This window comes from Pseudomonas sp. GW821-FHT01A09, from assembly GCF_058986725.1.
In genome coordinates, this window is record NZ_JBYSWB010000014.1 from 1 (window position 1) to 55,999 (window position 55,999).

Consider the following 55,999-nt stretch of genomic DNA (forward strand, 5'->3'; position numbering starts at 1 on the left):
AATGCCCGTATCTTGCGATACGGGCATTTTCTGGAATTGGCAAGCATATTTCCAGGGTTTCCACACAGTCTGATGGAGGGCGATTCGCGGCGTGCCACCGATTCAGAAGCCGGAACGCGGGTACCCCGAGCGCCAGCGAGGGGCCAATGTGGGGCGCCGCCCAGGCTGGAGCGCAAGCAGGGCCACACACCAATCTCCAATCCGCCGCAGGATACAAATACCCATCCAGACACGCAGACGCCGGAGCCGAATGCGGGCCGTTACTGGATGACACTCGACCCAGAAGCCTGATCGCAGTGGCAGGGTAGGGCAAAGCGCTCGACCCTTTACCCCTGCCTTTTTCTCCAGACCTGCAACTCCGAAGGCTTCAAACGGTAGCGCGCTAGCACCCCTTCATGGAGACGTCTCAGCTCGCCGATAATCACGGCTTCTACGTCATCCTGTTCCGCCCCCGGCACTTGGTCCGCTACGCATTGCTGAATGATGCTCAACGGATCGCTATCGGGGCTTTGCACGACCTGGCGGATCGTGCTCTTGATCAGGTCTCTCCAGGACAGACGGATCGGGTCCGGTTCCGCCAGTTCCTGGCGAATGACCAGATACTCCTGAGCTGAGCGCTCATAGGCCCATACATAGAGATCACGCAGCAATTCGACCCGAGTCATCTCATAGACGCCCAGAGTGGCCCGGCTGTAGGCGACCTCAGGCACGTCGAGAAAGGTGAGTGGGCACAGGTTTGCGCGGAACAATGGCAGGTTGGCGGCTAACCGGGACGTGCGTTTATTGATATCGGCGAAGGGCTGAAGGTACGGCAGATGCACCATCACGAAAAAGGACTGCTCGAACGGATCGCCGATCTCATTGGCCTTGGCCAATAGCTCATCCAGCAACTGATCGATAGCCTGGGGTGTAGACAATGGGCGGTAGACGCTCTTGCCGATATCTACCGCGTGCTGACGGATACGACCTTCGTCGGCGGAATTGGGCAGCAGGTTCTCTGCCAGGACGCTGTGCAAGTTCATCAAGGTGTAGCGGTTGAATTCGGCAGTGTCGATATTCTCGACCAGCAATTCTATTGCCGCCTTGTGGTTCAGGATCATCTGCGTTTCCATCAGCGGCTTGCCGCGCGCAGCCCTGCCGTGCTCGATGAGTTCTAGGGTATCAAGGCGTGAGTAGGTATTTCCCTCCAGATGACTGGACGCCCAGGACAGGTCGATCAGCAGTCGATTGAGTATTGCCCGGCTATAAGTTCCGGCAGGTGCCTCGGATCGCGAGGTTCGCCCGATGTTGTGCAACTGGCGCCTCAAAGATTCTGAAAGGTACCAGGTGCGGTTAGGTACATAAGCGTCGAGAAACTCGCGCTGATAGCCCACAGGGGTACGGGCCTCTACCGGTTGGTCGATGTAATCGAGAATGTCGGTACTGTCGGCGGAAAGCGGTATCGCCTTGGGAAAGCTGTCAGGCTGTTCGACCGTTGCGCGTGGGCCGAGGGCGATGTAGCGACGCGCCCGTGCCTCGCCGCGCGTGGTGATGATGCCTTCGTCGGCCATTTGCCTAAGTAGACGCTGCGCAGTGCGCCGAGCCAGGTCGGGATGGTGCGCGAGCAGCTCAGCGAGCGTCAGACCCGACGGGGCTTGCAGAATGGTTTTTTGCAATGCTTGGGCATTTGCCATGGTGAGTTGGCGCGATTCTGAATGGGCTTGGCGCGATTCTGGCGCGATTTGAGGAATCGCGCCAACTTTTGGCGCGATTCTTTGGCGCGATTCGCGAAATCGCGCCAAAACGCTGTTGGCCGCAACGTTCTGCGACCCCGGCTCCTGTGGCCTGTAGCGCATAACCCCGGCCGCTACCATCATCGACGCCCTAACGCCCAGGGCTGCGGAGCCAGGATTTTTTCGCCAGTGCCTGTCCCCTTTTTGGCGCTCGGCTGTCACTGCAGGTAAGTGAATCCAGAAGAGAGCGCATCCATGTCCGCACTGACACGCCGTCGGCCCCGAATGGCGTCATCGATTTCCTGTCGCACCTTGTGCCTGAGCCTGTTGCTCGGCGGCGGCTCCCTGGCGGCGTCGATCGCCTCGCCAACGGCCGTTGCCGACAGCGCCAATCGCACCTACAAGTTGCCCGCAGGCGACCTGGGCGCGGCCCTGACCCGTTTTGCCGGCGAGGCGGGCGTGAGTCTGTCGGTGGACCCGCAACTGGTCAGCGGTCGACGCACGCCGGGGCTGTCCGGCAGCTACAGCGTCGAAGCCGGTTTCGCCAATCTGCTGCAAGGCAGCGGCCTGCAATTGCAGGCGCTAGGCGACTTGGCTTACACCTTGGTGCCGGCGCCGCAGGGCGCGCTCGAGATCGCGCCGACCAGCATTCTCGGCGCGGCCGCGGGCAGCGCCAATGCTGACGGTGAACGTTACGCCGGCGGCCAGGTGGCCCGTCGTGGTTCCCAAGGCTTGCTCGGCAGTCGCGACTTCATGGAGACGCCGTTCAGCATGACCACCTACACCAGTGAGGCGGTCAAGAACCTGCAGGCCCGAACTCTTGGCGATCTGGTGGCGAGCGACCCTTCGGTGCGCGCCACCAATCCTGCGGGCGGGCGTTACGAGCAATTCACCATTCGCGGTTTCAGCCTGTTCAACAGCGACGTCGCCTATAACGGCCTGTACGGCATCCTGCCGACCTACAGCATCGATATGGAAATGGCCGAGCGGGTCGACGTGCTCAAGGGCCCCAGCCAATTGATCAACGGCATTTCGCCGCGCGGCAGTGTCGGCGGTGGGATCAACGTGGTGCCCAAACGCGCCACCGACAAACCCATCAGCGAATTCACCGGCAGCTACGCGTCCGACAGCCAGGTCGGCGGCGCCGTCGATATCGGCCGACGTTTCGGCGATGAAAAGCAGTTCGGCCTGCGCTTCAATGGCGTCAAGCAGGCCGGCGACACCGAGTGGGATCATCAAAGCGTCGACCGCCAGATGTACGTGCTGGGCCTGGATTTTCGCGGTGAACGGCTGCGCCTGTCGACCGACATCGGCCACACCGAGCGCGCCACCGATGCGCCCCAGGAGCGCGTGCAGATCGGCGCCAATGCCAGGGTCCCGGACGCCGACGATGTGCGGCGCAACTACGCGCAGTCCTGGAGCCAGGCGCGCACCAACGATACCTTCGGCGCGGTCAACGGCGAGTTCGACGTCAATGATTCGCTGATGGTGTACGGTGGCGTGGGCGCGCGCAAAAGCGACCATGATTTCCTCCGCCACGCGGTGTCCGTCACCAACAACGCTGGCGACTTCAGCGTGCAGCCCCGTGATTTCACCCGTGACGAGAACGTGCGCACCGCCACCGCCGGGGTGCGCAACTGGTTCCACACCGGCCCCGTGAGTCATGAAGTCAACCTGGCCGCCAGTTACTTCTACATGGACTTCACCAACGGCGGCGCGCGTTATGCCGCGGCGCCCAGCAACCTCTACGACCCGGTGCAGACGCCGACGCCGACCAACGCCACGCGCCAGGACGACAAGGTCTACACCGAGAACCGCTTCACCGGCGTGGCGCTGTCCGACACTCTGGGCTTTTTCGACGACCGGGTACTGTTGACCCTGGGCGGGCGCTGGCAGCGAGTCAAGGTCGATGACTGGACCAACGGCATCAAGGGCGACACCGCTTATGACGAGCAGAAGATCTCGCCATCGGGCGGCCTGCTGTTCAAAGCCACCGAACGGCTGTCGCTGTACGCCAACTACATGGAAGGCCTGAGCCAGGGCAAGATCGCGCCGTCGACCTCGATCAACGAGGACGAGATCTTCGCGCCGTTCGTCAGCCGTCAGATCGAAGTCGGCGCCAAGTACGATCTGGGTGCCTTCGCCCTGACCGCAGCGGCATTCCGCATCCGCCAGCCGGCGTACGAGACCAACACTGCCACGCGGCGCTTCGGCCCCAATGGCAAGCGCGAGAACAAGGGCGTGGAGCTGAGTGTCTTTGGCGAGCCACTCAAGGGTGTGCGCTTGCTCGGCGGTGTGATGTACGTCGACAGCAAGCTGACCAACACCACCAATGGTGCCTACGACGGCAATCGCGCGCCGGCGACGCCTGAGTACAACCTCAACCTGGGCGCCGAGTGGGATGTGCCGGGCGCTGCCGGACTGACCCTGACCGGTCGCGGTATCTATTCCAGCTCGCAGTACCTGGACCAGGCAAATACCAAGGAGATCGATGCCTGGCGCCGCTTCGACGTAGGCGCTCGCTATGCATTCAAGGTCGACGGCAAGGACGTGACCCTGCGCGGCAGCGTCGAGAACGTCATGGACGCCCGCTACTGGGCCTCGGCCGGCGCATCTGACGACAGCGAGCCTGGGCTGACCCTGTCGACCCCGCGTACCTACCTGCTCTCGGCGACCGTCGGCTTTTGAACGCCCCTGTAGCGAGGGGGCTCGCCCCCGAAAAATAGCGGCCCCATCCACCCTCGGAGAATGAGAGATTTTCGGGGGCAAGCCCCCTCGCTACAGTTTTTTGGGCGAATGACCAAATCATCGCCTCACCTCGCTTTGCCACATTGATTACGCAAAATATGCAATGCGCCCTTTCGATATGTATCGAGGGAAGGCACAATTCGCATCCTTTTTTTTGCTGGCCTTGCCGGGGGTCTCGAAATGATCAAGACGCCGTACTACCTCATCGACAAACAGAAGCTGCTGGGCAACATGCAGAAGATTGCCTACGTGCGCGAGCAATCCGGCGCCAAGGCGCTGCTGGCGCTCAAGTGCTTCGCCACCTGGTCGGTGTTCGACCTGATGCAGGAGTACATGGACGGCACCACCTCGTCGTCGCTCTACGAACTCAAGCTTGGCCGCCAGAAATTCGCCGGCGAGACCCACGCCTACAGCGTCGCCTGGGCCGATGACGAGATCGAGGAGATGCTCGACAACTGCGACAAGATCATCTTCAACTCCATCGGCCAGCTCCAGCGTTTCGCCGCAGCCAGCGAAGGCAAGGTGCGTGGCCTGCGGGTCAACCCGCAGGTGAGCAGCTCCGACTACCTGCTGGCCGACCCGGCGCGGCCGTTCAGCCGCCTCGGCGAGTGGGATCCGGTCAAGGTCGAAGCGGTCATCGAGCAGATCTCCGGCTTCATGTTCCACAACAACTGCGAGAACGGTGATTTCGGTCTGTTCGATCAGATGCTCGGCACCATCGAGGAGCGCTTCGGCCACCTGCTGCACAAGGTCGAGTGGGTCAGCCTGGGCGGCGGCATTCACTTCACCGGTGAAGGCTATGCACTGGACGCCTTCTGCGCACGCCTCAAGGCCTTCTCGCACAAATACGGCGTGCAGGTCTATCTGGAACCGGGCGAGGCCGCCATCACCCAGAGCGCGTCGCTGGAAGTCACGGTGCTCGACACCCTCTACAACGGCAAGCACCTCGCAGTGGTCGACAGTTCCATCGAAGCGCACATGCTTGATCTGCTGATCTATCGCCTCAACGCCAAACTGGCGCCGAGCGACGGTGAACACACCTACATGGTCTGCGGCAAGTCGTGCCTGGCCGGTGATATTTTCGGCGAATATCGGTTCCCGGCACCGTTGCAGATCGGTGATCGCCTGTCGTTCGTCGATGCGGCGGGTTACACCATGGTCAAGAAGAACTGGTTCAACGGTCTGAAGATGCCATCCATCGTAGTGAAACAACTCGATGGTACGGTCGAAGTTGTACGTGAGTTTGGTTTTGCAGACTATCTGTCCAGCCTTTCCTGAGCTGGCAGCCTGAGGAGAAGTAAAGAAATTGAAGAAGAACGTTCTTATCATTGGTGCAGGAGGTGTCGCCAAGGTGGTGGCCCACAAGTGCGCGCAGCACAACGATGAACTCGGTCGTATTGCTATCGCGTCGCGCAACATCTCCAAGTGCCAGGCCATCATCGACAGCGTCAAGGCCAAGGGCAGCCTCAAGCAGCCGGCCGACATTCTGGCGTTCGCGCTCGACGCGCTGGACGTCGGAGCGACCAAGGCGCTGATCCGCGAGACCGAATCGCAGATCGTCATCAACGTCGGCTCCGCCTTCCTCAACATGTCGGTGCTGCGTGCCTGCATCGATACCGGCGTCGCCTATCTCGACACCGCCATTCACGAAGAACCGGGCAAGGTCTGTGAAACACCGCCCTGGTACGGCAACTACGAGTGGAATCACCTCGAAGAGTGCCAACGCAAGAACATCACCGCCATCCTTGGCGTGGGCTTCGACCCGGGTGTGGTCAATGCCTATGCGGCACTGGCGCAACAACAGTATTTCGACCGCATTGATTCGATCGACATTCTCGACGTCAATGCCGGCTCCCATGGCAAATATTTCGCCACCAATTTCGACCCGGAAATCAACTTCCGCGAGTTCACCGGACAGGTCTGGAGCTGGCAGAACAGCCAGTGGACCAGCAACACCATGTTCGAGGTGAAACGCACCGACGATCTGCCGGTGGTCGGCTCGCAGAACCTCTACCTCACCGGTCACGATGAAGTGCACTCGCTGTCGAAGAACCTCGACGTGCCCAACGTGCGTTTCTGGATGAGCTTCGGCGAGCACTACATCAATGTGTTCACCGTGCTGAAGAACCTCGGGCTGCTGTCCGAGCAGCCGGTCACCACCGCTGAAGGCCTGCAGGTCGTGCCGTTGAAAGTGGTCAAGGCCGTGCTGCCCGATCCGTCCTCGTTGGCCCCGGGCTACACCGGCAAGACCTGCATCGGTGACCTGGTCAAGGGCACCAAGGATGGCCAGCCGCGCGAGGTGTTCATCTACAACGTCGCCGACCACGAAGAAGCCTTCGACGAGACCGACAGCCAAGGCATCTCCTACACCGCTGGCGTGCCACCCGTGGCCGCAGCCTTGCTGGTCGCCCGTGGCCAGTGGGATGTGCAGCGCATGGTCAACGTCGAGGAGCTGCCAGCCGAGCCGTTCCTCAAGGCGCTGGACGTGATGGGCCTGCCGACCCGGATCAAGGACGAACACGGCGATCGCCCGTGGAATTGATCTGTCGCTGATGCAAACGAGGTGCGTCACCCTCGGCGCACCTCGTCAAGCTGGCGTAGCTCGTTTCGCTAGCGCGCCTCACACACCTCCAGAAAGTCTTCCACTTCCGCCATGCAGGCTTCGCGCTCTTCGACGTGTGGCATATGGCTGGACGCCTCGAAAATCCGCCAGCGCACATCGCTGATGTGGTCCGCATAGGGCTGCACCGTGGCCGGCGTGGCCTCGTCGAAACGCCCCGAGATCAGCAAGGTCGGCACACGGATGCGCGGCAGGCGCCGGGCGGCGCATCATCCATGCCGTGGTGCCATTGATCGGCTTCGTGATCATCGGCTACGTGCTGGTCAATGCCGATATCTACGCCAAGGTCGGCGGCGGTTGCTGGTTGCTGCTGGGCATCGCGGTGGTGCTGTTCTTTAAGGCTACGGGTCGCTCCACCGAGTTCAGGGCCAACGATGCGTTGAGCTGAACTCGGGGGCATCGCGCGCTTACTTGGCGAAGCTGTACTCGCCGCCCTGTTCGATGGCCTTCTTGTACGCCGGGCGCGCCTGGAAGCGTTCGATCCAGGCGGTCAGGTTGGGGTAGGGCGCCAGCAGCCCTTGAGCCTTGGCAATTTCGCCGATGAAGCTCATCTGGATATCCGCGCCACTGAGCTCATCGCCCAGCAGGTAAGGGGTCAGGCCCAGAGCGGTATTCAGATAGCCCAGGTAATTCGCCAGTTCCGACTGGATGCGCGGCTGCAGCGGCGCACCGGCTTCGCCCAGACGTCCGACGTAGAGGTTGAGCATCAATGGCAGCATGGCCGAGCCTTCGGCGAAATGCAGCCACTGCACGTATTCGTCGTAGGTGGCAGTAGCCGGATCGGGCTGCAGGCGGCCGCCGCCGTGACGGCGGATCAGATAGTCGATGATCGCGGCGGATTCGATCAGGGTGTGCGGGCCGTCCTCGATCACCGGTGACTTGCCCAGCGGATTAATCGCTTTGAGTTCAGGCGGCGCGAGGTTGGTTTTCGCATCGCGCTGATAGCCTTTGATCTCGAACGGTAGTTCTAGCTCTTCGAGCAGCCAGAGGATGCGTTGCGAGCGGGAGTTGTTGAGGTGGTGGACGATGATCTTGCCAGTAGTCATGGGAATCTCCAGGGCGGTGTGTATAGACAGACTGCCGGGCGGCGCCGAAGTGCTATCCAAACCTCGATCCACGGTAGGCCGCGGCACAATCGCAGTGGACGGCCAGGCGAGCTTTTACTTATTATTGCCGACCTGTTTTATGCGGTCTGGTAATAACCTTCAGGTCTAAGCTTAGTGCTGTTTTCGAGCATGTACGGGCCTGGTCCACCGCCGCAATCACCGCTTGCCGCCGAGATTCCCATGAGCCAAACCCTTTCCCAGATGCGCCTGGGCCTGTTCATCCAGGCCGCCGGTCACCATTTCAGCGGCTGGCGCTACCCCGGCGCGCAAAGTGGCAGCGAAAACTTCAAGCTGATCTGGCAACTGACCGAAAGCGCTGAGCGTGCTTGCCTGGACATGGTGTTCTTCGGCGACAAACTGGTCACCAGCGCCCAGGAACATCCCTCGATGATCGTGCGCTTCGAGCCGTTGACGCTGCTCGGCGCGCTGGCCTCGGTCACCGACCGCATCGGCCTGGCGGCAACCGCCTCGACCACCTACGGCGAGCCCTATACCGTGGCGCGGCAGTTCGGCACCCTCGATCACATCTCCGAGGGGCGCGTGGCCTGGAACGTGGTGACCACGGGCTACGACAGCGCGGAAAACTTCACCCGCGCCACCCATCCCGACCATGCCCAGCGCTACGCCGTGGCCGAAGAGTTCGTCGATGTGGTGCGCGGCCTGTGGGACAGCTTCGAAGACGATGCCTACGTGCGCGATGCCCAAGCTGGCGTCTATCTCGATCCGCAGAAGATGCACCGTCTCGATCATCAGGGCGAATACTTCGACATTGCCGGGCCACTGAACCTGACCCGCAGCCCCCAGGGCCACCCGGTATTGATCCAGGCTGGTTCGTCGGGTCCGGGCATGGGCCTGGCGGCACGGGTGGCGGACGTAGTGTTCACCGCCCAGCAGGATCTGGCCGATGCGCAGCAGTTCTATGCCGATCTCAAGCGTCAGGTGGTGGCCTACGGTCGCGATCCCCGGCACTGCCTGGTGATGCCGGGCATCATGCCGATCATCGGCGCGACCCAGGCCGAGGCCCAGGCGCGCTTCGAGCAGTTACAGCAGTGGACGGATCTGGACGCGGCGCTCTTGCTGGTCAGCGATCGCCTGGGGCAGGACCTCAGCGGCTTCGATCTCGACCAGCCGCTGCCGGACCTGCCGCTGCCGCAGAACATGCGCAGCCGCGCCAAGCTGTTGCTGGACATGAGCCACCGCGATGGCCTGACGCTGCGCCAGATCTGCTATCTGGCTGGCGGCGCCCGGGGGCACAAGATCGTGGTCGGCACCCCGGCGCAGGTGGCCGAGGAGATGATCGCCTGGTTCGAGGGCGAGGCTGCGGACGGCTTCAACCTGATGCCGTCGCATTTCCCCGAAGGCCTGGACCTGTTCATCGAAGGCGTGCTGCCGATCTTGCGGCAGCGCGGATTGTTCCGCGAGCAGTACCAAGGCCGGACCTTGCGCGACCACCTGGGGCTGCCGCGTCCGGCGCACCGGCTGGCCGTCGCTGGTTGATCAGGGCAGGGGCACGGTGACGGTCACCAGCGCGCCCTGGTCATTGGTTCGGGTCAACTCGGCGTTGCAGCGCTTGGCCAGCGCGCCAATCAGCCCCAGGCCGCGCAAAGAACTGCCGGTGGCGCTGGCGCTGCTCAGCTGATCGGCGCGAAAGCCTTTGCCGGAGTCGCCGATCGACAGGTGCAACCGATCGCCATCAAGGCGTTTGAGGCGCAAGCGGATGGCGCAAGGCGCGTTGTTGCCGCCGTGCTTGATGGCGTTGGTGATCAGTTCGTTGGTGATCAGGCCGAGGTCGGAGGCCAGCTTGAAGGGCACATTGATGGGTTCGACGTCGATATGCAGGTCGGCGGCATTAGCGTTTTCAGCCTGGATCGAGGCACGGATCAAATTGGGCAGGTACACCGCCAGGTCGACGAAGCCCGTGGCGCTGCGGTGCAGTTCGGCCTGCACCGCACCGACGCCCTGAATGCGGCCGATAGCGGACTCGAGAAGCGCCTTGGCTTCGTCCCCTGTGGCGCGGATCTTGGACATCTGCAAAAACGCGATGATCAGCTGCAGGTTGTTCTTCACCCGGTGATCCAGTTCGGCCAACAGCACTTGCTGATGGGCTTCGAGGTCTTTCTGATCGGTGATGTCGGTGCAACTGCCAAAGAATCCGGCGAATGCGCCCTGGCGATAGAACGGCGCGCCCTTGTCGAGAAACCATCGATAGGTGCCGTCCTGGCGGCGCAGGCGGTACGGCAGGCTGAAGGCCTGTCGGGCCTCGAAGGCTTCCTGGTAGAGCGCCACGCTGGGGTGGAAGTCGTCTGGATGCAGGTCCTCGGCCCATCCGTAGCCCAGCAGTTGCTCGTGGCTCTTGCCGGCGAAGGCCTGCCAGGGGCGGTTGAACCAGTCGCGTAGCGGCGTCTCGCTGGAGCGCCAGATCATGACCGGCGCGTTGTCCGCCAGTTCACGGAATTCGGCTTCCCCCAGGGCGATGTCGGGATCAGCGTGCTCGGATCGGGTCATGTCGCGTTCTACCATGAAGAGTGCTGCCATCAAGAGTTGCGTAAAGGCCAATGGAATCGGTGAACAGGGTGAGCGGCGAGGGCATCGACAGGGTCAGCGGCAGGTCGCCCTTTATCAGCGCATGCACGATGTGCGCGCTGCGCGACAGGTCATGAGGCGTATAGGGCTTGGCCAGCAGGCCAATGGCGTAGCGGGTGTTGGCCTTGGCCACGTCGATCTGGCCGCTGACGAACAGCGAGAAGACATCGAAACGCTCATGCAGCAGCTGGGCGAGGTCGACCCCCTCGTCGTGGCCGCTGAGGTTGATGTCTACCAGGGCGAGGTCGATGGGCGTGGTTTCGGCCAGCCGCAACGCGTCGTCGGCGTCGTAGGCGGGGCCGATGATCTGGTGACCATCCTCTTCCAGGGCGATTTCAGCCAATAAAGCCAGGATTGGGTCGTCGTCTACAAGCAGGATGCGCATTCGGCAAAGTCTCGGCGTTGGCTCCGGTCGAAGCAGTGATGTGCAGGGGGCGCTTGAGTTGAGAACCGCTGAACATCGATCCGTTCAATCAGAAGTTGGCCGCGCCCTGTGGCCAGTTGCCCCAGTGTGCGGTAGCGTGTCACATTGCCTCGCCACTGGCAGTTGGCGGGATGCCGTGGTCGCTCGAACCATCGCCATCCGCCGTGATCACATCTGCAGGTGCTGCCGCCTCAATGCCACGCCCACAGGGACATCCGGGACGCTCCATGAGTCAAACTCCAACACAGATTCTGCAGGCCGAGATTGATCGCCTCTCTGCCCAACTGCGCGGTTTGCAGGGCCAGGAGGCGGCCCCAGGCGCCGGAGCCCTGGCGCAAAGTCAGCAGCGGTATCAACGACTGCTGGATGTGATCGACGAAGGCTTCTGCATCATCGAGATGAAGTTCGACGAGCAGGGAAAACCCTGTGATTACCTGTTCATCGAGACCAATCGCGCGTTCGAAGTCCATACCGGGCTGGTCGATGCGCAGGGCCGGTGGATTCGCGAGCTGGTGCCTGGGCATGACCAGCATTGGTTCGATATCTACGGCCAGGTGGCCCGAAGCGGTGAGTCCATCCGCTTCGAAAACCGCGCCGATGCGATGGGCCGCTGGTTCAACGTGCACGCCATCGCCTTGAACGACGGTACCGGCCGTGTGGCCGTGTTGTTCAATGACAATAGCGCTCAGCACCTGGCCGAGCAGGCGCTGCGGGAAAGTGAGGCCTGGTGGCGGGGAATCTTCGAAAAACTCAACGACGGTTTCATTCTTGCCGAGTTGATACGCGACGCCGCGGGCATCGCCACCGACTGGCGCTTCCTCGATGTGAACCCGGCGTGGGGGCGCAACGTCGGCCTCGAGCATAGCGTGGTCAAGGGCAAAACCCTGCGTGAAGTGTTCCCCGATATCGAAACCTTCTGGATCAAAGCGGCAGCCGAGGCGGTGGCGACCCAGCGTTCAGCGGCGTTCAACCACCAGGTTGGCGAGTTGCGGCGCTGGTTCGAGGGCCGGGTTCATCCTCTGGGAGGTGACCGCTTCACGATCATTTTCCAGGACGTCACCGAATATCATGCGGCCGCCGCGAGGCGCCAGGTGCTGCTGGAATTCACCGACCAACTGCGCGACATGCAGGACCCGGCGCAGATGGCATTGACCGCCGCCGCAGCCGTGGTCGAAGCCCTGAAGGCCGACGCCGCCTGCTATGTCTCCATCGCTGCGGGCGAGCGGCCGCTGGTGATTGGCGATTACCACGCCGCCGATCGCGCCCGGCCGGATTACGAAGAGCTGCTGGGGACCTTTCTGCCGTCCCGCGTGCTGCTCAACGCCGATACCCGCGGCGACTCACGCGGCGCGCTGCGCTCGGGCAACCGCACCCTGTCGATGATCAATATCCCGCTGATGGAAGCGGGGGTGCCCATCGCCGCGTTGTGCGTGCTGCACAACGAAGCCCATCCCTGGGAAGAAGCCGAGTCGCGGCTGGTGCGCGACATCGCCGAGCGCACCAACAGCGCCATCGCCCGGCGCAAGGCCGAGAACGACCTGCGAGAGCTCAACGCCTCGCTGGAGCAGACCATCATCGAGCGCACCGAAGAGTTGCTGCGCTCCGAAGAGCAACTGCGCCAGTCACAGAAAATGGAAGCGGTAGGGCAGCTCACCGGCGGCATCGCCCACGACTTCAACAACCTCTTGACCGGCATCTCCGGCAGCCTGGAAATGATGCAGAACCGCATCGTGCAAGGTCGCGTCAACGACCTCGACAAGTACCTCTCCGCGGCCTACGGCGCAGCTCGCCGCGCGGCTTCGCTGACCCATCGGCTGCTGGCCTTTTCCCGACGCCAGACGCTGGACCCCAGAGCCACCAACATCAATCGCCTGGTGGCGGACATGGCCGAGTTGATCGGCCGCACCATGGGCCCGGCGGTCGAGTCGCACATGCTCACCGGCAACGCGATCTGGACCACCCACGTCGACCCCAACCAGCTGGAAAACGCCTTGCTCAACCTGTGCATCAACGCCCGCGACGCGATGCCGGACGGGGGCAAACTGACGGTCGAGACCAGCAACCGGGCGATGGATGCCCGAGCCGCGGCGGCCTTCGATCTGCCACCGGGCAACTACGTGTCGCTGTGCGTCTCGGACAACGGCACCGGCATGGACGCGGATGTCGCCGCCAGGGCGTTCGAGCCGTTCTTCACCACCAAGCCCATCGGCATGGGGACCGGGCTTGGGCTGTCGATGATCTACGGTTTCATTCGTCAGTCGGGCGGGCAGGCGAAGATCTATTCCGAACCCGGCAAAGGCTCGACCGTCTGCCTGTATCTGCCGGCTCATCTGGGCGAAGAGCAGATAGACGAGCCGCTGCAACTGACTGAAATGCCCCGGGCGGTCGACGGTGAAACCGTGCTGGTGGTGGATGACGAACCGACGGTACGGCTGCTGGTCGCGGAAATCCTCGAGGAGCTGGGCTACCACGCCATCGAAGCGCCTGACGGACCGTCCGGGCTGCAGATCCTCGAGTCCAACGTGCGCATCGATCTGCTGGTGTCCGACGTCGGCTTGCCGGGCAACATGAACGGGCGGCAGATGGTCGACCTGGCCCGGCATGCGCGCCCCAGGCTCAAGGTCCTGTTCATTACCGGCTATGCGGAGCAGGCGGTGATCGGCAACGGCAGCCTGGATGCGGACATGCATATCATGACCAAGCCGTTTTCGGTGGAAGGGTTGGCGGTGCGGATCAAGGGGTTGATCGAGCAAGACTGACCCTCCCCACCCTTGAGGCGCCGCCAATGCACCGCCAGGCGGCGGAAGCGAAAATCAGCGAGTTTTCATGACAAAGTACATGGCTATGCTGATTACCAAACCTAGTATTCCCCAGCGTAGGGTTACCAGACTGCGTTTGATGGATTTAGGGAGGTTCTGGAGATCGGCTGAGTTCAACTCGCCTCGCTTTATATAGAAGGCGGGGTGAGTTATGTAGCTGGCGACGTTATTGATCCAGATGAATTTTTTCCAGTGGCTGTCGCTTTCAGTGGGTGCTGCCAGCGTCACTAGTGTGGAGTTTTTCATATGTTCAAGAATTTTTGTCCTTAGCTTGTAGGCTAGGTATAAGGATGCTCCCGTCCAGACAATTAGCCCTGTGACGATATACTCCGGGAAATACATGAAGAGTCTCCAAATGTTTTCTCCAGTGGCTGGCGCTTTCAGTTGGCGCTGTCGATGTCACTGATGTGGGATTGCTTATATGTGAATTATGTCTTATCGCCGGTCTCAGGCACAATATAAAGATGCCCGAGTTCAGTGGGTAACGCTTGTGATTATGTATCCGGTCATGGATGTGCTCATTTTATTGTTGTCTAGCTTTAAATTATGCCCGTCTTGATTATTGCGGAAGTCGTTATCATGCTAGTAATTAGAGCTATTTGTATCCGGTACATGATTTTAAACTTACTTTTGAGTGGTGCCGGCAAAATGCTGAAGTCATGACTGCTCATTAATCCGTTTTTTGCGTGCCATCCCGGATATGCGATGCCTGCTGCGACAATTCCAAAAAAGCCTAGCCTTATCATGATGCCGTCATGCTTTGCAGGAGCGTTATGTAGGAAATAGGGAGAGTTTTGAAAACAGTCAGTAAGCTCCTGTGTATGTTTTTTTACGAGGTGCAGTGCAACGACTGCCCAGATATAAGTCGCGAGAAATGTAAAGCCTATGATAGCGGCAACGATCAAATCAGCAGCGATCATTTGGTATACCTATAGATAATATCACCCACATACTTACCAGCTTGTTCACCTGCTCTCCCCGCCGCATAGGAGCGGAATCCGACGACGACCAAACCCCCTGCAGCGCTCCCTATTTCGGTAACCCTACACTTTGGGCGTGCTAGTTAAATAGCTCTATTTTTATTAGCAGAACGGCCAGAAGGCCGAGTGCTAGCAGCAGGATCAATGACCAATAGATCGCCTTGAGTGTACGTCTGAGCCCTGGCGGCAGACTGTTCAGGTCGTCTGCATCCAACTTTCCGCTTCTGAGGTGAGAGTGCGGGAAACTGACGACTCTAGCGATATCGCCTATCAATACCAATTTTCCATAGGGGCCTCCATTCATCATTGCCTTTTTAGCGAATAAAGTGGGGCTATTCTTGAAGTATCCGAGTATCTCATTGGCTCGTGTATGAATAAGGTAAAGGGCGATGCCCTCGGTGATAAGTAGGCCGATGATCGCCACGCCGCATAGCCAGCCGAGTGCTATATTGCCTGCTGTCATTTCGTTTCCTGATAGAGAAGCTCACCTACATAACTACCCGCTGCGGCCCCCCCTTTGCCGGCTACATAGGAGCCAGCTCCAACCAGGATAAGCCCACATATAGCTATGCTGGCTCCCCCTGTGGGCAATCCTAGACCAATGCATAAAGATCCGACCGTGCCCCCGGAGAGTATTACGCCAGCTGCGGCTCCAAAGCCAACCTCTCCTAAAAAGCTTCCTGTTTCCGTAACCTTGACGCGCTGGCAGGCTTCTAAATTGCCTGCCGCGCAAACCGACTGTACTTTGTGGTATGAAGCAGCGGCGCCTATTCCGATACCTAGCCATCCACCTGCCTTGATCACTTTTGATGCCGTCGCGATTCCATTAAGGCTCGTTGCGTATCCAGGTATCTGCCCCGCAGATCCCGCTTTGCTCCAATGATGCACAAGGCTGCGGCTGGAAATACCCAGCGCACTTCTCAAGTTCGGGTGATCTGCGATCCCAACGCCTTTACGCGTTAGAGTGCCTAGGTGCAAGTCAAGCTGCTTCATTAACGTTTTGCGCTCGGCAAAGAAAGACGAAGATCGCAGGTGACCATCTCGAGCGAACGCGTTTTGGTGCAGCGCCTCAATGTCCATGAGAATTTTTTCCAACTCTTTGAGATGCCGCGCATACATCGCCGTACCCACACCAACCGACGTCGAGCTGTAACTCAGAAACGTCGCGATCTCATCGCGATGCCGCATCATGAAATCCGCTTCGTCAGCGCTTAGCGATTCCAGTATCTGATTGGCTGATGTCGCCGCAGACATCAACAGCGCTTCCTCTCGTGTGCACCGATGGTTGTTCGGGTCGCTGAGCACGATGAGCGATCCGGCCTTGATCAGATCTGATCCCGGGTTCAGTGAGTGGAATTTACGCTGTGCTGCTGGACTCATCCCCGCTAGCAGCGATGACAGCAACTCTTGCCGGCGGGTGCTTTTCTCGACGATATGAAAGCCTGGCTCTTGTGCGGGCGGGCGTGGATCCGCTGAATCAGCATGCGAGTTTGAGAGACTTGAGGCGCGTTGACGAGAGTTGTCAAAATCGGCCGGCTGCGGAGCACGCGTTTGAACGGCATCCGGCATGCTCCGTCGTGCAGCGGGGGCCTCCTCCTTGTCGTATACCATCCCTGCGCTCGCCGGAATCAGATTCGCCTGGCACGGGCAGGTGCTGACGCTATCCAATGTGCCTGCGCCGCGCCGTCCATTGAGGAGAAAATTGGCGACTCCGCCAGCGATATGATAGACCTCGCCATCTTCGCCGCAGGAGACCCGATCACCCTCCCGCGCCAGTGGCGCGCCGTGTGACAGCCAGCCGGTGTCTCCCTCCAGTACTTGTCCGCCGCAGGTGGTTTTATCGCCTTGGCGGATGAAATAACCTCTGGCCATGATTCCCTCGTGATCGTTGTTTTTGGAGGGGCAAGGCTAGGGGAGGTAGGTGGTGATGGATATGAGACTAATCTGATTTTTCACCTCGCATCCGGACCGCACCGTGCGCATGCTCATGGGCGAGAACCGGGTGCGCATCTTCGCTGAGGCGTGGGGCGAGTAGAGCGTCTTCCAGCAAGGTGTATTGGCTGGACGCTGGTCTTCAAGGATGTTTTGATGCGCTGACAATCAGGCACTTCTATCTAAGGGATTAGCCCATGAGTATGCGTATCGAAATGGCGGTAAACCCCGGGGACGTCGAGCGTTCGGCGATCCTCAAGCCTCTGCGGGCGTTCAATCATTCCCACCTGGGTGATCCAAAAGCGGAGACCATTGCGTTGCTGGTTCGTGATCAAGACAGTGAAGAAATCATTGGCGGCTTATATGGCGATATCTTTCATGGCTGGCTGTTTATCGAGTTGCTTGCCATCCCGGAGCTTGCGCGTGGGCAGGGCGTCGGTACGCGTTTGATGAACATGGCCGAGGAAGTCGCGCGTGACCGGGGCTGCGTCGGCATCTGGCTCGACACCTTCGATTTCCAGGCCCCGGCTTTTTATGAGCGGCACGGTTTTACCCGTTTCGGGCACCTCGATAACTTCCCCGTCGAACACCAGCGTTTCTTCTACCAGAAGCGCTTGGGCTGAGGTGAGGGTCACCTGCGCCCTTGCCGCTCGGTATTCGCTAAACCTCAGGGCGGCGCCAGGTATCATTCAGCGCTGTTTTGCCGGATAGTCCGGTGGTTCTCTACCACTTCATCGATGACCGCTCTGAACACTTTCTGAACCAGTTCATCACTGAGCCCGTGTTGGGCTGCCAATACGGAATACTGCTGCGCTTGCGCCGCCTCGCGCGAAGGGTCCACCGCTGCCAGGCTGTGAGCCGCCTTGATGTGACCGACCTTGCCGGTCGCGATGAATCTCAGCCCCAGGATCCTGATGAGCTCTTCATCCAGGCGGTCGATTTCGGTTCTTAGTTGCTTCAGCTCATCGCCGCTCATATCAGTTACCTCTACGTCTCGAATACTCAGGACTGGATCGTATCAATCAGCCGTTGAGATCAGGCTGCAAGATTCATGCGCGCTGAAAGATACCTGCCCGTGAAGCTTCAACCAAATGAATCAGAGACTGGCGCTGCAAAGTTCTTCCCAGCCGTGAGGCTGTTTGGCGACCATCAGCAAGCGATTCCCGCTGCCACTGGTCGCCGCAACACAGCGCCCCTGTTCATCCCAGAATGCACTGCGCCCCGCAGCCGTCCAGCCATCGGTAGGCCCGCCATGATTGGCCATGAGCACGGCCATGCCGTGGCGCTGCGCATAGGACTGCAACAGCGCGCTGTCATGGGGATAGCCAGCTTCGCCGATCAGTACGCTGGCGGCATACACCTGCGCGCCCTGTGCGGCGGCTGTGGCTGCGTGTTGCGGCTGGCTGAAATCGGCGCATACCGACAGGGCGATTTGCAGGTCGCTGACCTGCAGCAAGTCACCGCCGTTTCCGCCACTGAAATATTGCTCTTCGCCAGGGTGCAGATGCTGTTTGGTATAGATCCCCAACGCCCCATCCGGATGCAGTATGAACGCGGCAATCAGTGGTTTTTCATGGTCGGGCAACCGCAGCGGCAAGCCGACGACCGCGGTCATCGACGCTTGCCTGGCGAGCTGGCGCAAAGGGGCGAGCAGGTCGCACTCGCTATCCTGCGCCAGATCGTGGGCCAAGGTGGGTTCGTATCCTGTGAGGGACAGTTCGGGGAACAGCAATAGCCCCACGTCAAAGGCTTGCGCGCGTCGCATGAACTCAAGATGCAATGCCAGGTTGGCATCGATATCGCCAGCTTTAACGGCGCATTGGGCGGCAGCAAGTACAGGTGCGGGCATGAGCATCTCCTTGAAAGCCTGCAAGGCTACCTCAAAGCTCGCCACAGTGGGCGGCTGCCCGCTTTTCTCAATGGCAGATGCCGCCACTGGCAGATGCTGTCAAAGGCCACCGCCGTCGATGCCATCCTCACACCGAACTCGTCACCCCACCATCGACCCGCAAGTTCTGCCCAGTGATATAACCCGCCCCCGCACCGGCCAGAAACGCAATCACGCTGGCAATCTCTTCAGCTGTGCCATAACGCTCCATGGGCACACTCTTGCGGCGCTCATCCGTGCCCGGCAGGCTGTCGATCCAGCCCGGCAAAACGTTGTTCATGCGCACATTATGCTTGGCATGGCCATCGGCGAAGATCTTGGTGTAGGACGCTAGCCCCGCGCGGAACACCGCCGAGGTCGGGAACATGTCCGTGGGTTCGAACGTCTAGGCCGAGGTGATGTTGACGATGGAGCCGCCGCCTTGTTGCTGCATGATCGGGGCGACCAGACGGGTGGCGCGAACGATGGGCAGAAAGTACACCTCCATGCCCTTGTACCAATCCTCGTCGGGTATCTCCAGGAGCGGGGCGCGTGGGCCATGGCCGTCGCTGTTGACCAGCACATCGATCCGACCCCATTGCGCGATGACCATGTCGATCAGGGCCTGGAGGTCTTCGGCGGATTGGTTGGAGCCGGTCAGGCCGATCCCGCCCAGCAGCTTGCCCAGCGCTTCGCCTTTGCCAGAGGACGACAGAATAGCTACATGGTAACCCTCTGCTGCCAGCTTGCGGGCGGCGGCAGCGCCCATGCCACTGCCGCCGGCGGTGATGATCGCTACTCTCTGGTCTGCCATTTCTATTTGCCTCTGAGGTGGAATACTGCGCTTATCAGGCCTGAAAACCTGTAGATTCACTAACCACAAATAATCAAGCCATACCGTAGAAAAACTACAGGGTGGGCCGAGCAATGATTCATCACGAAGCGCGTCGCGCGGCCTACGCCGTTCACAACCATCTGCTGGCGCTGGAAGCGACCGCGAGGCTTGGCAGCTTCCGCGCGGCCGCCGAAGAACTCCACGTGAGCCAGGGCGCCGTCGCCCAACAGGTGCGCGCTATGGAACGCAAATTGGGCGTGCAGCTCTTCACCCGTTTGCCCCGCGGCCTGACGCCTACCGCGGCGGCGGAGCCGTACATCATCCGGGTGCGTCTGGCCTTGGGTATGGTCGAGGACGCCACCCGTGAACTGTTGATCAACCAGAACGGCAGCGAAGGCTATCAACTGACCCTCAGCACCACCGGAACCTTCGCCAGCCGCTGGCTGATCCCGCGCTTGGCCGAGCTGGGTACCCGGCATCCACACCTCACCGTGCGGATCGATGCCTCCGAGATCATTCGGCCGCTCACCGGCCGTGGCGCGGTGGACATGGCCATCCGCTGGGGCACGCCGCCGTTCCCGGAAGGTGACGCGCGCTTCCTGCTGCCGGGCCGCGCCATCGCCGTCTGCGCGCCGAGCCTGAAGGGGCTGGAGACCTGGCAAGCCCCGCAGGACTTGGCGCGCGCGCCCTTGATCACGGACAGCCATGACAACTGGAAGCGCTGGTTCGAGACCTATGGCTACCCCGGCATGGCGTTCTCCGGGCCGTCGTTTTCCCAGACCAGCCTGGCGCTGGATGCTGCCGAGCAGGGGATGGGTATCGCTTTGGTGCCCGAGCTGTTTGTCGAGTCCGCTCTGCACAGTGGCCGGCTGGTGAGGGTGCTGGGCGAGCGCTACCCACTCGATACGCGCCGCGGTTTTTACATGGTCACCGCCAGGCCCGTCGCCCCGGATTCGCCACTCGCAACGGTGGAGCAATGGCTGATGGCCCAAGCCCAGCACCGACGCTGAATATATCCATATGCCATCTGGCTATTTAGCGCCGCTACTCGCGCCCCTTTATAGTCGCGGCACGTTTGACTCGGCAGCCTCGACCATGACCACACTGCTTTCTCGCTACCTTTCGCTGGACGATTTCGAACCTGGCGCGCGCAGGCACCTGCCCAAGCCGCTGTTCGCCTATGTGCAAGGCGGTGTCGAGGATAACCAGACGCTGCAGGCCAACCGCGCGGTGTTCAATGATTACTTTCTCAAGCCCAACGTGCTGGTCGACGTATCCCAGCGGGACCTGACGACCGAGCTGTTCGGTCATCGCTACGCTGCTCCCGTCGGCATTGCGCCCATGGGCATCGCCGCGCTCACGGGCTATCGCGGCGACCTGTCGCTGGCGCAGGCCGCGGCAGAGGCCAATGTGCCTTTCATCATGAGCGGCTCCTCGCTGATTCGTCTGGAAGAGGTGCTCGAGGCGGCCCCCAACACCTGGTTCCAGGCCTATCTGCCGGGCGACGCCACGCAGATCGCGCCGCTGATCGAGCGCGTGCGCAAGGCCCGGGTGCAGACGCTGGTGATCACCGTCGACACCCCGGTCAAGGCCAACCGCGAAAACAACGTGCGCGCTGGCTTCTCCACGCCGCTGCGGCCCAGCCTGGCGCTGGCCTACCAAGGCGTGACCCACCCGCGCTGGTTGCTGGGGACCTTCTTGCGCACCCTGATCCACCACGGCATGCCGTATTTCGAAAACAACTACGCTACGCGTGGTGCGCCGGTGATGTCGTCGAGCGTGATGCGCGACTTCACCGACCGCGGTCATCTGCACTGGGGCCATGTGCGTCACATCCGCCAGCAGTGGCCTGGCGCGATGATCATCAAGGGTGTGTTGACGGCGGCCGACGCGGCGCGCTGCAAGGCGAGCGGCATCGACGGCGTGATCGTCTCCAACCACGGTGGTCGGCAGCTCGACGGTACGGTGCCGCCGCTGTATGTGCTGCCCGACATCATCGCCGCCAGCGAGGGCATGACGGTGATGCTCGACAGCGGTATTCGCCGCGGCACCGATGTGCTCAAGTCCCTGGCCCTGGGCGCCAAGGCGGCGTTTATCGGGCGGCCTTTCAACTACGCCAGCGCCGTGGGTGGGCAGGCCGGGGTGGCCCATGCCATCCGCTTGATCGTCGATGAAGTGAGCCGTGATCTGGGCTTGCTGGGCATTACCGAGCTGGCGGCACTGGGGCCGCAGGTGCTGGTGCGGCGCTAAGACTCGGCCTGGGACCCAGGACCCTGTGGCGAGGGAGCAATCTCCCGCGCCACAGGGTTGGCATGCCGCTATCGATCAGTGATCAGACCGCAGCGCTGAGCGACTGAATGTCGCGGTGCAGAATCTGGTCGTTTTCCGAGTAATCCACCGGGCAGTCGATCACATGCACACCCGGGGTCTGCAAGCATTGGGTCACCAACGGCGCGAACGCCTCGGCGCTTTCGACCCGATGCCCGAAGGCGCCATAGCTCTGGGCGTACTTGACGAAATCCGGGTTGCCGTAATCCAGACCGAAGTCCTCGAAGCCCATCTGCTGTTGTTTCCAGCGGATCATGCCGTAGCCGTCATCGCGCAACACGATCACCACCAGGTTCATCTTCAGGCGTACCGCCGTTTCGAGCTCCTGACTGTTCATCATGAAACCGCCGTCACCGCACACCGAGACGATCGGCGTGTCCGGGTACACCAGGCGCGCCGCCATGGCGGAAGGCAGGCCGGCGCCCATGGTCGCCAGGGCGTTGTCGAGTAGCACGGTGTTGGGCATGTAGGCCTTGTAGTTGCGCGCGAACCAGAGCTTGTAGACGCCGTTGTCCAGCGCGACGATGCCGTCGGACGGCAGCACCGCGCGCAGGTCCGCCACCAGCCGCTGCGGGTATACCGGGAAGCGCGCATCGTCGGCGCCGAGCGCGACATGGGCCTCGTTGGCTTCGCGGATGGTCAGCATGCGGCTGAAGTCCCAGCTGTCCTGGACCTCGATTTTTTCCTTGATTTCCCAGATGGCGTTGGCGATGTCGCCGACCACTTCGATCTGCGGGAAATACACCGGATCGACTTCTGCCGAGCGGAAGCTGATGTGGACCACCTCGGTGCCGCCACGGACCATGAAGAACGGCGGCTTCTCGATCACGTCATGACCGATGTTGACGATCAGGTCGGCGGACTCCAGCGCGCGGTGGACGAAGTCGCCCGCCGACAGCGCAGCGTTGCCGAGGAAGCGCGGATGACGCTCGTCGACCACGCCCTTGCCCATTTGCGTGGTGACGAAGGGGATGCCGGTCTTCTCGATCAGCTGGCGCAGTACCCGGGCGGTCATCTTGCGGTTGGCGCCGGCACCTATCACCAGCACCGGGCTGCGCGCAGCTTCGAGCTTGGCGACGGCGGCCTCGATGGCTTTCTGTTCGGCGACCGGGCGGCGGCTCAGGCTCGGGGCGATGGGCGTGCTGTCGGTGAATTCGGCGGCGATGTCCTCAGGCAGCTCGAGGTGCACGGAGCCGGGTTTTTCTTCCTCGGCCAGGCGAATCGCTTCACGGATACGCGAGGGGATGTTGTCCGCGGAGGCCAACTGGTGGGTGTACTTGGTCAGCGGCGCCATCATTCCGCACACGTCGAGAATCTGGAAACGCCCTTGCTTGGATTTTTTGATCGGCTTCTGGCCGGTGATCATCATCATCGGCATGCCGCCCAGAAACGCGTACGCGCCGGCGGTCACCAGGTTGGTCGCGCCCGGGCCGAGGGTCGACAGGCACACGCCGGTCTTGCCGGTCAGGCGCCCGTAAGTGGCAGCCATGAAGCCCGCAGGCTGTTCGTGGCGGGTGAGGATCAACTTGATGGACGAGCGCGAGAGCGAGTCCAGCAGGTCGAGGTTTTCTTCACCGGGAATACCGAAAACGTATTCGACGCCTTCGTTTTCCAGACACTTGACGACTAACTCGGCAGCTTTGAGCATGGTGGGGCGAGCCTCTTGAGGAGGGAGCGAGGGGAAGGCCGCGGTAGGGCGGCGGCCTTGGGTGTTAAATGTGGAGGTTAGACATCATATGACATCAAGGTTCAACTGTCTGGCCTTTGCAGGCGAACGTTTCAACCGCGACTGATCAATCCAGGTCCGCCGCATCATGCCGTTCCGGCACCTGCGTCGCTTCATCGCCCCAAGGCCGATTCACCCGCGTACCGCGAATCACTGCCGGGCGCTGAGCAATAGCTTCTGCCCAGCGCTGCACATGGGTATAGCTCTTGGCATCCAGAAACTCCCCAGCCGAATACAGATCACCGCGCACCAGCTTGCCGTACCACGACCACACCGCGATATCGGCGATGGTATAGCTGTCGCCCGCCAGGTACTCGCTTTCGGCCAGACGGCGGTCGAGCACATCGAGCTGGCGCTTGGTTTCCATGGTGAAGCGGTTGATCGGATACTCGAACTTCTCCGGTGCATAGGCATAGAAGTGGCCGAAACCACCACCCACGTAGGGTGCGGAGCCCATCTGCCAGAACAGCCAGTTCAGCGTCTCGGTCCGCCCGGGCGCATCGGTAGGCAGGAAGCGGCCGAACTTCTGCGCGAGATACAGCAGAATCGAACCGGATTCGAACACCCGGATCGGCGGTTCGACGCTGCGGTCGAGCAGGGCGGGGATCTTGGAGTTCGGGTTGATGTCGACGAAGCCGCTGGAGAACTGATCGCCTTCATTGATGCGGATCAGCCAGGCGTCGTACTCGGCCTCGGACACCCCCACCGCCAGGAGCTCTTCGAGGAGGATGGTGACCTTGATGCCATTGGGTGTGGCCAGCGAGTACAACTGCAGCGGGTGCTTGCCCACCGGCAGGACTTTGTCGTGGGTCGGGCCGGCGGTCGGGCGGTTGATGCTGGCGAAATTACCGCCGACCGAGGTGTCGTTGCTCCAGACCTTGGGCGGGACGTAAGGGGCATTGCTCATGTGAGGCAAACTCCTGGTTCGTGGTAAGCGGCCGGGTGGGCCGCTGGAAGTCGATGCCAAGAATACCGCCATACCTTGAGCTGGCGTCAACCTGCGAAAAAGTCATGCAAGCTGAGATCTGGTTATAAGGCCTCCCATCGGCAATCCCTGTAGCGAGGGGGCTTGCCCCCGATTGCCTGTCCTTGTAGACACCTATGCCCCTTACGCCGCGAATCGGGGACAAGCCCCCTCGCTACAGGGCTTTCTGCGGATCATGAAGCTTGTCACGGATGAAAAGCGCCGGTATCAGTCCGGTGATCACATAAGCAACTCCCATCACCAGCATCCCCGCTGCAATCGACACCTGCGCCGCCAGCAAGCCGATGATCGCCGGCGCGAAGGCTGCCCCGATCCGGCCAAAATTGTAGGCGCCACCTACGCCGGAGCCGCGCACCCGAGTCTCGAAGCTCTCGGTCATATAAGTCGCCACCACCCCCACCGGAATGCCATAGATAAACCCGAAGAACACCAGCAGATAAAGAATATTCCCCGGCGAATTCAGGTACACGATCGCCGGAATCAACAGCGCCGTGCCGATACACCCGAACACAAACGAATTGCGCCGCCCGACCGCATCGGAGAGCACTCCCGAGCACACCTTGCCGACGATCATCGCCGCATAGGTGCCGACCATATAACCGGTCATGGCCTTGAAGTTCATGTGCAGCTCTTGCTCCAGATACGAGGGCATCCAGTTGTTGACCCCGTAATAGCCGAACTGCAAAAAGCCTGCGGTCAGCGTCCACAGGATCAGCATGCGTCGCGCGGCCTTGTCGGCGAACAGGATCTTCAACGAGCCGGGTTTTTTCACCACCACACCGCCGCCTTCGCGCTTGATCCGCTGGCGTTCGGCCTGGGCGGCGAGCCAGGCCGGTGGCTCGGGCACCAGCGGCTTGACGAACAGCGCCAGCACCACCGGCACGATGGCGATGAAGAACAGCCAGCGCCAGCCGTGCTCGGGGATGATCGCGCCAGCCAGCAGGGTGGCGACCAGATAGCCCACGGTCCAGCCGGCCTGCAGGGTGGCGAGCACGGTGGTGCGGTATTTGGTCGAGACGTACTCGGACATCAGCGTGTTGCAGGCCACGAACAGCGAGCCCAGCCCCAGCGAGGCGAAGAAGCGCACCAGGGCGAACTGCAGATAACTGTGGGTGAAGCCTAGCGCCGCGGTGCCGATGGAAAACACCAGGGTGGTCCAGAACACCACCTTGACCCGGCCGAAGCGGTCGCAGGCCCAGCCGCCGTAGATGCCGCCTATGGCCATGCCGGCGAGGGTGATGCTGCCCAGGCTGCCGGCTTCGAAGCTGCTCAGGCCGAACTCCTGACGCAGGCTGCCGAGGCTGTAGGACAGCAGCATCAGGTCGGCGCCGTCGGCCAGCAGGCCGAGGAAACAGAACACGAAGACGATGGCCTTGGTGTGGGTGGCGATCACTTTGGTTGGCGTTGAAGCAGCGAGCATTTCCATTATTTTTATTCTCTCGTTGAGGGGCTGCGACGCGTGGTTCTTTACTCCACCAGCAGGCCTTGCAGGCGCTGGTCGATCAATTGCCGGGCCTGGTCGACGATGCGCTGCACCAGCGCCTGGCAGGTCGGGATGTCGTCGATCAGGCCTTGCACCAGCCCGGCCGACCACACGCCGAAATCAGCGTCACCGGTGGAGTAGACCTGGCGACCGCGCTGGCCCGACACCAGGTGCGCGAGCTCTTCGAACTTCGCACCGCGCGCCTCCATGGCCCGGACTTCCTGGCTGATGGCGTTGCGCGCGACCCGCGCGGTGTTGCGCAGGCTGCGCAGAATCAGATCGGTGCTGCGCTCATCGTTGGCCACCAGGGTGGCCTTGACCTGCGCGTGCACCGGCGCTTCCTGGGTACACAAGAAGCGCGTGCCCATGCTGATCGCGTCCGCGCCCAGCGCCAGCGCCGCGACCAGCCCGCGGGCATCGGCAAAACCACCAGAGGCGATCAGCGGCACGCTCAGGCGTTGCGCCGCAGCGGGGATCAGCACCAGTCCGGGTACATCGTCCTCGCCCGGGTGGCCGGCGCACTCGAAGCCGTCGATGGACACCGCATCCACGCCCAGGGCCTGGGCCTTGAGGGCGTGGCGTACCGAGGTGCATTTGTGGATGACCTTGATGCCATGGGCGCGCAGCACGTCGATGTGTGCCTGCGGGTTGCTGCCGGCGGTTTCGACGATGCCCACGCCGCCTTCGATGATGGCCGCGCAGTATTCGCCGTAAGGCACCGGCTTGAGGGTCGGCAGCAGGGTCAGGTTGACCGCGAACGGCTGGTCGGTGAGCTCGCGGCAGCGCTGAATCTCCCGCGCCAGGTCCTCGGGGGTCGGTTGCGTCAGCGCCGACAGCGTGCCCAGCGCCCCGGCGTTGGCCACCGCCGCCACCAACTCGGCCCTGGCCGCCCATTGCATGCCGCCTTGCATGATCGGGTGCTCGATGCCGAAGGTCGCGGTGAAGCGCGTCTTGAAGGTGCTCATACCGGATCCCACGAGAACACGTCAGCGCTGGCATCCAGCGGCAAAAAGCTGCCGCGCAGGGCGGGCATGCCATGCTCGGCGATCTGCTGCGGGGTCCAGCCATCGCTGCGTTGCACGCTGCGCAGCGGCCGGCTCTGGCTCATCAGGAACAGCTCGTTGTTGCGCGCGGCGAACACCTGGCCGCTGACATCCTTGGCCGCATCGCTGGCCAGGTACACCGCCAGCGGCGCGTTCTTGTCCGGGGTCATCTGCTGCAGGCGCTCGACCCGGGCTTTCTGCTCCGGGGTGTCGGACGGGATCGAGCTGGTCATGCGGCCCCAGGCGAAGGGCGCGATGCAGTTGGAGCGCACACCGAAGCGGCGCATGTCCATGGCGATGGTCTTCGACAGCCCGACGATGCCGAGCTTGGCTGCCGAATAGTTGGCCTGGCCGACGTTGCCGATCAGCCCCGAGGTGCTGGTCATGTGCACGAAGGCGCCGCTTTGCTGCTCACGGAAATGTTCAGCGGCGGCGCGGCTGACGAAGAAGCTGCCGTTGAGGTGCACGTTGACGACCGCCAGCCATTCTTCCGGGCTCATCTTGTGAAAGATGGCGTCGCGCAGGATGCCGGCGTTGTTGACCACTATGTCGACGCGCCCGAACGAGTCCAGCGCGCAATCGACGATGCGCTTGGCGTTGGCCCATTCCGAGACGCTGTCGGTGTTGATCACCGCTTCGCCGCCGGCTTCGCGGATCAGTGCCTGGGTCTGCATGGCGGGGCTGTTGGAGCCGCCTTCACCTTGCAGGGAGACGCCGATGTCGTTGATGACCACCTTGGCGCCCGCGGCGGCCATGGCCAGGGCGATGGCCTGGCCGATACCGCTGCCGCTGCCGGTGACAATCGCGACTTTGCCTTCGATCGAGGGGGATGTGCTCATGATTGGGTGTCCTTGTTGTTGTTCAAAATGCCCCAGGTCCTGTAGCGAGGGGCTCGCCCCCGAAAGATGTATCAGTGCACAGGCGTGTGGCGGATGTACCTTTCGGGGGCAAGCCCCCTCGCTACAGGTGTCGCGTCAATCGGTTCATCGGGTACCGGCTCGGTCAGGCCGGCAGATCCAGCACCTGCTTGGCCAGAATGTTGCGCTGGATCTCGTTGCTGCCGCCGTAGATGGTCGCGCACAGCGACTGAATGAACAGGCCGGCGGGATACAGCGCGGCATCTTCGGGGATCGGGTCGAGCAGGCCGGCGGCTTCGCCGGCAGTCTCCAGTGCCAGTTCGTTGATGCGCTGAAACAGCTCGGACTGGAAGATCTTCAGCATCGACACTTCGGCGCCCAGTGGCTGGCCGCGGCGCAGCGCGTCGGCGAAGGATTCATACAGCGCCCGATGGCAGTCCAGATCCAGCTGCAGATCAGCGAAGCGCTGGCGGAACACCGGTTGCTGCCAGGCACCGTTGAGCTTGGCCAGGCGCGCCAGGCGGTCCAGCGAATGGGTCGACTGCTTGGGCGAACCGAGAAAGATGCGCTCGAAGCCCAGCAGCGCCTTGGCCATGCTCCAGCCCTGATTGAGCTCGCCGACCAGGTTGGCCTTGGGCACCTTGACGTCGGTGAAGAACACCTCGGCGAATTCGCCGTGCAGGTCGAGGTTGAGGATCGGCCGCACTTCGATGCCGGGAGTGTCCAGCGGCACCAGCAAAAAGCTGATACCGGCCTGGGGCTTGGCGTTGCGGTCGGTGCGCACGAGCATGAAGATCCAGTTCGACTCGGTGGCCATGGTGGTCCAGATCTTCTGGCCACTGACGCGCCAATGGTCGCCCTCATCGACGGCTTCGGTGCGCAGGCTGGCCAGGTCGGAGCCGGCGTTGGGCTCGCTGTAGCCCTGACACCAGAGGTGCTCGCCGCTGAGGATGCGCGGCAGGTGATAGGCCTTTTGCGCCTCGCTGCCGTAGCGCACCAGCATCGGCCCTAGCATGGTCAAGCCACTGTCGGGCAGGCGTGCGCAGCCGTGGCTTTCCATCTCCTCCATCATGATCAACTGCTTGGCCGCGCTCAGGCCCATGCCGCCGTATTCCTGCGGCCAGCCGGGGGCCAGCCAGCCTTTTTGCGACAGCAGCCGATACCACTCGCGGCTGTCTTCAGTGCCCAGCCGTTTGCGCGGGTTGCGCTTGGCGGCGGGGTAGTTGGCTTGCACCCAACTGCGCACCTCAAGGCGAAAACTGCTGTCGTCCATCGCGTTGTAATCGGTCATGGTTCAGGCTCCGGTGAATTCGGCGGGGCGCTTGCCCAAAAAGGCCGCCTTGCCCTCGGCGTGGTCGTGGCTGAGAAACAGCTGGCTCTGCAGTTCCAGCTCGCGGTCCAACTGGGCGTCGAGCCCTTCGGCCAGCACCGCCTTGGTCAGCGCCAAGGGCAGGGGCGCGAGTTTTTCCAGCACCTGGGCCCGGCCCAGAGCGACTTCCAGTGCCTGGCCGGCCGGCACCAGATGATCGATGAGGCCTAGCTTGTCGGCTTGCGCGGAGTCCCATTTTTCGCCGTAGAGCAACACCTGACGGGCACGCCCGCGGCCGATGCGTTGGCTCAGGGTGTGCAGCACGCCCATGTCGGCCATCAGCCCGACCTGGCCGAAGCTGGCAACGAAGCGCACGCCGTCGCCGGCCACCACGGTATCGCAGGCCATGGCCAGCGACAGGCCGGCGCCGGCGGCCCAGCCCTCGACGGCAGCGATCAGCGGTTTGCTCATGCCGACCATCTGACGGATCAGGCGATGGCTGCGGCGCATGCGCTCACGGCCAGCGGCCAGATCGCTGACGTGCATGTCGGTGATGTCGCCGCCGGCGCAGAAGTTGCCGTCGACGCCGGTGAGGATCACACAGCGCACCTTGGCGTCCTGCTCGGCACGGACCAAGGCGGTACACAGCTGCTCGCGCAAGGCCAGAGACACCGAATTGCGACGCTCGGGTACGTTGATCGAGAGGATGCGCGTGCGGCCGCGGTCCTGTTCAAGAATGCCTTGCTCGATAATGGCGTGCTCGACAATGGCCTGGCTCATGGCTGCACCTCGTTGAACACGTGCTCGATATAACGCGCCTGATGGTGCGCCAGTGTGCCACCGGCATTGAGCAGCACCAGGGCCTTGCGCAGGAACAGGCCGATGTCGGCTTCGTCGGTGTAGCCGATGGCACCATGCAGCTGAATCGCCTCGCGGCAGACCTGCAACGCCGCGCGGCTGCTGCGGATTTTCGCGGCGCTGACCTGGCGCTGACGGGCGTCGGCGTCGATGCCCGCATCGATGCGCACGGCGGTCTGGGTGATGATCGCGCGACTCAGTTCGATCTGCAGCTTGAGGTCGACGCAACGATGTTGCAGGGCCTGAAAACTGCCGATGGGGCGGCCGAACTGACGGCGCACCTTGAGATAGTCCAGGGTGCGCTCGAAGGCACCCTGCATGCAGCCGAGCAAGTAGGCGGCGGTACCCAGAGTGGCCTGATCCAGTGCCTGCTCAAGTGCGGCCGCCGGCACATCGAGCAGGCGCGCCGGGGCCTGAGTGAAGGTCAGGCGGGCGCTGTGGCCGCCGTCCTGGGTGGCGGCGGGCACGAGGGCGATGGCCTTGGCATCGACCAGCGCCAGGCCCTGATCGGTCTTCACCACAAAGGCATCGGCGCAGGCGCCGAGGGCCACGTCATGCAGTTGGCCGCTGACGGCACCGTCGCGGTACTGCAGGCAGGCGCTGTAGTACAACCCGGCAGGCAGCGTCAGGTGCGTACCGCTCAGTTGCGCGTCGAGCAAGTCGGCAGGCAGCAGCGTTGCCACCAGGCTGGCGCCGATCAGTGGCTCGGGAGCGAGGCCGCGGCCCAGTTCCTCGAGCAGCGCAATCGATTCGGCCTGGCCCAGGCCGCTGCCGCCCAGTGTTTCAGCGAGGCTCAGCCCCGTCCAGCCTTGCTCGCAGATGGCCTGCCAGGGCGCGCGCAGTGCCTGCGGTTCGGCGAAGCGCAGGGCGCGGATGCGGGACAGATCGCCGTCGCGCGGCACCACCGCCGCGGCGCTGTCGCGAATCATGTTGAGGCGTTCGAGACGTTCGTAATCGTCGGGTGCAGCGAGGGCCTGGTTCATGGGCGATGCTCCTTGTTCAGCGCCAACTTGCCGTTGTTGAGGACCACCACATCGCGCTCTACCACCCGCGCGCGGAACGAGCCGTCGTTCCAGATTTCAGTGCGGATGGTTTCGCCCGGATACACCGGCGCGCTGAAACGCACTTCCAGGCTGTGCAGCAGGTCGCTGCGATAGTCGGCAAGCACTTCGAACAGCGCCTGGAACGAGGTCGCCAGGGTGCACAGGCCATGCAGGATCGGCCGTTCGAAGCCGGCGCGGATGGCCACGTCGGGGTTGGCATGCAATGGGTTGTCGTCACCGTTCAGGCGATAGTAGAGCGCCTGTTCGGGGCGGGTCGGATGGTCGATGACATGCTCGGGTGCGCTGTCGGGCATCACGTGGGCGGGGGGCACCGGGCCGCTTGGCGCACCGCAGCCGCCGTCGCCGCGCAGGAAGGTGGTGCTGGAGGTGATGGCGAACACCTCGCCGCTGGCGGCATCGACCAGCTCTTTGTCGCTGTAGAGCAGGGCGCCCTTGCCGGGGCCCTTATCGACCAGGCCGGTAACGCGGGTGCGGCCGATGATCTGGCCCTCGACTGGAATGGGTTTGAGCCATTCGATGCGCTGCTCGCCGAGTACCAGTTTCAGCGCATCGACCCCGGTGGCCGGATTGCCCAGCCAAAAGCCCGGGTAGGCCAGCACCACTGGAATGCATGGGTGCGCCTGAAAGTCGCGGGCCGAATCGACGAAATCCAGCTGCTTGCGATCGACAGGGTCAGCGCCCATGCCCACCGACAGCGCGTAGAAAGCGGTGTCCTTGCGGCTCAGGTGCTGATGCACCGCCGGGATGGGGAAGTTCAGCAGGGTCTCAGGATCGAGTGGCATGGGGCACCTCCTGGCTGATGATCACCGCGTCGGCGGCAAATGCGCCCTGGCCGGCAGGCAGGGCGAATACGGGGTTCAGGTCGACCGATTGCAGGCTGTCGCCGGCGCGCCAGGCGAACTCGGAGAGCCGCGCGAGCATCTGCGCCAGGGCATCGATGTCCACTGGCGGACGGCCGCGGGCGCCGAGCAGCAGCGGCGCGCCCTTGATGCTGCGGATCATCTTCTCGGCTTCTACCGCATCGAACGGACAGCGGCGCAGGACCACATCCTTGAGCACTTCGACAAAGATGCCGCCCAGGCCGAACACCGCCACCGGGCCGAACATCGGGTCGCGCTGGATGCCCATGAAGCACTCGACACCGCCGCTCAGTTGGCGGGCCACCAGAATGCCGTCCAGGTGCGCGTCGGGGGCGTGCAGGGCGGCGCGCTCAAGCAGCGTGGCGTAGCCCTCTTCGACGGCTTGCGGGCTGGCGATATCCAGCAGCACGCCGCCGATCTCGGATTTGTGCAGGATGTCCGGGCTGGAAATTTTCATCACCACCGGGTAGCCGATCTGAGTGGCAAAACGTGCCGCCTCGGCGGCGCTGTCGAGGACTTTCTCGGCGGCGCTGACAATGCCGAATTCACCGAGCAGCGTCTTGGCTTCGGCCTCGCTTAGCTTGCCCGGTGGCAGCTGCACCGCAGGCAGATTCGGTTTGCTCGGCAGCGGCCGGTCGAAGGCCTCGCCCAGTTTGCCCATGGCGTGAATGGCGGTGACCGCCTGGGTCGGGTCTTCGAACAGCACGAAGCCTTCTTGCTCGTAGGGCACCACTTGCTCGGCATCGCCGATCAGCGACACCACGAACAGTGTCTCGGGATGGGCGTCCTTGACCTTTTTCAGCTCGGCGCACAGGCGCGGGGCGATCGAGGGCACCGTCCCGGCCTGGCTGAAGAACGCCAGCACCGAGCTGTAGCCGCCGTCGCTGATAAGGCTCTCGGTGAAGCTGCCGGCCAGAGAAATATCGTTGAGCACGTGGGCGGTGAAGTCCACCGGGTTGATCGGCGAGCAGAACGACAGTTGTTCCTTGAGCCTGGCCTGGGCCGCTGCGGGCATGGGCGGCATGGGCAGCTCGAGGTCTTCGGCGGCATCGCTGACGATGATGCCGGCGCCGCCGCTGATGGTCACCATGCCCAGGCTGTTTCGAGCCGGGTAGATGCGCCGGGTAGCGGCGTAGGCGATGTTGAGCATCTGCGCGCCGCTGTCGGCGAGGAACACCGCGTAATCGCCGAGCACCGCCTTGAACACCTTGTCGTCACCGGCCAGCGAGGCGGTGTGGGACATGGCCGCTTGCTGGCCGAGGGCGCTGCGCCCGACTTTTTGCAGAATCACCGGCTTGCGTGCCCGATGGGCGGCTTCCAAGGCATGAATGAAAGTGTCCACGTCGCGAATCGACTCGGCGTAGGCCATGACCACATCGACATCGGGGCTGTCCACCAGCCAGCCAATGCCGTCACCCAGGGTGATATCGGCTTCGTTGCCCGTGGAGATCATCAGCGGCGTGCCGAGCCCGCGTGCCCGCGACAGGCCGAGCATGTGCGCCGCGTAGGCGCCGGACTGCGAGGCGATGCCGACGCGCCCGGGCAGCGGGAAGCCGCGTTCCAGGCCGGAGGCGAAAGTGCCGTAGTAGCCCAGGTTGGCGTTGAACACGCCGGCGGTATTGGGGCCCAGCAGGCGCATGTTGTGGCGGCGGGCTTCGGCCACCAGGGCGTCCTGCAGGCCGACGCCGTCACCGCCCACCTCGCTGAACCCCGAGGAGAACACCAGGGCGCTGCGGGTACCGCGTTCGCCCAGGGCCTTGATGGTCTCGAGCACCTGCGCAGCGGGCACCGCGACAATGGCCGTGTCCGGCGCCTGGGGCAGGTTCTGCACGCTGGCGTAGGCGCGGATGCCCTGGACCTCCTTGCGGTTCGGGTTGACCGGCATCAGCAGGCCTTGAAACTCCTGGCGCAACATATAGGAGATGGGCCGGCCGCCGATGCGGGTCGGGTCCGAAGACGCGCCTACCACGGCCACCGAACGCGGTTGCAGCAGGGGGGTGAGGCTGTCGAAACGTGACCTGGGTCGGTCATCTGCATTGTTTTTATTATCGTGCATGTCGTCACCTGTAAGAGGGGGTACCGATATCAGAGCGTTGCTGCGCTCCCGAGAATGGCTGTGACCTGGCTGGAGAGGGTGCCGCCGTTGCCGTGCAGCAGGGCGATGTCGGACCTGGCCAGTTGGCGAGCGCCAGCCTCGCCGCGAATCTGCCGTACCGCTTCGAGAATCAGGAACATGCCGTACATGCCGGGGTGCATGCAGGACAGGCCGCCGCCGTTGGTGTTGACCGCCAGCGAACCGCCTGGGGCAATTCGGCCATCCTGGACGAAGCGACCGCCTTCGCCCTTGGGGCAAAAGCCGAGGTCTTCGAGGAACAGCAGGGTGTTGATGGTGAAGGCGTCGTAGAGCATCGCCAGGTCGATGTCGGCGTGGCTGACGCCGGCCATGGCCATGGCACGCGGGCCGCTTTCGGTGGCGGCGGTGACGGTCAGGTCGGGCATCGCGACAATCGAGCGGTGCCATTGCGCTCCGGCGGCGCCTAGAAAGTAGACAGGTGTACGAGGCAGATCGCGGGCGCGGTCGGCGCGGACCATGACGCAGGCGCCGCCGCCATCGGTGACCAGGCAGCAATCGGCGGTACTCAACGGATCGCTGACCATGCGCGCGGCCAGCACGTCTTCGATGCTCAAGGGGCCACGGGCATGGGCGTGCGGATTGAGGTTGGCCCAGCCGCGGGCGGCCACGGCGACTTCGGCGAGCATGGCGCGGGTGGTGCCGTATTGATGCATGTGGCGGCTGGTGGCCAGGGCGTAGGCGGTGATCGGATGGCGCGGCTGATAGGGCGTCTCGTGCCATTGCGGCTCGCTCATCGACACCAGCTTGCCGCCGCCGCTGCGCTGATTGGAGCCGTAGCAGATCAGCGCGGCGTTGCACAGGCCCGCTTGCAGCGCCAGGGTCGCCTGCAGCAGGTGCATCTCGAAGCTCGAACCGCCGGCATTGGTGCCGTCGAAGAAGGTCGGGCGCAGCCCCAGGTATTCGCCGGCCGACAGGGTCGGAAAAGCATTGACGCTGGTGGCGCAGAACAGCCCGTCGATATCGCTCATCTGCAGGCCGGCATCGGCCACGGCGCTGACGGCCGCCTGGCCGAGCAGTTCCATGGCACTGTAGCCGGGAGCATTGCCGATGCCGGACTGGCCGATGCCGACGATCGCGGTCTGGCCGCGTAACGGGCTGCTCATGATGGCGTCTCCTCGGCGATCACTCGAAAGACCACGGCGGCCTGGCCCTGCAGCTCGACGATCTCGGCGCGCAGGCGGCTGCCGATGGGGGCGGTATCGACGCCGTGCAGGCGCGACATCATCCGCGGCCCCTCGTCGAGGTCGACCAGCGCGATGTTGTGGCTGCCTTGGCGGGAATGATTGACGGTGATCGCGTAAAGTTTGCCCAGGCCGCTGGCGGCCACCCATTGCAGGTCGGTTTCGCCGCTGCCGGGGACCGCTACACGGGGATAGAAGACATGGCGCTCGGCGCTGGGGGTGAACTGCAGCATGAAGCGGCCCTGATCAAGATAGGCCTGGTACTGAGCCTCTGGCCCCAGGGGGCTGTCTGGCAGAGGTTGCGGTGCATGCGTCATGCGTCCTCCTGTTATTGTTGTGCGTCACGCTATACGACGTGTTGAAGCTAGAATATATTCAACATAGAGAATGTCAATCCGAATGCTGAATAAAAATGACCGACGACCTGTTAGACAAGAATGCTCGACCCGCGACCAAGGACGTGGGTGCGGTAGTCAATGCCATCCAGATCCTTCGCCATCTGGCCAGTACCCCCGACCCTGAGGGCGTCGCCGCCATCGCCCGGGCCACCGGCATCAGCCCGAGCAGCGCATTCAATATCCTGCGCACGCTGACCAACGAGCAGTTGGTGTCCTTCAACGACAGCGACAAGACCTATCGCCTGGGGCTCGGGCTTTCGGAGCTGGCGGTGAGCCTGATCGGCTACAGCTACGCCGACCTGATTCAGCCCGAGCTCGATCGGCTGAGCCTCAACTACCGCATTCTGGTGATCCTCTGGCAGGTCACCGGCGACAATCATATTCACGCCATCGGCCGCGCGATCCCCAATGCCGCCCATGTCGATGTGCGCCTGAACACCCGACTGCCGGAACTGATCGGTGCCAGCGGCCGTTGCATCGCCGCCTTGCGCCAGGTGCCCGAGGAGGAGATGCGCCGGCGTTTCGCGCGCCTGCAATGGGAGAATCCGCCGACTTTCGAGACCTATATGAGCGAAGCCCAGGCGACCCTGCACAGCGGCTGGGCCATCGACGAAGGCAATCTGTATCGGGGCGTCAGCCTGGTCGCCAGCGCGATCACCGATCACCATGATCAGCCGCGCCTGGTGATTTCAGGAATCGGTATCGGTGCTCAGCACAGTCGTGAGGAGTTGGAGCGCATGGGGGTGGCCCTGAGCCAGACGTCGGCGTTTATCGGGCGAGCATTGTTTCCGGGGAAACGTGGGACGTAGGTGTTCCGAATGCGGAATGGCATTCATATTTTCAAATGGTGCTGGCAAGGGTAGCTGCGATGATCGCCTCTGCGGCCAAGCGGTGGAATTCACTTTTGCCGAACCCCGGCTGCGGCTTTGCTTAAGGGCCGTTCAGCGGTGCAAGTGTGCAGCGGTGCAAGTAATCGGCGGGTACTAGCGATGGTGGAAGCGCTGCCGAGTCATTCAGCGGCGGTCATTCAGGAAGGGCGGGTACGCCGGCGGGATTCGGCGGCGTGAATCCCTGCGCCCGATCAGACGCGGGCGCAGGAAGGGCTCAAGCCATCAGAAGATGAACTTGAACAGTGCTATCACCACGATCAGACCGATCAGAAAGATGATACCAACGGTACCGCCGAGAAATTTCAACATGGTCAAACTCCTTTTCAGTAGAACGCAAATGTATCAAGGCAGCGGGTTGCCACCGGTCACGCCGAACACTTCACCGGTGATGTAGCTCGATTCCTGGCTGGCCAGCAGCACATAGATAGGTGCGCACTCCGCCGGTTGGCCGGGGCGGCCCATGGGGGTCTCGGAACCGAAATCGGGGATCTTGTCCTGTGGCTGGCCACCGCTCGGTTGCAAAGGCGTCCAGAACGGGCCCGGGGCCACGGCGTTGACGCGAATGCCTTTGCCGATGACCTGTTTGGCCAGGGCCTTGGTGAAGGCGACGATGGCGGATTTGGTCGGCGCGTAGTCGAGCAGTGTCGCCGATGGCTGGTAGGCCTGGATCGACGCGGTGTTGATGATCGTCGCACCCGCCGGCAAGTGCGGCAGGGCCGCCTTGCACAGCCAGAACAAGGCGTAGACGTTGGTCTTGAAGGTGGCGTCGAACTGCTCGGTGGTCAGCTCGGCGATGTCCAGCTGCGCGGTCTGCTTGCCGGCGACATTGACCAGGATATCCAGACCGCCCAGGCCGGCGACCGCCTGGCTGACCAGGCGCTGGCAGAATTGTTCGTCCTTGAGGTCGCCCGGTACGCTGATCGCCTTGCGGCCCTCGGCCTCGATCAGTTTCACCACTTCGCGGGCGTCGGCTTCTTCTTCAGGCAGGTAATTGAGGACGATATCCGCGCCTTCGCGAGCAAAGGCGATGGCAGCGGCGCGACCTATGCCCGAGTCGGCGCCGGTGATCAGCGCACGGCGTCCAACCAGTCGGCCAAAGCCTTTATAGCTGGTCTCGCCGTGATCGGCTGCGGGTTGCAGTTCATGCACGGTGCCGGGCGCCGATTGCGGCTGCTTGGGAAACTGCGGCTGCGGATATTGGGTCAGCGGGTTTTGCATCGAATACTGATTGTCAGTAGCCATTGGCACGTTCCTCATGCTGCTTTCAATGAAGTCGCAGCGATCGCGTCAGCGACGCTGCATTGAATAGTCATTGAAATGGAGCGCCTGGCAGAATTGTTCGTTCCATCTTTTATCCAACGTAACGCGCAATGTAAAAATATGTACATGATGTCGATACCAAGTTTTAATCGAGAGATTGCCAGGGAGGTCGATAAAGACATCAACGAGCTGGTGCCACATGACCCCTGCGTCATGGACTTGAGCATCAGTGTGGCCCCGGGGAGCAATTGCAATGCAGATCGAGCGCTTGGACATCATTCAGCACGACCTTGAAGACACCGCCGCTCATCTGGCCGCGCTGGCGCAAGTACTCGAAGGGCATGCCCGTTATCTGCGGCATAGCAAGTACACCGAAAACCTCGCCGAGATCGACTTTATCGAGCACCGCCTCGATGGCCTGGCGGCGTCGATCCTCGATCTGCGCGGTGTCGCCAGCAAGATCGCCAAAGTGGCGTGAGTCTCGTCGCACCGCTAACGGGGCTGGCGATGACAGTTGAGGCGTGCGACTCTGTCACATAAGCTTCACATTCATCTCGTCTGCCGCGTCTGCTGCGAAGGATGCAGCCTCCCGATATGCCTACGACCTGCGCTTCGCCTGTTTCCATCGCCACCGTCGACCGCCATTCACGTCTTGCCGCACTGGCCATGACGCTGGCACTGCCGGCCGACGCCGTTTTGTATCTGCTGCTGCCCATGTACGCCGATCAGTTCGGCGTGACCCTGGCTCAGGCCGGTCTGCTGCTGGCGGCCAACCGGTTGATCCGCATCGTGGGCTACGGCTACGTCACGCGCTTCTATGCCCGCCATGGCGACCGTGCCACCTGCACCTTGGCGGTGCTGGGCGCTGCGGTGTGTGCAGCGGGCAACGCCAGCCTGTCCGGGCTGTGGCTGTTGCTGCCGCTGCGGCTGCTGTGGGGCCTGTGCTTCGCGGCCTTGAGCCTGTCGACTCAGGCGCTGGCCACCGCTGACCCGGCGGGAGCGGCGCGGCGCTCGGGGCGTTCGCGGGCGTTTGCGGCGCTGGGGCCGGTGGTGGCGCTGCCGCTGGCGGCGGTCTTTGCGCACTTCTGGGGGCCACGCGTGGTGTTCTGGGTGTTTGCCCTGGCGGCGCTGGCTGGCCTGCTCGTCACCCGGGGCCTGCCGGCGTTGCCCCATGCCATGCCCGCTCGGCGTCGCGGGCTGAAATTGCCCAACAGCCTGGACAGCTGGTCCTTTCTTGAAGGGCTGACGCTGGATGGTCTGTTCATCATCGGTCTGTCGTATCTGGGGGCCGACGTGCTGCCCGGTGGCGCGGTGCTGGTCGCGGGCAGCCTGCTGGCGGTGCGTTATCTGGGCGAGATTCTGCTCAGCCCGCTGGGCGGCCATTTGGCCGATCAATTCGGCGCCGAGCGCACACTCGTGGTGCTGTCGCTGCTGACCTGCGCGGCGTTGGTGGGTTTCGGCCTGGGCTGGGTGTGGGCTGGTGCGGCGCTGATCGTTGTGCTGCGGGCCCTGCAGTTGCCGTTGCTGGCGCCGATCGTGGCGATGCGCACGCCGGGGCCCGAACGGGTCCAGGCGCTGGTGGCGCGCTCGGTGTGGCGTGACATCGGCGCCGGCACGGGGCCGGTGCTGGCCGGAGTATTGCTGCCGATCATGGCGCCGGTGTGGATCTATGCGGTACCGGCGGCGCTGCTCGGGTTGGCGGCGATCATGTGCGCTCGACGACCTGGCATCGGTACGGTAGCTGCGGACCAACCAGGGGAGTAGTACAGCGTCGCACCGCAGCGCAAACCGTGCCGAGTCGTACTGACTCAGTGACGGATGAAGTCGTGCAAGCCAGCGGGCGCAGACACCTTGGCAGGCGCGACAATCTGGCTACAGCCTCGCCAGCATCGCCCACAGCGAAGCCCCCACGCCGGTGATGCTTTCACCGGCAATCAAGCCGGCCGCGGCGGTAATCGCAAAGCGTTCGGTCGCGCTCGGCCAGCGGCGGCTCGCCAGCCAGGTCAGCACAGCGCCCAGGCCCATCATCAGGCCGATCGAGGCCGGCAGGATGAACGCCAGCCCCAGCGCCGCGGAACTGGGCAGGTAACGCGCGCGCCGGGCCGGCAGCAGGCTGTCCAGCGCCCCCAGCAGCACGCCGATCAGCGCTGCGATGGCGATCGCCCAGCGGATGCTCGGCGACAATGAATCCAGGCCCTTGGTCAAGGTCTCGGCGACCGCCTTCCATGTGGCGACCGCCGGTGCGGGCCAGGCTTCGGTCAACAGCATGTGTTGCGGATCGGGGATCAAGGTCAGGTACACCAGCACGCCGACGATGCTGCCGACGAAAATCCCCAGGCACTGGGCGATGACCTGTTTCTTCGGCGTTGCCCCGATGGCCAGGCCGACCTTGAAGTCGTTCATCAGGTCGGTGCATTGCCCCGCCGCGCCACCGGCCGTATTGGCGCTCATCAGGTTGATGGGCACCTGCCCGGGAGCGACGATGCCGAAGCTGAGTTGCGACAGCTGCCCGATCGCGCCGATCGGCGGAATACCGGTGGCGCCGACCACTCGCGCCGCCACCGCGGCCAGACAGATGGCCAAGGGAATGGTCAGCAGCGCCATGCCCGGCTGGATGCCGAACAACGCCGCTTGCAACCCCACTACCAGAGCAATGGCGAGCACAAAGCACAGTGCCGGGACCAACGCCGGGCGACGCCAGCCACGGCCGGCGCGGCGGCTGAACAGGCTGGCGCGCAGTGCCCACAAGCGCAGGCCGAGGGATGCCAGGGTCGAGCAGACCATCAGGCTCACGCCCGGCCACAGCAGCCACTCCACCAGCGCCGCGAACTGCGGGCCGCTGCTGCCCGGCGGCAACACCACCAGACCCTGACTCAATAACCACGGCGCCAATACCCCCCAGGCCAGCAGTGCGCCCAGCAGCAGAGTGATACCGACCCGGATGCCGATGATCGCACCGAAGCCCACCAGCAGCAGTGAGGGATCGAGGTTGAACGTCAGGCGTTCGAGCGCGGCATTGGGCGCCCAGCGAGGGATTGACCAGAGGAAGGTGTCGACCCACTTCACCACACCGGACAGCACTGCGGTGCCGAGCAGCACTTTCAGGCGTGTCGCGGCTTCAGCGCCATGGTTGTAGATATGCCGTAGCGTCTCCAGCGTGGCCATGCCCTCGGGAAATTTCAGGCCATCGTCATTGAGCAGGGAAGGGCGCAGGTACCAGGCGATCCAGATGCCCAGGAAACTCACGGAAAACACCCAGGCGATCATCGGCAGCGGATCGAGCTGCTGGCCGGTGAGCAGGGTGTAGGCGGGGATCGGCGCCACCAGACCGCCGGAGATGATCGAAGCCGCAGCACTGGCTACGGTCTGGTTGATGTTGCTTTCGAGCAGTGTCCAGGGCTGCTGGCCGTTGCGGCGTCCCAGGCCCTGCCAGACGCCATAGCCGATCAACAGCGCGATGATCGACATGTTGAACGACCAACCGATTTTCAGGCCCGCGTAGACGTTGGACGGCGTCAGCAAGATGCCCAGAACGATACCAGTCAGCACCGCCCGCGGGCTCAGTTCGCGCTGGGTGCTGTCGAGGCCCTTGTGCGGGGGCTGGGTGAGATCCATGTGCGGTCCTTTGATGGCGGGCGGGCCTTTCTAACTGAACGGCCTGACCGCACAAGGTTCCCCTCAGCCGGTTTGCATCAGATTTTCGAACCACTCCAGCCCGATGACCCAGGGCCGGTTTCCGGCTCGGGCTTTTCCTTGCTCTCGGGCTTGTCGCCGTAATCCACGTGCAGGTCATCGTCAAGGCGATTGCTCGACGATCCGCCTTTCTGTGGCGTCTCGTCGAAGTGCTGCCATTCGGCGTTCTGGAAGCGGAACAGACTGTCGTCGTCCGGTGCTTCGCGGCCGCCGTAGTTGTAGATCGAATAGTGCGCGTACTCGACCTTGTCGCCCCAGTTGTCCTGCAGCAAGCCATCCGCCGCCAGATCGCGATACCAGTCGTTTTCGTGTTCGCTGGCCTTCTGTTTTTTGTTGTGGTCGACGAAATACCCGATGATGCCACCCACCACCGCCAGTACCACCCCGACCAGAAAGAACGGCCCGGTCAGCGCCGCAGCCGCCGCACCGCCCGCGCCGATCAGCCCTGCCGCACCGAGCACTCCGGCCGAGGCGCCAAAGGCTCCCGATGCGATCTGCAGACCGCCGGACGCCTTGGCCAAGGGGTCACCGCTGTCGATACCACTCTTGATGGTGAAGGCGCCCAGGACGATATCCGCGAAGCCTCCCACCAGGTCGGTCGCCGGGCCCAGCACCTTGACCACGGAACCGGCGATGCGCCCGGCGGTGCCGGTGGCGAGCTTGCTTCCGCCCGCCGCGCTCACCGCGTCATCCAGCGTCTGGCTGATGCCGGCGAACGCTGACTTTTCGGCATCCGCGCCGCCGGCGCCATCACCCAGCACCGAGGACACATCGCCGTACTTGTAGCTGGGCACCGAATCCAGCGCCGAGGTGATCTTGGCTTTCATGTCGGCCGGCAGCTTGTCGGTTTCGAATTCGAACTTGGGCTCCTGAATGCCGCCCTTGCCCCAAATCTCCGGCACTGTCTTATCGAGGCCGAGGAAGTCCACCAGGGCGCCTTTGCCCAGGGTCGTGGCGATATGATCGCCCAGGCGCACGAACTGCCCCGAGGCGCCGGCGAAGCTGATGAAGTCCTTGGCCACCGACAGCCGCTGCAACGGCGTTTCGCCGAGCTTGCCGCCCTGGCCGACCAGTTGGTAGATGCCCGAGAACAGGTTGACGCTGGCACCCACCGAGCCCAGCACGCCTTTGCTGTTCATGGCGCTGAACACCTGACCGAGAGTGCCGCGATCGGCGATCGGGATATAGGGTTTGGACAACGCCGTATCGAGGTCGGCCTGACTGATCGAGCCCTTGTTCTTGTACACCTCGCCGAGCTCTTCGAGGGCCTTGGTCACCGCCGAGGATTTCTGCTTGTCGTTCAGGCCTTCCTCGAGAAACTTCTCGATGGTCTCCTGGGTGCGCCGCGGTAGGTCCACCAGCTCGCCTTTGAGCACGCCCTTGAGCAGACCGAACAGGTCCTTGGTGGCCAGCTCCTTGTTCTCGTCGGAGATCTTGCTCGGGTCGGCCATCAGGTCGTCGAGGTCGCTGGTCAAGCCATCGGCCTGGATCGATTGCGCAGCCTTGGCGGCAGCTTCCGGGTCGAGCAACGACAGTTGCGAGAGGGTGTTGCTCAGGTCCTGCTGGGCTTCATGGCCTTTGCCCTGGGCCTGCAGGTCCTTGAGGTACAGGATGTAGTCGGGGTTGGACGTCAGGTCCAGCAACTTCTGCTTGATCTCGTCCTTGTTGCCGACATGGCTCAGGGCGTCGTCCATCTTGCTCTTGTAGTCGGCCTGCACGGTGGGGTCGGCGAACAGGGTCGACAGCTGCTCCTGCAGCTTGTTGCCATCGATGATGTCGTGCATGTCGGCCGAGGTCAGCTCGGTCTGATGATCGTCGAACTCGCGCCAGGTGCCACCGAACGCTCCTGGTGTTTCTTCATAGCCGGTCAGGCCGCGGCCGTTCTGATAGGCGGCCTGGGCTTCGATGGCGCGGACCAGCTTGGCCCGTGGATCGTCCTTGGCGATGGAGCCGTCCTCGACCCCGGCGCGGTACTGGTCGATCAACTCCTTGGTGGCGAGTTCGCCGACCGTCAGCTCCGGCGAGCTGTCATCGTCTTCATCGGATTTGACCCCGGTACCTTTGTCGATGATGTTCACGTCGGCGTCGCTGGGCAGGTTGTACTTGGCGCGGGTATCGTCCACCGAGCTGGCGGTAGAGGCTTCCCATTTGGCCACCACCTGATCGTACAGCTGCGGATTGACGTCCTTGGAGACGATGAACTTGCCGTCGTCGTTTTCGTAGCGAATCAGGCCATTGCCGAGCTCATCGGGGGAGCCGAAGGTCATGTCCTGATTCTTGAGGAAATCGTTGGGGCCTGCCAGCTTGTAACCTTCGGCCTCGCTGTCATGGATCGAGCCCCAGGCATCCTTGACGCTCTTGACCTGCTCGAAGAGGTCTGGGGTCAGGTCGCGGGAGACCACGATGTGCTGGCCATCCTGGGTCTCGTAGCTGAGCTGATCGTCCTGCTGGCCCTCGATCCAGCCGAAGTTGACGATGTCGTTGAGCTGGGGCAGCGGCGTGTTGCGATCGGCCAGGGTCTCGCCGCCGTTGACCGCCTGCTCCAGTGCGGCGCGCTTGCCGGGGTCGGTGACCACCTGCTGGACCGACACCAGATAGTCGAACAGCTGTGGATTGTCATCGCGGGCAACTACGACCTTCTGGCCGTCGTGCTCGTAGCGGATGGTCCCGGGGCCGACTTCGTCAGGTGGCCCGACCGTGGTGTTCATCACCGGTGGCCACACTTCATTGTCGCCCGCGCGGCGGTAACCCTCGGCTTCGCTGGTGCTCAGGCCGGTGAGACTGGCGTAGGCGTCCTTGACGGCCTGGAACAGCGTCGGGTTGTCGCGCTCGCTGACCACTACCTTTTCGCCGCTTTGGGTGACGTAGCGAATCACGCCCGGGCCGGTCTCGTCCGGCGGGCCGATCAGGGCGAAGTCGCCCAATCTGGCAGGCGGTTGATCGTCGCCGTTGGCGACTCTGTAGCCTTCGTTCTGGCTCGCCGAAACCCCGGAGAGCGCCCTGTAGTCGTCGCTGACCTGGGCGAACAGTTCGGGGTTGGTCTGCTGATCGACGATGATTTTCTTGCCGTCGCTGGTTTCGAAGCGGATCAGCCCCGGGCCCACTTCGTCGGGCGCACCGATGCGCGCATATCCGCCCAAGGTATCGGGCGCCGAGGCATCGCTGGGGGCCAGGCCATAGCCGGCGTCAAGGCTGGCGACCACGCCCTGGATTTTCGGCTGCGCGTTCACTACTTGCTGATACAGCCCCGGGTTGGTGGACTTGTAGACGATTACCGCCTCACCGTCGCGAGTGGTGAAGCGCACCGTGTCGGCCGCCACCGTGCCGGGCTTTTCGATGCTGGCGAAGTCACCCAGCGCCGGGGCTTTTTCGTCCGCGCTGGCGGGTCGGTATTGCACGGCATCACGCTCGCGCGTCTTGAGCACTTGGGCGAAGCGCGCTCGTGCGCCGGGGGCGCCGGCGGGCGGCACGGTCGAATCGGGGTTGGTTACCGGGTTCAAGGACATACCGTTCGATTCCTGTTGGACGTTTATTGATAAGCCGATGCAGGCAAACCTGGGCCGATCGTTGCGCGGCGGTGGCTAAGTTGCAGGCGCCACAAACCCCAAGGTGAAGTAGTTTGCTGCTCGATAAAGGTGCTGGGCGCGAGAACAGTAACAGTCATATATGTGAGCAACAGCCGCGAAGAAAACTATTTCACAACATTTCACAGACTGGGTGACGGTCCCGCGTCAGCGATCTAGACAGCTTACGGGCGAAATGGCAGCAGGCGCGGGGACGGGCGCGGAGAATTAAAAAGTTCCTGACCAAGCAAAAAATAATATTAGAGTTTCGGCTTTAAAGTCACGGCTATTTGCTATCAGCGAGAGCGGAAGTTATCGAAAGTCAGCTTTCACAAGTTTTCACAACGCAATGCAAGTTGCTCTGAGTAATATCCGTCCGGCACTGAGGCAGAACGCTCAATTGAACATGGATAGGTCGCAAAGTCGGGGAGTTCACTTCTCTACGACAGTGCTTGAGCGTCTTCAAATGAGCGTCCTGGACCCCGGTGACCGATTCATACACTCACTCGTTGGAACAAGGAGAAACACCATGGCCGATACTCCACCAGTAAGCTCGGGCAACGCCGATTCCGCCATCGATAAGATGGAAGCGACCTTCAACATGGCGATCGAGAAATCCGCCAAGATCACCGAGATCTCCACCGCCAAGAAGGCGGAACTCGACGCGACCAAGCAACGTCCGCAGAACTGACGTCGTTCATGCGGGCAGTGTTCGCACTGCTCGCATGTCACCTAGGGTGGTCGACTGATGACAGCATTGATTTCACCGACTTCGTTACCTCGTCAGGCTGATGCCGTGGCGAGTGCAATCCAACTGGAAATAACCACCGGGCTGCATCAGGGCGTGTGCCTGGTACTGGATCTGCCGGCGTATCTGATTGGCAGCGCCGCCGGTGCGGACCTGTTGCTCAGTGATGCTGGCGTCGCCGCCGAGCACCTTGTGTTGCGCGTGGAGCGGGGCAGTGTGGCGGTCGAGGCCCGTGGCGGCGATGTCCAGGTGACCGACGCCGCTGGCCGCCTGTTGCGGGTGCCCATGGGCAACGGCCATCGCGCGCGTCTGCCGCTGGTCCTGCAGCTGGGCGCGGCGCAACTGCGTCTGCAGGCCAACACGCCGCGCAAGCCGCACGCAGCGCCTTTGCCCTCGCGCAGCGGCGCCCGGTGGCTGTGCGCGGCGCTGTTCATGGGTCTTTGCGCGGCGGCATTCGGCTCGTTCAGCCTACAGCGCGATCACGCCAAAACCATCACTCTGGCCAAGGCAGGCGCGGATGCCAAAGACCGGTCGGTGGCCGTCGGTGCCCCAGCCGTCAGCGCAGAACAGGCGCAACACTGGTTGGTTCAACAGCTGCAGGCCGCGCAGTTGAACCGCATTGAAATCGGCCTGCGCGACGGCGGCCTCAGTGCCCAGGGCAGCGTCACCCCGGCTCAGCGCAGCGCCTGGACAACCGTGCAACAGGAATTCGATCGACGTTATGGCCAAGCCATGGTGCTGCACCCGCAAGTTGCTGTGAGTAGCGTTCCGGCGACCCCACGGGTGCGCTTTCAGGCGGTGTTTTTCGGCCCTCATCCTTACGTGATCAGCGACACCGGCAAGCGTCTGTACCCAGGCGCGACGGTGGCCGACGATTGGGTGCTGGAGCGCATCGAGGCCAATCAGGTGATCCTCGCGCGCGGCACCGAACGCTTTACTTTCACCCTGTGACGAGCCGCCCATGAAAGTCGATCCGCGCCCAGACACACCTGCCTTGCAGTGCGCCAGTAGCGAACGCACGCCCGCGGTCGAAGCCCTGCGCCCGCTGCAGCCGCGCGCCGAGCAACGCTTCGAGGCCTTGCTCGGTCGCCGTGAAGTGCGCAGTCGCCGCTCCTTGAATGGCGAATTGCAACGCAGCGCCGCCAGCGATGACGTCAACGCCCAGCTGTTCAGCCCGGCGCGCTCGGTGCAGGTCCTGCAATACCTGCTCGCTGAAGTGCTGCCGACGCTGGACGCCGAACCCCAGATCAAGGCTCTGGCCGAGCAACTGCTCGCAGAGGAAATCGACACTCGCCAATGGCTCGATCAACAGCGCCTGAACGAGGTACCCGCATGAGCACTTGCGAACTCCGGCACGCCGATCGTCGCGACAGCATCGAATTGCTCAAGGGCATGGGCCAACGTTACCGCCGTGGTGGGCAGGCGCAACGGGCGCTGGTGATGCTGTTGATCGCTGCGCACCTGGCGCCTGATGACGGGCCACTGCTGCACAGCCTCGCTCTGGCCTTTACCGACAGCGGCGACAGCGCACGCGCCTTGGCCGCGCTGGATCGCCTGCAGCTGTTGGAGGGTGAGTCGGCGTCGCTGCTGCTGTTGCGCAGCCGAGCGCTATGGCGCGGCGCTCAGCGTGATGAAGCACGGCAATGCTTCAGGGATTACCTGGCCTTGCGCAAGGCGGCGGCATGATGCTCGTCGCCCGCCTCAACGGCCTGGCGCGCATCGCCGCGCAACGCAGCGACGTGATCATCGTCGCCTTCATGCTCATGGCCATCGCCATGATGATCATCCCGCTGCCGACCTATCTGGTGGACAGCCTGATCGGCATCAACATCGCCTTGAGCGTGCTGATTCTGGTGGTTGCGTTCTATATCCATCATTCGGTGGAGTTCTCGGCACTGCCGCCGCTGATTCTGCTCAGCACCCTGTTTCGCCTGGCGCTGTCGATCACCACCACGCGCTTGATTCTGCTGGACGGCAACGCCGGGCACATCGTCAAGGCATTCGGTGACTTCGTCATTGCCGGCCAGGTGGTGGTCGGTCTGGTGGTGTTCCTGATCATTACCGTGGCGCAATTCGTGGTCATCACCAAGGGCGCCGAACGGGTCGCCGAGGTGGCCGCGCGCTTCACTCTGGACGCCATGCCCGGCAAGCAGATGAGCATCGACAACGATCTGCGCAACGGCGATATCGATCAGGCCGAAGCCCGTCGTCGGCGCTCGCGGCTGGAGCGCGAGAGCCAGATGTTCGGGGCCATGGACGGGGCCATGAAGTTCGTCAAGGGCGATGCCATCGCCGGTTTGGTGATCCTCGCGGTCAACCTGCTCGGCGGCATGTTGATCGGCATGCTCGAGCGCGACTTGCCCTTCGCCCAGGCGGTGCATACCTATTCGCTGCTGACGGTCGGTGACGGCTTGATTGCGCAGATCCCGGCGCTGCTGATTTCCGTCGCCGCCGGTACCGTGGTCACCCGAGTCAACAGCGAGGGCACCGAGCACGACCTGGGTACTGAGATCGTCCGTCAACTGGGCACCAGCCATCGCGCCTTGTCGCTGACTGCCTTGATTCTGCTGGGCGTAGCCTTCTTGCCAGGCTTCCCGGCGGCGATATTCATCAGCCTGGCGGCGGTACTCGGCGGTTGCGCTTTCGTGCTCTGGCGCCGTGAGCGGCGCAACCCTGCGCTCGACGCAAACCCGGTGCAAGCACAGCTCGCTGACGAAGAGGGCAGCCCAGGCGCCGTGCTTCATCCTGCCGAACACCCAATCGAGGGCCCCGATCAAGCCGACGCGTTCCCCCGGCCCCTGCACAGTCGGGTACTGCTGACGCTTGGCACCGCTCTCGCCGCTCAAGCCCCTGCGCAACCCCTGCGCCAACGCATCGAAGCGCTGTGCCACGACCTGCGCGGCGAATTGGGCATCGAGGTGCCGGTGCCTGATCTGTGCATCGATCGTGAACAGGGCCGCATGACCTACAGCGTCGAACTCGAAGGCGTGCCCGTACGCGAAGGCGAGTTGCCGAGCGAGCATCTGCTGCTGCAGGACGATCCGGTGCATGCGCAATTGCTCGATCTCGACTGCCTGCAAGCGCCGGCGCCCCTGGGTCAGGAGCAGGGACAATGGCTAGCGCAGGAGCACCGGCAACGCCTCGATGACGCCGGCATCGGCTATTTGACCGCCGAGGAAGTGCTGGCGGCCATGCTTGAACGCACCTTGCGCCGTTACGCTGCCGATTTCCTCGGCATCCAGGAAACCCGCGTGCTGCTGGAGCGGGTGGAAGCCAAGTACCCCGAACTGGTCAAGGAGGCGCTGCGCACCGTGCCCTTGCAGCGGGTGGCCGAAGCCTGGCGGCAGCTGGTGGCCGAAGGGGTCTCGGTGCGCAATCAACGTGGGCTGCTGGAGGCCATGGTGGAGTGGGGTAGCCGCGAAACCGATCCAGGGCGTCTGGCCGAACACTTGCGAGCGGCCTTGGCGCGGCAGATCAGTCATCAACATGCCGACCGTCAACGGGTGATCAGCGCGTTGGTACTGGCGCCCGCGCTGGAAGAGCAACTGCGCAATGCGCTGCGCCGCCAGGACAAGGGCCGCGAGGCGATTTTGCCCGACGATCTGGGCCGCGCCTTGCTGACCCAACTGCGCAGCCTTTGCGCCCAGCGCCAGGACGACGACCGCAGCGTACTGCTCAGCCATCCGGAACTGCGCCGCGCGCTGCGTCGATTGACCGTGCGTGGCGAACTGGAATTGGCGGTGCTGTCGTTCCGCGAGCTGGCCGGCGAATACAACCTGCAAGCGGTCGGCACCTTGCAGCCGATCGATATCCCTTCGCGCCGCGCCGGCAACAGCGGTGCGGTCACCAGCCTGGCGAGTGCCTCATGAACCCCCTGCGTATTCCGATGTTCTGTTTGTGGTTACTGGCGTTGACGGCCAGTGCGCAAGCCCTGGGCGACAACATTGCCAAAGGCGCCCGCGGCACCCTCGACCTGGCAACCGGGGAGGGGCGCATCCTGCATTTCGCCGCGCCGGTGGAATCGGTGCTGGTGGCGGATCCGAACATCGCCGATCTGCAAGTGGTGTCACCCGGAGTGATCTATATCTTTGGCAAGAATGCCGGGCAGACCAGCCTTATCGCCTTGGGCGACAACGGTGAACAGACCGCCGCCTTGACCCTCGCGGTCGGCGCCGGCGCCCAGGCCGTGAGTCGGCCACTGCAGACCTTGCACCCCGGCAGCCAGGCCCAGGTCAGCGCCGCCGGCAACCGTCTGGTCGCCCATGGCAAGGTCAAGGACGTTGGCGAGGCCACCGATCTGAATGCCTTGCTCGGTACGCAAGGGCAGGGCTTGCAGAGCGCGATCAACAGTGCCGAATACGCCGGCTCCGCTCAGGTCAATATCCGCGTGCGCTTCGCCGAGGTCTCGCGCAACGAGCTGCTGCGCTATGGCGTCAACTGGAACGCGATGTTCAACAACGGCACCTTCTCGTTCGGCTTGTTGACCGGCGGCGCGCTGGCTGCCGATGCCGCCAGTGGCGCCTCCAATGTGATCAGCGCCGGGCTGGCTTCGGGCAACGTCAATATCGACGCGATGCTCGAAGCGCTGCAGAGCAACGGTGTGCTGGAGGTGCTGGCCGAGCCCAATATCACTGCCATGACCGGGCAGACCGCGAGCTTCCTGGCCGGCGGTGAAGTGCCGGTGCCGGTGCCGGTCAATCGCGACCTGGTGGGCGTCGAGTACAAGCCCTATGGCGTATCGCTGCTGTTCAGCCCGACCTTGCTGCCCAACGGCCGCATCGCCTTGCAGGTGCGGCCCGAGGTCAGCAGCGTGGTGACCACCAACGCCGCCACGGTGAACGGTTACCTGGTGCCGTCGTTCCGTGTGCGGCGAGCCGACACCCGGGTCGAGGTGGGCAGCGGGCAGACCTTCGCCATCGCCGGGCTGTTCCAGCGCGACAGCTCCCAGGACATCGACAAGGTGCCGATGCTCGGCGACATGCCGATCCTCGGCAATCTGTTCCGCTCCAAGCGCTTTCAGCGCAACGAGACCGAACTGGTGATCCTGATTACCCCGTATCTGGTCGAACCGGTACGCGGCCGCACCCTGGCGACACCGCTCGATGCACAACCGACCACCACCGCCGCGGCCGGTCCGCGCAGCGGTGGCGCCTTTGGTTTCTATCTCAATTGAGGGGCCGTCCGATGCATGTACTCCGCTGTGGCAGCGGGCTCTGGCCGCGGACGGCGCAACGTGTCGCCCGCGCGCGCACATCCGCCTTGATGTCGCTGCTGTTGACCCTGAGCGGCTGCCAGACTCATCTGGCGCCGGCCTCTTACTCGCCTGATTACACCAGCCTGATCGGCGCCGACGGCCGCACCCGGATGCTGCCACGCGAATGCCTCAAGCCGCCGGCCGAAGACAGCATCGGCCTGGGTGAAGACTTCAAGCCGCTGTTGGCCCCGGGCTGCGCCAACAACCTGCTGCTGATGCAGATGGTCGAGCAGCGCGGCGACCTGACCCAGGGCCGCGCCACCGGGCCGACCATGGCCGCCCCGGTGGGACGCGCCGCGCAGGTGTACATCGATGGTTATGACCGCGAGGAACTGCGCCGCCGTCAGGCCGAGCAGCAAGCGGCCACCGCGACCCAGGGCGGTGGCCAGTGAGCGCTTCAGCGGCTGTCGACCAGACCCAGTTCGCGCGCCTGCAGGACCGGGTCCTTGATGGCTTTGATGCGCCGCGCTTCGACCAGCAGGGACTGGCGTTCGCTGGCCGGGATGTCTTCGAGGATCAGGGCGGCAGCGTCCTTGTCGTGGCCGGCCAGCACGGTGACCAGCAACTGATTGCGCTGATGGCGTGGCAGGACACGGGGCGACAGGCCGACGGCACGGATGGTGCTCAGGGCCTGTTCGTGCTGGCCGCCGAGGGCGTAGGCGAGGGCCAGGTTGCATTGGGTGTCGAGATCGTTGGGCGCCAGCTTCAGGCTGCTGCGAAAGGCCGACTGCGCCGCGGCAGCCTGGCCCCGCAGGATCTGTGCCACGCCCAGGCGATTGAAGGTCAGCGCCTGGGGCGCATCGACGGCGGCCTGAGTCAGCACCGTGACCGCGCGGTCGAGCTTGCCGCTGCGCAACTGCGCGGTGCCCAGCCCCAGCAGGGCTTCGCCGTTGTCGATCTGCAGTTCCAGCGCTTGCTGGTAGGCGCGTTCGGCGCCGCGATCATCGTGGGCGGCGAGCAGCGCATGGCCAAGCTTGAGCCAGGTATCGATGTTGGCTTCGGGCTGTTCGGTGGCACGCTGGTAGAGCGAGGCGGCCGAGGCCGGGTCACCGCGTTGTTCGAGGTCGGCGGCCAGGCCGATCAGGCGCTGGTAGCTGTTTTCGGGCGCGGCCTGTGGTGCCGGGGTGTGGCTGCAGGCGCTGAGCAACAGGGCGCTGGACAACAGCGAGCCCAGCAACAACTTCGCAGGTGCGTAACGGTGGGTCATGAACAGCACTCTTGGACGCAACGGAGCGGCCATTTTATCGGCTTGACGGGCAATAGCGACCCCTATGTTCAGCAATGTCGCGCAACCCGGCGCAGGGGGGCAGGACGATGAACTGGCCGGTAACGCTCGTGACCCTGAGCCTCGTCCTCAGCCTGGGCCCGATGGCCCATGCCGAAGCGGTTGCGAGCTCCACCGAACCTTCCGCAACGGCTGGCGAAGCCGCGGCCAAACCGCAGTGGTTCGACAGTCCCTACGCCTACGTGCTGGTGGAGCAGGATGTCCGCGCTGCCCTGCAGGAACTCGGTCACAACCTCGGTTTCGCCCTGGTGTTCTCCGACAAGGTCCGCGGCAAGGCCCGCAGCACCGTCCACGCTGCCACCGCCGGCGACTTCCTTACCCAACTGTGCGACAGCAACGGCCTGACCTGGTACTTCGACGGCAGTGTGCTGTACCTCAACAGCGATGACGAGGTCGCCACGCGCTTGTTCCAGGCCAGCCCGGCGCGGCTGCAAGCCTTGCGCGGCTACCTGAGCGCACTGGACGTCAGCGGCCCGCGCCTCGATCGGCGCGACGGCCCCGAGCCGGACGAACTGCTGGTCAGTGGCCCGCCGCCGTACCTGACGCTGGTCCAGCAACACGTCGATCACAGCGCGCCGCCACCCGCGCCGCCCATGCCTCGCGAGCGCGGCGTGCGGGTGTTTCGTGGCAGCGCAGTGAGCCAGCAATGAACCCGATCAATCCCCATCTGCCGAGCGGCAGATCACCCGCAAAAAAGGAGCACTACCCATGGCCGTGAATCCCGTCGACAGCAACACCGATGTCGGTACCAGCAGCGAAACCCAGTTCAACTCCGCGGTGGACAACGCCCAGAGCAGCGACATGACCGACGAAGAGTTCACCAACGAGCTGATCTCCCAGGCGGTGGTCGTCGGCGGTCAGTTCATCATCATGCCGCGCGCCCAGGAAATGCTGAATGAAGCCCAGTCGGACGACGATGACGAATAACCCGAGGTCCACACCATGACTGTCAGCCTCGCGGCTACTCCAGCGGCCGCTGCGCTACCGCCAGCGGCTTCGCCCGGTGCCCCCGGTGCGTCGCAGAACCTGTTCGAGCACATGGCCGAAACTGCCAAGAGCGCGCCCCAGGGTGCCAGCCCGACGCAGTTGGGCGACAGCCTGATGGAGCGCCTCAATGGCTTCATCGATCGGCAACGCGACTTCTCTCGACAGGCCGATTCGCTGACCCGCAGCAGTGCGCCAGGCGCCAGCCCGACCACTACCAATGGCGCAGGCAGCCCGCCCGCGCCCGTCACTGTGGCGCAAGGGCAACCGACGGCGCGGGTAGGCGATGGTCAGATCGATCAGATCGTCCATTCACTGGGGCGCATGTTCGACTACTCCATCGAAACCCAGATGGTGGTCCGCGGCGCCACGCAGATTTCCGGCTCGGCCAATACCTTGATCAAGGGGCAATGACCATGACCCGCCGCGTATTGCGCCTGACCTTGATGGTGGTACTCACCGGCCTGCTGCAGGCCTGCGACATCGACCTCTACACCAACCTTGGCGAGCGTGATGCCAACGCCATGTTGGCGGTGTTGCTGCGCGATGGCATTCCGGCGCAGCGCAAGGTCCAGGATAATGGCCAGCTCAAGCTGGTAGTCGACGAAAAACGCTTCGCCCAGGCCATGGCGGTGCTCGATGACGCAGGTCTGCCGGCGCAGACCTTCTCCAACATGGGCGAAGTGTTCAAGGGCAATGGCTTGGTCTCGTCACCGGTGCAGGAGCGGGCACAGATGGTCTTTGCCTTGAGCGAAGAGCTGTCCCACAGCGTGTCCGAGGTCGACGGCATCCTCTCGGCGCGGGTACATGTGGTGCTGCCGGACAACGACCTGCTCAAGCGGGTGATCTCACCGTCTTCGGCCTCGGTGCTGGTGCGCTACGACCCGCAGACCGACATCAATGTGCTGGTGCCGCAGATCAAGACGCTGATCGCCAACGCAATCTCCGGGCTCGACTACGACCGCGTATCGGTCACGGCGATCAAGGCGCGGATGCCCGCCAGCGGTGGCGCGCAACCGGCGATGGCGAGTTTCATGGGAATGTGGCTGCTGGAGCAGGACGTAAGCCGCGCACGCTGGCTGTTCGGCGTGCTGCTGGCGGTGGCGTTGGGGCTGGCCGGTTTCGTCGGTTGGCAAGCCTGGGTGCGGCGCCGCGCGCAATCGCTGTATGTGCTGGAGCAAGCGCCGTGAGCCCGCTTGTGGCCTGGCAGGCCTTGACTGCGCAGCCGCTGCGCTTCGTCGATCGGCAATCGCTGCGTGGCTGTTTCGCCCAGGTGCTGTCGGATCGGGCCATTGGCGAGATGACCGAGTCGGCGCGTTTCAGCACACGTTTGCTGGAGCTGTTGATGGCGCATTTCCAATTGGCGCCCCTAGCGACGCTGACGCCTGCCAGTGAAGCCGATCTGCCGGTCATGCTGTTGCCGCCCGCCACCTTCGACCGTTTGCCGCGTCTGTGCGGGGCGGTCTGGCATGCCGCAGCGTTGAGCCGCGAGGTACGCGGGGCGGTGGTCGGCGAATGGCGTGAGCAATTGGGCCCCGAGGTGTTCAATCTGGCGTTGCAGCATCGCGAATTGGGTGGTGCGGCGAACCTGTTGCGCAGCCCCGCCGAGCTGCTGACGGCCATCGAGCGGGACGGCCAGATCTGTGTGACCGATTGGTTTGCCGCGCAGCCCGCGCCGTTGCAAAAGTGGCTGGGTCTGCGCCTCGTTACCGGGCGAGCCGCAGATGCCGCTGGAGCGGGCGCTGCCCGCGAAGGGGTCAACCTGACCCCTCAAGAGATCCCGGCCGCAACACGTATCGACCTGGTTCGCCGCTTGGCCGCCGTGCTTCAGGCCGCGCTCGATGAACCCGCAGCGGAGCCCGCCGATGTCTCAACCCGATGACCTGATCAATAGCCTGGCGCCCCGACCGGCCAAGCGTATCCTGCGTGCCGCCGAGGCAGCGCAGTGGATCGACGGCTACGCCTTCATGCAGGCCGCCGAGCAGCATGCCAAACGTCTGCGCGATGACAGCGAAGCGACCCTGCGCCAGGCCCGTGACGATGCCTTCGCCCAGGCGCGCAAGGAGGGTGACGAACAGGTCGCGGCCTTGCTGGCCGACACCGCTGCGCGCGCCGATGCCTGGCTGTTGTCCTTGCAGCCATCGATCGCGGAACTGGCCGTGGCCATCGCCCGCGAGCTTATCGGCGAGCTGCCAGCCGCCGAGCGCGTGCTGCGCTGCACGCGTGAGGCGTTGTCTGCGTTCCGCCAGGATCAAGCCCTGACCTTGCACGCACCGCGCGCCGAGGTCGACGCCCTGCGTCGGCGGCTGGACCAGGAGGGGCTCGACCACATCCGCGTAGCCGCCGACGATCAGCTGGCGCCCGGGGACGCCTGCCTGTGCAGCCCGGTCGGCCGCGTCGAACTGGGCGTGGACACGCAGTTGCAGCAGATTCGCGCCACTCTGCTGGGGCAGGACGAGCAGGATGTGCG

General features: G+C 63.4%; 52 protein-coding genes and 2 pseudogenes (1 of these 54 cut by a window edge). 25 read left to right on the top strand and 29 right to left on the bottom strand.

The features are described from left to right. Positions 1-326: 326 nt before the first annotated feature. A complete protein-coding gene (locus AC3WJP_RS16710) occupies positions 327-1,856 on the bottom strand; it encodes a Fic family protein (RefSeq protein WP_493721944.1) in 1,530 nt (509 codons plus the stop codon). A 111-nt stretch (positions 1,857-1,967) separates the two neighbouring features. On the opposite strand from AC3WJP_RS16710, the gene AC3WJP_RS16715 reads away from it, so the two are divergent. The 3 genes from AC3WJP_RS16715 to AC3WJP_RS16725 all read left to right on the top strand — a co-directional run bounded on the left by AC3WJP_RS16715 (position 1,968) and on the right by AC3WJP_RS16725 (position 7,002). Further along, positions 1,968-4,400 carry a TonB-dependent siderophore receptor gene (locus tag AC3WJP_RS16715; protein ID WP_493721943.1) on the top strand — a complete coding sequence of 811 codons (2,433 nt, stop codon included), beginning with the start codon at positions 1,968-1,970 and terminating at the stop codon, positions 4,398-4,400. Between the two features lie 240 nt (positions 4,401-4,640). Continuing rightward, positions 4,641-5,738, top strand: coding sequence for a carboxynorspermidine decarboxylase (locus AC3WJP_RS16720; RefSeq protein ID WP_493721942.1), 1,098 nt, complete (start codon positions 4,641-4,643; stop codon positions 5,736-5,738). 28 nt (positions 5,739-5,766) lie between these two features. Further along, the gene (locus AC3WJP_RS16725; RefSeq protein ID WP_493721941.1) at positions 5,767-7,002 is read left to right on the top strand and encodes a saccharopine dehydrogenase family protein; all 1,236 of its coding nucleotides are present in this window, start codon (positions 5,767-5,769) and stop codon (positions 7,000-7,002) included. Positions 7,003-7,070: 68 nt separating this feature from the next. Here the strand turns inward: AC3WJP_RS16725 and AC3WJP_RS16730 are convergent. After that, positions 7,071-7,277 (bottom strand): annotated as a pseudogene (locus AC3WJP_RS16730) (proline iminopeptidase-family hydrolase); the annotation flags it as partial. Between the two features lie 23 nt (positions 7,278-7,300). On the opposite strand from AC3WJP_RS16730, the gene AC3WJP_RS16735 reads away from it, so the two are divergent. Next, positions 7,301-7,468, top strand: a complete 168-nt coding sequence (locus tag AC3WJP_RS16735; RefSeq protein ID WP_493721940.1) for a hypothetical protein — start codon at positions 7,301-7,303, stop codon at positions 7,466-7,468. A 19-nt stretch (positions 7,469-7,487) separates the two neighbouring features. On the opposite strand, the gene AC3WJP_RS16740 is transcribed toward AC3WJP_RS16735, so the two are convergent. After that, on the bottom strand, positions 7,488-8,126 hold the full coding sequence (locus AC3WJP_RS16740) for a glutathione S-transferase family protein (RefSeq protein ID WP_493721939.1): 639 nt from the start codon (positions 8,124-8,126) through the stop codon (positions 7,488-7,490). 240 nt (positions 8,127-8,366) lie between these two features. Here AC3WJP_RS16740 and AC3WJP_RS16745 point away from each other — a divergent pair, with 240 nt between their 5' ends. Continuing rightward, the gene (locus AC3WJP_RS16745; RefSeq protein ID WP_493721938.1) at positions 8,367-9,683 is read left to right on the top strand and encodes an LLM class flavin-dependent oxidoreductase; all 1,317 of its coding nucleotides are present in this window, start codon (positions 8,367-8,369) and stop codon (positions 9,681-9,683) included. On the opposite strand, the gene AC3WJP_RS16750 is transcribed toward AC3WJP_RS16745, so the two are convergent. Then, positions 9,684-10,691 (bottom strand): sensor histidine kinase, encoded by a 1,008-nt coding sequence (locus AC3WJP_RS16750; RefSeq protein WP_493721937.1) that lies wholly within the window; start codon positions 10,689-10,691, stop codon positions 9,684-9,686. Further along, positions 10,669-11,154: a response regulator gene (locus AC3WJP_RS16755; protein WP_493721936.1), complete on the bottom strand. Its 486-nt coding sequence runs from the start codon at positions 11,152-11,154 to the stop codon at positions 10,669-10,671. Before AC3WJP_RS16755 ends, AC3WJP_RS16750 begins: the two co-directional genes overlap by 23 nt. A gap of 266 nt (positions 11,155-11,420) precedes the next feature. Here AC3WJP_RS16755 and AC3WJP_RS16760 point away from each other — a divergent pair, with 266 nt between their 5' ends. Continuing rightward, on the top strand, positions 11,421-13,952 hold the full coding sequence (locus AC3WJP_RS16760) for an ATP-binding protein (RefSeq protein ID WP_493721935.1): 2,532 nt from the start codon (positions 11,421-11,423) through the stop codon (positions 13,950-13,952). A 54-nt stretch (positions 13,953-14,006) separates the two neighbouring features. Here AC3WJP_RS16760 and AC3WJP_RS16765 read toward each other — a convergent pair whose 3' ends face one another. The 4 genes from AC3WJP_RS16765 to AC3WJP_RS16780 all read right to left on the bottom strand — a co-directional run bounded on the left by AC3WJP_RS16765 (position 14,007) and on the right by AC3WJP_RS16780 (position 16,864). Continuing rightward, entirely contained in the window at positions 14,007-14,354 is a 348-nt protein-coding gene (locus tag AC3WJP_RS16765; RefSeq protein WP_493721934.1) for a hypothetical protein, read from the bottom strand. Between the two features lie 197 nt (positions 14,355-14,551). Beyond that, entirely contained in the window at positions 14,552-14,932 is a 381-nt protein-coding gene (locus AC3WJP_RS16770; RefSeq protein ID WP_493721933.1) for a hypothetical protein, read from the bottom strand. Positions 14,933-15,071: 139 nt separating this feature from the next. Further along, positions 15,072-15,455: a hypothetical protein gene (locus tag AC3WJP_RS16775; RefSeq protein ID WP_493721932.1), complete on the bottom strand. Its 384-nt coding sequence runs from the start codon at positions 15,453-15,455 to the stop codon at positions 15,072-15,074. Then, positions 15,452-16,864, bottom strand: a complete 1,413-nt coding sequence (locus tag AC3WJP_RS16780) for a PAAR domain-containing protein (protein WP_493721931.1) — start codon at positions 16,862-16,864, stop codon at positions 15,452-15,454. Before AC3WJP_RS16780 ends, AC3WJP_RS16775 begins: the two co-directional genes overlap by 4 nt. Positions 16,865-17,121: 257 nt before the next feature. Between AC3WJP_RS16780 and AC3WJP_RS16785 the strand changes: the two genes are divergently transcribed. Then, positions 17,122-17,547, top strand: a complete 426-nt coding sequence (locus tag AC3WJP_RS16785; protein ID WP_493721930.1) for a GNAT family N-acetyltransferase — start codon at positions 17,122-17,124, stop codon at positions 17,545-17,547. 62 nt (positions 17,548-17,609) lie between these two features. Here AC3WJP_RS16785 and AC3WJP_RS16790 read toward each other — a convergent pair whose 3' ends face one another. The 3 genes and pseudogenes from AC3WJP_RS16790 to AC3WJP_RS16800 all read right to left on the bottom strand — a co-directional run bounded on the left by AC3WJP_RS16790 (position 17,610) and on the right by AC3WJP_RS16800 (position 19,605). Beyond that, on the bottom strand, positions 17,610-17,900 hold the full coding sequence (locus AC3WJP_RS16790; RefSeq protein WP_493721929.1) for a chorismate mutase: 291 nt from the start codon (positions 17,898-17,900) through the stop codon (positions 17,610-17,612). 120 nt (positions 17,901-18,020) lie between these two features. Then, positions 18,021-18,773 carry a carbon-nitrogen hydrolase family protein gene (locus AC3WJP_RS16795; protein ID WP_493721928.1) on the bottom strand — a complete coding sequence of 251 codons (753 nt, stop codon included), beginning with the start codon at positions 18,771-18,773 and terminating at the stop codon, positions 18,021-18,023. A gap of 127 nt (positions 18,774-18,900) precedes the next feature. Continuing rightward, positions 18,901-19,605: pseudogene (locus tag AC3WJP_RS16800) on the bottom strand (SDR family oxidoreductase). Positions 19,606-19,718: 113 nt separating this feature from the next. Between AC3WJP_RS16800 and AC3WJP_RS16805 the strand changes: the two are divergent. Both AC3WJP_RS16805 and AC3WJP_RS16810 read left to right on the top strand, forming a co-directional pair. After that, positions 19,719-20,636 (top strand): LysR substrate-binding domain-containing protein, encoded by a 918-nt coding sequence (locus tag AC3WJP_RS16805; protein ID WP_493721927.1) that lies wholly within the window; start codon positions 19,719-19,721, stop codon positions 20,634-20,636. 85 nt (positions 20,637-20,721) lie between these two features. Then, on the top strand, positions 20,722-21,876 hold the full coding sequence (locus tag AC3WJP_RS16810) for an alpha-hydroxy acid oxidase (RefSeq protein ID WP_493721926.1): 1,155 nt from the start codon (positions 20,722-20,724) through the stop codon (positions 21,874-21,876). Between the two features lie 82 nt (positions 21,877-21,958). On the opposite strand, the gene AC3WJP_RS16815 is transcribed toward AC3WJP_RS16810, so the two are convergent. From AC3WJP_RS16815 to AC3WJP_RS16870, 12 genes are all read right to left on the bottom strand, one after another. Continuing rightward, the gene (locus AC3WJP_RS16815) at positions 21,959-23,602 is read right to left on the bottom strand and encodes an acetolactate synthase large subunit (protein ID WP_493721925.1); all 1,644 of its coding nucleotides are present in this window, start codon (positions 23,600-23,602) and stop codon (positions 21,959-21,961) included. A 145-nt stretch (positions 23,603-23,747) separates the two neighbouring features. Next, positions 23,748-24,587 carry a glutathione-dependent disulfide-bond oxidoreductase gene (yghU, locus tag AC3WJP_RS16820; RefSeq protein ID WP_493721924.1) on the bottom strand — a complete coding sequence of 280 codons (840 nt, stop codon included), beginning with the start codon at positions 24,585-24,587 and terminating at the stop codon, positions 23,748-23,750. A gap of 232 nt (positions 24,588-24,819) precedes the next feature. After that, positions 24,820-26,091: an MFS transporter gene (locus tag AC3WJP_RS16825; protein ID WP_493721923.1), complete on the bottom strand. Its 1,272-nt coding sequence runs from the start codon at positions 26,089-26,091 to the stop codon at positions 24,820-24,822. 41 nt (positions 26,092-26,132) lie between these two features. Continuing rightward, positions 26,133-27,113, bottom strand: coding sequence for an NAD(P)H-dependent flavin oxidoreductase (locus AC3WJP_RS16830; protein WP_493721922.1), 981 nt, complete (start codon positions 27,111-27,113; stop codon positions 26,133-26,135). Next, positions 27,110-28,030 carry an SDR family NAD(P)-dependent oxidoreductase gene (locus tag AC3WJP_RS16835; RefSeq protein ID WP_493721921.1) on the bottom strand — a complete coding sequence of 307 codons (921 nt, stop codon included), beginning with the start codon at positions 28,028-28,030 and terminating at the stop codon, positions 27,110-27,112. Before AC3WJP_RS16835 ends, AC3WJP_RS16830 begins: the two co-directional genes overlap by 4 nt. Positions 28,031-28,193: 163 nt before the next feature. Further along, positions 28,194-29,339: an acyl-CoA dehydrogenase family protein gene (locus AC3WJP_RS16840; protein WP_493721920.1), complete on the bottom strand. Its 1,146-nt coding sequence runs from the start codon at positions 29,337-29,339 to the stop codon at positions 28,194-28,196. A gap of 3 nt (positions 29,340-29,342) precedes the next feature. Then, complete coding sequence (locus AC3WJP_RS16845) at positions 29,343-30,137, bottom strand: enoyl-CoA hydratase/isomerase family protein (protein ID WP_493721919.1); 795 nt, start codon at positions 30,135-30,137, stop codon at positions 29,343-29,345. Continuing rightward, entirely contained in the window at positions 30,134-31,198 is a 1,065-nt protein-coding gene (locus tag AC3WJP_RS16850; RefSeq protein WP_493721918.1) for an acyl-CoA dehydrogenase family protein, read from the bottom strand. Before AC3WJP_RS16850 ends, AC3WJP_RS16845 begins: the two co-directional genes overlap by 4 nt. Further along, entirely contained in the window at positions 31,195-32,061 is an 867-nt protein-coding gene (locus tag AC3WJP_RS16855) for a MaoC/PaaZ C-terminal domain-containing protein (protein ID WP_493721917.1), read from the bottom strand. Before AC3WJP_RS16855 ends, AC3WJP_RS16850 begins: the two co-directional genes overlap by 4 nt. Further along, entirely contained in the window at positions 32,045-34,195 is a 2,151-nt protein-coding gene (locus tag AC3WJP_RS16860) for an acetate--CoA ligase family protein (RefSeq protein WP_493721916.1), read from the bottom strand. The genes AC3WJP_RS16855 and AC3WJP_RS16860 overlap by 17 nt, the downstream gene beginning before the upstream one ends. 29 nt (positions 34,196-34,224) lie before the next feature. Beyond that, positions 34,225-35,376: a thiolase family protein gene (locus AC3WJP_RS16865; RefSeq protein ID WP_493721915.1), complete on the bottom strand. Its 1,152-nt coding sequence runs from the start codon at positions 35,374-35,376 to the stop codon at positions 34,225-34,227. Continuing rightward, a complete protein-coding gene (locus AC3WJP_RS16870) occupies positions 35,373-35,771 on the bottom strand; it encodes a Zn-ribbon domain-containing OB-fold protein (RefSeq protein WP_493721914.1) in 399 nt (132 codons plus the stop codon). Before AC3WJP_RS16870 ends, AC3WJP_RS16865 begins: the two co-directional genes overlap by 4 nt. 95 nt (positions 35,772-35,866) lie before the next feature. Between AC3WJP_RS16870 and AC3WJP_RS16875 the strand changes: the two genes are divergently transcribed. Then, positions 35,867-36,661 carry an IclR family transcriptional regulator gene (locus AC3WJP_RS16875; protein ID WP_493721913.1) on the top strand — a complete coding sequence of 265 codons (795 nt, stop codon included), beginning with the start codon at positions 35,867-35,869 and terminating at the stop codon, positions 36,659-36,661. A 303-nt stretch (positions 36,662-36,964) separates the two neighbouring features. Here AC3WJP_RS16875 and AC3WJP_RS16880 read toward each other — a convergent pair whose 3' ends face one another. Continuing rightward, entirely contained in the window at positions 36,965-37,051 is an 87-nt protein-coding gene (locus AC3WJP_RS16880) for a small membrane protein YohP (RefSeq protein WP_442087941.1), read from the bottom strand. 33 nt (positions 37,052-37,084) lie between these two features. Continuing rightward, a complete protein-coding gene (locus AC3WJP_RS16885; RefSeq protein WP_493721912.1) occupies positions 37,085-37,984 on the bottom strand; it encodes an SDR family oxidoreductase in 900 nt (299 codons plus the stop codon). A 271-nt stretch (positions 37,985-38,255) separates the two neighbouring features. Between AC3WJP_RS16885 and AC3WJP_RS16890 the strand changes: the two genes are divergently transcribed. Next, complete coding sequence (locus AC3WJP_RS16890) at positions 38,256-38,480, top strand: hypothetical protein (protein ID WP_493721911.1); 225 nt, start codon at positions 38,256-38,258, stop codon at positions 38,478-38,480. 116 nt (positions 38,481-38,596) lie between these two features. Then, entirely contained in the window at positions 38,597-39,766 is a 1,170-nt protein-coding gene (locus tag AC3WJP_RS16895) for an MFS transporter (RefSeq protein WP_493721910.1), read from the top strand. 108 nt (positions 39,767-39,874) lie between these two features. On the opposite strand, the gene AC3WJP_RS16900 is transcribed toward AC3WJP_RS16895, so the two are convergent. Both AC3WJP_RS16900 and AC3WJP_RS16905 read right to left on the bottom strand, forming a co-directional pair. Continuing rightward, positions 39,875-41,617: an OPT family oligopeptide transporter gene (locus tag AC3WJP_RS16900; protein ID WP_493721909.1), complete on the bottom strand. Its 1,743-nt coding sequence runs from the start codon at positions 41,615-41,617 to the stop codon at positions 39,875-39,877. A 77-nt stretch (positions 41,618-41,694) separates the two neighbouring features. Next, complete coding sequence (locus AC3WJP_RS16905) at positions 41,695-45,201, bottom strand: hypothetical protein (RefSeq protein WP_493721908.1); 3,507 nt, start codon at positions 45,199-45,201, stop codon at positions 41,695-41,697. 586 nt (positions 45,202-45,787) lie between these two features. Here AC3WJP_RS16905 and AC3WJP_RS16910 point away from each other — a divergent pair. The 7 genes from AC3WJP_RS16910 (at position 45,788) to AC3WJP_RS16940 (ending at position 51,652) form a co-directional block, all read left to right on the top strand. Next, positions 45,788-45,949, top strand: coding sequence for a hypothetical protein (locus AC3WJP_RS16910; protein WP_226502266.1), 162 nt, complete (start codon positions 45,788-45,790; stop codon positions 45,947-45,949). Between the two features lie 57 nt (positions 45,950-46,006). Then, positions 46,007-46,957, top strand: a complete 951-nt coding sequence (locus AC3WJP_RS16915; RefSeq protein WP_493721907.1) for a SctD/MshK family protein — start codon at positions 46,007-46,009, stop codon at positions 46,955-46,957. A 10-nt stretch (positions 46,958-46,967) separates the two neighbouring features. Then, the gene (locus AC3WJP_RS16920; RefSeq protein WP_493721906.1) at positions 46,968-47,342 is read left to right on the top strand and encodes a hypothetical protein; all 375 of its coding nucleotides are present in this window, start codon (positions 46,968-46,970) and stop codon (positions 47,340-47,342) included. Then, the gene (locus AC3WJP_RS16925) at positions 47,339-47,692 is read left to right on the top strand and encodes a type III secretion protein (RefSeq protein ID WP_493721905.1); all 354 of its coding nucleotides are present in this window, start codon (positions 47,339-47,341) and stop codon (positions 47,690-47,692) included. Before AC3WJP_RS16920 ends, AC3WJP_RS16925 begins: the two co-directional genes overlap by 4 nt. Continuing rightward, positions 47,689-49,875, top strand: coding sequence for a type III secretion system export apparatus subunit SctV (gene sctV / locus AC3WJP_RS16930; RefSeq protein WP_493721904.1), 2,187 nt, complete (start codon positions 47,689-47,691; stop codon positions 49,873-49,875). The genes AC3WJP_RS16925 and sctV overlap by 4 nt, the downstream gene beginning before the upstream one ends. 17 nt (positions 49,876-49,892) lie before the next feature. Continuing rightward, entirely contained in the window at positions 49,893-51,179 is a 1,287-nt protein-coding gene (locus tag AC3WJP_RS16935; RefSeq protein WP_493721953.1) for a type II and III secretion system protein family protein, read from the top strand. A gap of 89 nt (positions 51,180-51,268) precedes the next feature. Further along, on the top strand, positions 51,269-51,652 hold the full coding sequence (locus AC3WJP_RS16940; RefSeq protein WP_493721952.1) for a hypothetical protein: 384 nt from the start codon (positions 51,269-51,271) through the stop codon (positions 51,650-51,652). A 5-nt stretch (positions 51,653-51,657) separates the two neighbouring features. Here the strand turns inward: AC3WJP_RS16940 and AC3WJP_RS16945 are convergent, their stop codons facing one another. Then, a complete protein-coding gene (locus tag AC3WJP_RS16945) occupies positions 51,658-52,467 on the bottom strand; it encodes a tetratricopeptide repeat protein (RefSeq protein WP_493721903.1) in 810 nt (269 codons plus the stop codon). Positions 52,468-52,628: 161 nt separating this feature from the next. Here AC3WJP_RS16945 and AC3WJP_RS16950 point away from each other — a divergent pair, with 161 nt between their 5' ends. The 6 genes in view from AC3WJP_RS16950 to AC3WJP_RS16975 are tightly spaced (at most 58 nt apart) and all read left to right on the top strand, a layout consistent with a single transcriptional unit that may run on beyond the window. Next, on the top strand, positions 52,629-53,195 hold the full coding sequence (locus AC3WJP_RS16950) for a type III secretion protein (RefSeq protein WP_493721951.1): 567 nt from the start codon (positions 52,629-52,631) through the stop codon (positions 53,193-53,195). Positions 53,196-53,253: 58 nt separating this feature from the next. Continuing rightward, a complete protein-coding gene (locus AC3WJP_RS16955; protein ID WP_493721902.1) occupies positions 53,254-53,472 on the top strand; it encodes a hypothetical protein in 219 nt (72 codons plus the stop codon). 15 nt (positions 53,473-53,487) lie between these two features. Then, positions 53,488-53,943, top strand: a complete 456-nt coding sequence (locus AC3WJP_RS16960) for a hypothetical protein (RefSeq protein ID WP_493721901.1) — start codon at positions 53,488-53,490, stop codon at positions 53,941-53,943. Next, the gene (gene sctJ / locus AC3WJP_RS16965; RefSeq protein ID WP_493721900.1) at positions 53,940-54,719 is read left to right on the top strand and encodes a type III secretion system inner membrane ring lipoprotein SctJ; all 780 of its coding nucleotides are present in this window, start codon (positions 53,940-53,942) and stop codon (positions 54,717-54,719) included. The genes AC3WJP_RS16960 and sctJ overlap by 4 nt, the downstream gene beginning before the upstream one ends. Then, entirely contained in the window at positions 54,716-55,411 is a 696-nt protein-coding gene (locus tag AC3WJP_RS16970) for a type III secretion protein (protein WP_493721899.1), read from the top strand. Before sctJ ends, AC3WJP_RS16970 begins: the two co-directional genes overlap by 4 nt. A 4-nt stretch (positions 55,412-55,415) precedes the next feature. After that, positions 55,416-55,999 carry the 5' portion of a FliH/SctL family protein gene (locus AC3WJP_RS16975; protein ID WP_493721950.1) on the top strand. Its footprint extends 7 nt past the window's final position, so 584 of the gene's 591 nt are visible here — the first part of the coding sequence; it begins with the start codon at positions 55,416-55,418; its stop codon lies off the right edge, out of view.

Excerpts from the sequence above, each read along its gene's own strand:
- AC3WJP_RS16855 (WP_493721917.1), bottom strand. The coding sequence starts at position 32,061 with ATGCCACTCGATCCTGAGACCCTGCTGAACTTCCCCATCCCGGCGGTG.
- AC3WJP_RS16935 (WP_493721953.1), top strand. The coding sequence starts at position 49,893 with ATGTTCTGTTTGTGGTTACTGGCGTTGACGGCCAGTGCGCAAGCCCTG.
- AC3WJP_RS16790 (WP_493721929.1), bottom strand. The coding sequence starts at position 17,900 with ATGAGCGGCGATGAGCTGAAGCAACTAAGAACCGAAATCGACCGCCTG.
- AC3WJP_RS16785 (WP_493721930.1), top strand. The coding sequence starts at position 17,122 with ATGAGTATGCGTATCGAAATGGCGGTAAACCCCGGGGACGTCGAGCGT.
- AC3WJP_RS16740 (WP_493721939.1), bottom strand. The coding sequence starts at position 8,126 with ATGACTACTGGCAAGATCATCGTCCACCACCTCAACAACTCCCGCTCG.
- AC3WJP_RS16865 (WP_493721915.1), bottom strand. The coding sequence starts at position 35,376 with ATGAGCAGCCCGTTACGCGGCCAGACCGCGATCGTCGGCATCGGCCAG.
- AC3WJP_RS16885 (WP_493721912.1), bottom strand. The coding sequence starts at position 37,984 with ATGGCTACTGACAATCAGTATTCGATGCAAAACCCGCTGACCCAATAT.
- AC3WJP_RS16765 (WP_493721934.1), bottom strand. The coding sequence starts at position 14,354 with ATGTATTTCCCGGAGTATATCGTCACAGGGCTAATTGTCTGGACGGGA.
- AC3WJP_RS16850 (WP_493721918.1), bottom strand. The coding sequence starts at position 31,198 with ATGAACCAGGCCCTCGCTGCACCCGACGATTACGAACGTCTCGAACGC.
- AC3WJP_RS16755 (WP_493721936.1), bottom strand. The coding sequence starts at position 11,154 with ATGCGCATCCTGCTTGTAGACGACGACCCAATCCTGGCTTTATTGGCT.
- AC3WJP_RS16710 (WP_493721944.1), bottom strand. The coding sequence starts at position 1,856 with ATGATGGTAGCGGCCGGGGTTATGCGCTACAGGCCACAGGAGCCGGGG.
- AC3WJP_RS16780 (WP_493721931.1), bottom strand. The coding sequence starts at position 16,864 with ATGGCCAGAGGTTATTTCATCCGCCAAGGCGATAAAACCACCTGCGGC.
- AC3WJP_RS16830 (WP_493721922.1), bottom strand. The coding sequence starts at position 27,113 with ATGAGCACCTTCAAGACGCGCTTCACCGCGACCTTCGGCATCGAGCAC.
- AC3WJP_RS16915 (WP_493721907.1), top strand. The coding sequence starts at position 46,007 with ATGACAGCATTGATTTCACCGACTTCGTTACCTCGTCAGGCTGATGCC.
- AC3WJP_RS16895 (WP_493721910.1), top strand. The coding sequence starts at position 38,597 with ATGCCTACGACCTGCGCTTCGCCTGTTTCCATCGCCACCGTCGACCGC.
- AC3WJP_RS16955 (WP_493721902.1), top strand. The coding sequence starts at position 53,254 with ATGGCCGTGAATCCCGTCGACAGCAACACCGATGTCGGTACCAGCAGC.
- AC3WJP_RS16775 (WP_493721932.1), bottom strand. The coding sequence starts at position 15,455 with ATGACAGCAGGCAATATAGCACTCGGCTGGCTATGCGGCGTGGCGATC.
- AC3WJP_RS16910 (WP_226502266.1), top strand. The coding sequence starts at position 45,788 with ATGGCCGATACTCCACCAGTAAGCTCGGGCAACGCCGATTCCGCCATC.
- AC3WJP_RS16900 (WP_493721909.1), bottom strand. The coding sequence starts at position 41,617 with ATGGATCTCACCCAGCCCCCGCACAAGGGCCTCGACAGCACCCAGCGC.
- AC3WJP_RS16795 (WP_493721928.1), bottom strand. The coding sequence starts at position 18,773 with ATGCCCGCACCTGTACTTGCTGCCGCCCAATGCGCCGTTAAAGCTGGC.
- AC3WJP_RS16825 (WP_493721923.1), bottom strand. The coding sequence starts at position 26,091 with ATGGAAATGCTCGCTGCTTCAACGCCAACCAAAGTGATCGCCACCCAC.
- AC3WJP_RS16815 (WP_493721925.1), bottom strand. The coding sequence starts at position 23,602 with ATGCTCAAAGCTGCCGAGTTAGTCGTCAAGTGTCTGGAAAACGAAGGC.
- AC3WJP_RS16875 (WP_493721913.1), top strand. The coding sequence starts at position 35,867 with ATGACCGACGACCTGTTAGACAAGAATGCTCGACCCGCGACCAAGGAC.
- AC3WJP_RS16945 (WP_493721903.1), bottom strand. The coding sequence starts at position 52,467 with ATGACCCACCGTTACGCACCTGCGAAGTTGTTGCTGGGCTCGCTGTTG.
- AC3WJP_RS16805 (WP_493721927.1), top strand. The coding sequence starts at position 19,719 with ATGATTCATCACGAAGCGCGTCGCGCGGCCTACGCCGTTCACAACCAT.
- AC3WJP_RS16950 (WP_493721951.1), top strand. The coding sequence starts at position 52,629 with ATGGCCCATGCCGAAGCGGTTGCGAGCTCCACCGAACCTTCCGCAACG.
- AC3WJP_RS16770 (WP_493721933.1), bottom strand. The coding sequence starts at position 14,932 with ATGATCGCTGCTGATTTGATCGTTGCCGCTATCATAGGCTTTACATTT.
- AC3WJP_RS16870 (WP_493721914.1), bottom strand. The coding sequence starts at position 35,771 with ATGACGCATGCACCGCAACCTCTGCCAGACAGCCCCCTGGGGCCAGAG.
- AC3WJP_RS16880 (WP_442087941.1), bottom strand. The coding sequence starts at position 37,051 with ATGTTGAAATTTCTCGGCGGTACCGTTGGTATCATCTTTCTGATCGGT.
- AC3WJP_RS16745 (WP_493721938.1), top strand. The coding sequence starts at position 8,367 with ATGAGCCAAACCCTTTCCCAGATGCGCCTGGGCCTGTTCATCCAGGCC.
- AC3WJP_RS16860 (WP_493721916.1), bottom strand. The coding sequence starts at position 34,195 with ATGCACGATAATAAAAACAATGCAGATGACCGACCCAGGTCACGTTTC.
- AC3WJP_RS16760 (WP_493721935.1), top strand. The coding sequence starts at position 11,421 with ATGAGTCAAACTCCAACACAGATTCTGCAGGCCGAGATTGATCGCCTC.
- AC3WJP_RS16810 (WP_493721926.1), top strand. The coding sequence starts at position 20,722 with ATGACCACACTGCTTTCTCGCTACCTTTCGCTGGACGATTTCGAACCT.
- sctV (WP_493721904.1), top strand. The coding sequence starts at position 47,689 with ATGATGCTCGTCGCCCGCCTCAACGGCCTGGCGCGCATCGCCGCGCAA.
- AC3WJP_RS16925 (WP_493721905.1), top strand. The coding sequence starts at position 47,339 with ATGAGCACTTGCGAACTCCGGCACGCCGATCGTCGCGACAGCATCGAA.
- AC3WJP_RS16720 (WP_493721942.1), top strand. The coding sequence starts at position 4,641 with ATGATCAAGACGCCGTACTACCTCATCGACAAACAGAAGCTGCTGGGC.
- AC3WJP_RS16890 (WP_493721911.1), top strand. The coding sequence starts at position 38,256 with ATGCAGATCGAGCGCTTGGACATCATTCAGCACGACCTTGAAGACACC.
- AC3WJP_RS16750 (WP_493721937.1), bottom strand. The coding sequence starts at position 10,691 with ATGACCCGATCCGAGCACGCTGATCCCGACATCGCCCTGGGGGAAGCC.
- AC3WJP_RS16920 (WP_493721906.1), top strand. The coding sequence starts at position 46,968 with ATGAAAGTCGATCCGCGCCCAGACACACCTGCCTTGCAGTGCGCCAGT.
- AC3WJP_RS16835 (WP_493721921.1), bottom strand. The coding sequence starts at position 28,030 with ATGAGCACATCCCCCTCGATCGAAGGCAAAGTCGCGATTGTCACCGGC.
- AC3WJP_RS16845 (WP_493721919.1), bottom strand. The coding sequence starts at position 30,137 with ATGAGCCAGGCCATTGTCGAGCACGCCATTATCGAGCAAGGCATTCTT.
- AC3WJP_RS16960 (WP_493721901.1), top strand. The coding sequence starts at position 53,488 with ATGACTGTCAGCCTCGCGGCTACTCCAGCGGCCGCTGCGCTACCGCCA.
- AC3WJP_RS16840 (WP_493721920.1), bottom strand. The coding sequence starts at position 29,339 with ATGACCGATTACAACGCGATGGACGACAGCAGTTTTCGCCTTGAGGTG.
- sctJ (WP_493721900.1), top strand. The coding sequence starts at position 53,940 with ATGACCATGACCCGCCGCGTATTGCGCCTGACCTTGATGGTGGTACTC.
- AC3WJP_RS16940 (WP_493721952.1), top strand. The coding sequence starts at position 51,269 with ATGTCGCTGCTGTTGACCCTGAGCGGCTGCCAGACTCATCTGGCGCCG.
- yghU (WP_493721924.1), bottom strand. The coding sequence starts at position 24,587 with ATGAGCAATGCCCCTTACGTCCCGCCCAAGGTCTGGAGCAACGACACC.
- AC3WJP_RS16715 (WP_493721943.1), top strand. The coding sequence starts at position 1,968 with ATGTCCGCACTGACACGCCGTCGGCCCCGAATGGCGTCATCGATTTCC.
- AC3WJP_RS16905 (WP_493721908.1), bottom strand. The coding sequence starts at position 45,201 with ATGTCCTTGAACCCGGTAACCAACCCCGATTCGACCGTGCCGCCCGCC.